We start from the raw sequence: 56,849 nt of genomic DNA, 5'->3' as shown, positions 1-56,849 counted from the left end.
ATGACCTAACGGTTGATGGTAAAAAAAAGCCCCGGCATGCCGGGGCTTTTTTATCGGCTGATCAGCCCATGACGGCAGCGGTATCGATACGGCGCCAGATGGCTTCGGAGATGCTGTAAAGGGCGAAGGCCACGAGCCCAAGGCCTACGATCGACAACCAGAACGCTCCGAACGGCAGGCTTTGCAGTGCATTCAATGCATCCTCCAGCCCAGGTGGGTCGGTGGGTTCATACCGCGTGCCGCCGCTGAAGAGCATTCCGGCTACGATCAGAAATGCGATGCCACGCGCAATCAGGCCTGCACGGGAAATTGGGCGGACCCAGCGCATGACGTCCTCGGAGGCGTAGAAGTACTTTTCGAACTTGGCTTTCCACCCTTTGATGATATGCGCGATGCCCACACCAAGCGGAATCAACGCAACGGCGTATACCAGGTAGTTAGAGTACTTCCAGCCGAGCAGGCCGGAGAGGAAGTCACCACCGGCGCCGGAGCCGCCATTGCCTCCACCCGATGATTCACCGATGGATGTGCCGAGTAGGCCAAGGGTGAACAGCGCCAACAGGCTGTAGGTGATCGCGCCGCCTACCAAACCGGCGCGGATGACCAGACCTTTGGCTTTGGTGCCATGCCCCTCGGGATCGGTTATGGCCTGAGTGATGCGCCAAGCGGCGTAGGCCAACAGGCCGACAACCATGATCCAGAGCAAGACCGTACCGAAGGGTTGACTCAACAATTGCTGAATGGCGCCCTTGGTACCTACGGTTTCCCCGCTGCCGATACCCGCCATGAATGCGAATGCGCCGACAATGATGTAAACCACCCCTCGCGCGGCGTACCCGCTGCGGGCGAGCCAGGTGATCCCGCGGCTGACTTCGCCTTTGGCGTGGGCTGCGGTGGTGTGCATAGCGCCTCCTTGGATGTGAATGAATGTTGTCGTAGTAGACGCTCAATCAGCCGCAAGGGTTCGCAGCAAGCAATGATGATGCTTTCTGGGGTGAGGGCTGCGGGGTGGGGCACGAAGTTGTAGCATTAAGCAAATGCGAGCGATTCCAATCTGGCGACTGCTCGTGCAGTTTTTCAATGAGATGAAGATGACTTTTACCCGAAGAAAGATGCTGGTCGGCATGGCCGGAGTGGTAGCGCTAGGTGTGGTGGGTGGTGGCGCACGCTACTGGCTGGGCCGGCCAGCAGACCCCGTAACGCATGACTATGAGCTGATCGCGGCGCCCGCTGACATCGAGCTGGTCGCGGGAGCCAAGACACCGGCCTGGTGCTACGGCGGTCAAGCGCCCGGCGTCGAGCTTCGCGCCCGGCAGGGAGATTGGCTGCGGGTGCGCTTCATCAATCACTTGCCGGAGCCCACGACCATTCACTGGCACGGCATCCGCCTGCCACTGAACATGGACGGCGTGCCCTACGTGTCTCAGCTGCCGGTGATGCCGGGCGAGTCGTTCGACTACCTGTTTCAGGTGCACGATGCGGGAAGCTTCTGGTATCACCCACACACCACCAGCGCTGGGCAACTGGGGAGAGGTCTGGTCGGGCCGTTGATCGTGGAGGAGCGTGAGCCGAGCGGGTTTCGCCATGAACGGACGTTGAGCCTGAAAAATTGGCATGTCGACAAACAAGGTGCATTCACTGATTTCAGCGTGCCGCGCGAGGCCGCCAGGGCCGGTACGCCGGGCGTATTGTCAACCGTCAACGGTGAGCATGCACCGACTCTGGAGTTGCCTGCAGGGCAGGTGGTGCGGTTGCGTATCCTCAACGTGACAAACACCCTGACCTACCGACTGAACCTGTCGGATGGGCAGGCTCGCATCTACGCAATAGACGGTCATCCGATCTTGCCGCGCCCACTTGGCAAAGAATACTGGCTGGGCCCTGGGATGCGCATCGATCTGGCGCTCAAGGTGCCAGCAGTGGGGGAGCATATTTCGTTGCGCAACGGTCCGCTGAGGCTGGCGACCCTCACCTCGGTGGCTACTGCAGAAACTGAAGGCGATTGGCCTGCGCCGTTGCCGGCCAATCCCGTTGCTGAACCCGACCTTGAGAAGGCAGAAACGCTGCGCTTCAATTTCGAATGGGCTGGCACACTCTCGGCTGATACAGGGCCGACCGGCGCGTTCACCTTTTGGCAGATCAACGGACAAGCATGGGATATCAACGACAAGACCTGTGCGGATCGGCCGATAGCTACCCTTCAACGCGACGGTCATTACATTTTCGAACTACGAAACCTCAGCCAATATCAGCATCCAATCCATCTGCATGGCATGACCTTCAAAGTCATCTCCTCCAACCGCAAGCGTATCGACCCCTGGTTCACCGATACCTATCTGCTCGGCAAGAACGAGACTGCGCGGATTGCGCTGGTCGCGGATAATCCTGGCGTCTGGATGTTCCATTGCCACGTCATCGACCATATGGAAACGGGCCTGATGGCGGCGATCGAAGTTGTTTGAGCGAAAGCACTACCGGATCGACAAATGAAAAGACCAATGATCATCGACCGTTCTCGCGATGAGGACTTCATGCGGGAGGCGCTCGAGCTCGCCGCGCAAGGGGCGTTGCTGGGCGAGGTGCCTGTTGGGGCTGTGCTGGTCCAAGACGGCAAGATCATCGGTCGTGGCTTCAATTGTCCGATCTCTCGAAACGACCCCAGTGCTCATGCCGAGATGGTTGCGATCCGAGAGGCGGCGTCGAGCCTGGAGAACTATCGGCTGCCAGGCAGCACGCTGTACGTCACGCTGGAGCCATGCAGCATGTGCGCTGGTTTGATCGTCCACTCGCGGGTGCAGCGTGTCGTGTATGGCGCTAAGGAGCCGAAGGCTGGTGTTGCGATCAGCCGAGGTCAGTTCTTCTCTCAGGAATTTCTCAATCACCGCGTGCTGGTTGAGGGTGGCCTGATGGGCGAAGCGTGCAGCGATATGTTGAGCGCTTTTTTTCGCGCCCGCCGCCATCTAGCTCGAAGTGGGGGAACTGCGGAAAGCTCATAGCGGCTGATCTTTTAGCTCAAATTCCACCGCTGTATCGGCGCACGCCCGTTTTAGGAAGTTTTTCATGCGCAGCGACGCTGCCCTGAGCGGGAAATACCACCAAGTGATCAGCGGCTATTCCAATGCCGACTTCCTGGCCGGTCGGATAGTCCGCATGGCTGGGAAATATCCCTTCCAGCTGGTTGCCGGTTGGCAACTGCAATCGATACAGGGTCGAGGCGCCGAGAAAGGTCTTGCCGACGATCAGCGCCTTGAGTGCGCTCTGCGGTGAATAGATGATGTCATCAGGGCGCAACAGCACATCCACGGAGCTTCCAGCCGGCATTGTGTAAGCACGGTTGCCTCGGATCACGCCGAGTTCAGTCTGCACCGTTTCCGGGTCGATCAGTTGACCGCGAATGAAATAGCCCTGACCTATGAAGCTCGCCACGAAGGGCGTGAAAGGCTCATGGTAGAGGTTGTAAGGCGTGTCCCATTGCTCGAGCCGGCCGTCCTTGAACACACCAACCTGATCGCTGACGGCGAATGCTTCCTCCTGATCGTGGGTAACCAGAATGGCACTGGTGCCGCGTGTCTTCAGGATCTCCCGAACCTCATGGCTCAGGCGCCGTCGCAAGTCTCCATCAAGATTGGAGAATGGTTCGTCCAGCAATAGCAGTTCCGGTTCTGGCGCAAGCGCCCGAGCAAGTGCGACACGTTGTTGCTGACCGCCTGACAGCTCGTGCGGGTAACGCTGGCTCAAAGGCGCAAGGTGCACGAGCTCGAGCATGTCGTTGACGATGTTCTGCCAGTTCGGTTGCTTGCGAATGCCAAAGGCGACGTTCTCAGCGACGGTCAGGTGAGGGAACAGGGCGTAGTCCTGAAACACCATGCCGATGCGACGCTTCTCTGGAGCAAGGGTATAACCGCGCCGCGACAACACGGCGTCGCCTAGCTGAATCTCGCCCTCATTTACGTGCTCGAAACCGGCGATGGCGCGAAGGGTCGTGGTTTTACCGCAGCCGGAAGGCCCGAGCAGGCAGCCGATGTCGCCGCGATTGAGGTGCAGATTGAGGTGCTGCACAACGCTCTGGCCACCGTAGCCGCAGTCAAGATTACGCAGGTGCAACAGCGGTTCATGGCTCATGCGTGGTGGTAAGCCGGCTCGACCAGGAATTCAAGCAATGCCTTTTGTACATGCAAGCGGTTCTCTGCTTGCTGCCAGGCCACCGAGCGCTTGTCGTCCAGCAGGTCGTGACTGATCTCTTCGCCGCGATGCGCGGGCAGGCAGTGCATGAACAGCACGTCTTCGGCTGCCACGTCGAGAAGCGCGCGGTCGACCTGATAGGGTCGGAACGTGGCGATACGTGCAGCCACCTCGTCTTCCTGGCCCATTGAGGCCCACACGTCGGTGCTGACCAGGTGCGCGCCACTCACGGCTTCACGAGGGTCACGGAAGACTTGCACCCGGTCGCCAGCTTGCGCCAACAGCTGGCCCTCGGGTTCGTACCCTTCGGGGCAAGCGATGCGCAACTGGAAGTCGAACTGGATGGCGGCCTCCATATAAGAGTTGCACATGTTATTGCCATCACCGATCCAGGCTACGGTCTTGCCGGCGATATTGCCGCGTAGCTCATGGAAGGTCTGCATGTCGGCCATAAGCTGGCACGGGTGTAGATCATCCGACAGGCCATTTATTACCGGGACCGAGGAGTTAGCGGCAAATTCGGTCAACGTCGAATGAGCAAATGTGCGGATCATGATCGCGTCGAGCATGCTCGACATGACGATGGCCGAATCGCTGATCGGCTCTCCGCGACCCAGTTGCGTATCGCGGGGGGATAGGAAGATTGCCTGGCCACCGAGTTGGATCATGCCTGCTTCGAACGACAGGCGGGTCCGGGTCGAAGCTTTCTCGAAGATCATCCCAAGGACACGGTTTTTCAGCGGCTCGAAAAGAATGCCGCGCTCGCGCAGATCCTTCAGCTCGATGCCGCGACGCACCAGGCCTTGGAGCTCCTGGGGCGTGCAATCCATCAGTGAGAGAAAGTGTCTTGCGCTCATATCAGCTACCTTTATTGCCGCAGTCGAGGCCAGATTTCGACGGAAAAGGGAGGGCCTGCGACAGGGGTCGCATACAGAGCGACGAAACGGGAAAGGCGCGATCTTATCCAGAAAGGCTCAGCGGGCGCAAATCGGCCTCGGAGCGCCAGAAATCGGCCCTGCAGGTGCAACAGGTACTGTGTGTCGCGATAAAAGCCGAGCCCGCGACTCGGCTTTTACAGCACTGTTCCTGTACAATGCGCCGCAACCGAGACTAGCCGAGGTGCCCCATGGATATCATCGAAACTATCAAAGAGCAGATCGAGAAGAATCCGGTGCTGCTTTATATGAAAGGCTCGCCCAACGCTCCGCAATGCGGCTTTTCGGCCCGCGCCACCCAGGCGATTATGGGGTGTGGTGAAAAATTCGCTTACGTCGACATCCTGCAGAATCCTGAAATCCGTACCAACCTGCCCAAGTACGCTAACTGGCCAACTTTCCCTCAGCTATGGGTCGATGGCGAGCTGGTTGGGGGTAGCGACATCATTCTAGAGATGTTCGAGAAAGGTGAGCTGCAGCCGTTGATCAAGCAGGCCGTGCAGAAAGCCGGCGCCTGATCGAGACGATTTGAAGAACCCGCCGTTGGCGGGTTTTTTTATGCCTGCTGTTTCGCAAGTCAACGTAGCCGAGGTGCAACGCGCAATAAAGAAGGGAGCCGGAGCTCCCCTTGTCATATCGAACTTTTTATTCATCCATCTGCGATTGCAGATAATTTTCCATCCCGACCTTGTCGATCAGGCTGAGCTGAGTTTCGAGCCAATCGATGTGCTCTTCTTCGGACTCGAGGATGTCTTCAAGCATCTCACGCGTTCCGTAGTCTCCAATGCTCTCGCAGTAGGCGATGGCTACCTTGAGATCCTGCATGCCGCTCTGCTCGAGCTTGAGATCGCAGTCGAGCATTTCACGAGTGTTTTCGCCGATCAGCAGCTTACCGAGGTCTTGCAGATTGGGCAGGCCTTCGAGAAAGAGAATGCGCTTGATCAGCTTGTCGGCATGCTTCATCTCATCGATGGATTCCTTGTACTCGTGCTTGCCCAGTTTGCCGAGGCCCCAATCCTCGTACATGCGCGCGTGCAGGAAGTACTGATTGATGGCGACCAGTTCGTTGCCGAGAATCTTGTTGAGATGCTGAATAACTAGCTTGTCGCCTTTCATGATCATGCCCTGCGTCGAATCAAGTTCGTAATGCGCGCAGTCTGGCCACGAAGAAGGGCTCTGTCAAACCTAAGTCATTGAATGTAAAAGGGTAAACCGGAATAAGAATAAGTCTGTTCCGCGACTTGCCGGCAAGGTCTTGATTTACGGGCATAAAAAAGCCGGGCATGTGCCCGGCTCCTGCAAAATTTTTATTCAGGCTGGTGCGAAGCCAGCCGGATAGGCGAGGGAGGCGCTGGCGCCCTGAATATCACTCAACGTGTCACGGACGACCTGCTTGGCAACGCATGCGCATTTGCCGCACTGAGTGGCCACGCCTGTGGCTTCACGCACTTCACGATAGCTGCAGCAACCTTCGTAAATGGCTTCACGAATCTGGCCATCAGTCACGCCTTGGCAGAGACACACGTACATAGGGACTACCCGTTGGGTCTGCGAATGGGGAGATGCTAAATATAATGAGAATGATTGTCAAAGCTCGTTCGTCGGTTTCGCTGGTTATGTCCAGGTGGCTTATCCCTCTGTAGTCATGAGGTAAACTGCGACCCCGTTTTCCGCCTGGAGCCGTCATGGCCCTGCAAGCCACCCCTTACAAAGTTGAAATCAATCTCACCGATCTCGATCGTCATGTTTATCAAGATCTGCGCTTCACCGTGGCTCGTCATCCATCGGAGACTGAAGAGCGGATGGTCGCGCGGCTGATCGCCTACATACTTTGGTACGGCGAGCAGTTGGCCTTCGGCCGCGGGCTGTCAGATGTGGATGAACCTGCGTTGTGGGAAAAGAGTCTGGACGATCGCGTGCTGCACTGGATCGAAGTGGGTCAGCCCGACGCCGAGCGGATCACCTGGTGCTCGCGCCGTGCCGAGCGCTTCAGTCTGGTGGCCTATGGCAATCTGCGCGTCTGGCAGACCAAGGTGCTCGATAGTGTCCGCAATTTGAAAAAAATAAACGTTGTAGCAGTGGGGCAGGAGGCGCTGGAGACCGTTGCGCGTGACCTGCCGCGCTCCATCACTTGGAGCGTGATGGTCAGCGAAGGCGCACTGTTCATTACCGATGAGCGTGGCCAGCACGAAGTGCCGCTGGAATGGCTGATCGGCGAGCGCGGCTAAGCGCTCAGCGATCGTAGAGGAGGGCGCGACGGCCCTCCGAGGTCTACGTCAGGACTGCCAGAACTGTACGAACGCGTTGAACGACATCACCACACCCACCGCTGTGGCCACCATCGCCAACAGCCCGAACACCAGCATCCAGGTCGGATGACGGTACTCGTTACCGACGATGCTCGGCTTCTTCGCCGCCCAGAGAATGCAGGCCAGGGCCAGCGGCAATACCAGCGCATTGAGTGTCCCGGCCACCACCAGCACTTTGACCGGTTGACCGACAAGGCTGTAGATCAGCGTCGAGCAGGCAATGAAGCCGATAACTACACGCTGGTTATGACGCTGAATGCTCTCGTGCAGGGAGTACATGAAGGAAACGCTGGTATAGGCGGCACCGATCACCGACGACACCGATGCGGCCAGCAACACGACACCGAACATCTTGTAGCCCACCGTGCCCATGGAGTGGGAGAACACCGAAGCCGCCGGGTTGGCCGGATCCAGGCTCAGGCCCTGGCTGACGACCCCAAGCGCGGCGAGAAACAGGCAGATACGAACCACACCTGTCGTGGCAATGCCGATTACTGCGGCACGCGTTACCACGCCTACGTTCTGCACGCCAGTGATTCCGGCTTCAACCAGCCGATGTCCACCGGAAAAGGAGATGTAGCCGCCCACGGTCCCGCCAACGAGCGTCACGATCGGTAGAAGGAGAATCAATGGATCGTCCGGATTGAAGCTGCGGCTCAGCGCTTCCATCACCGGTGGGCTCGACTGGATCATGGCGTATCCGATCATGCACAGCATGATCAGCCCGAGCACCTGCATGATGGAATCCATTACGCCCTTGGCGTTGCGCAGCAGAAAGATGCCGATGATGAGCACGGCGGCGATCAGCGATCCGATCACAGGAGGCACGCCGAAAATCACATTCATCGCTAGACCGGCCCCACCGATGTTGCCGATGTTGAAGGCGATCCCGCCCAGTACGATGAATGCCGAAATCAGATGCCCGACACCCGGAATGACCCGGTTTGCCACGTCCTGGCCGCGCAGGTTGGCGACGGTAATCACGCGCCATATGTTGAGTTGCGCACCGATGTCGATCAGCAGTGAAATGATGATGGCGAACGCGAAACTCGCCAGATATTTCTCGGTGAACAGGGATGTCTGAGTCAGGAAGGCGGGGCCGATCGAAGACGTCGCCATGATGAAAATGGCGCCGCGCAGGACGTTGCGTTGTGACGTTGGGGTAGCGCTGGGGCTGGGGTGCATCGGGATACCTTTTTTCTTGATGTTGGGGCAGGTAGGGAATGCAGCCGGGTACAAACCGGACTCTCGATGTCATTTTTATTCTTGAGATGAAGTTAGTGAGGTCTGGGTCAGAGCACCCCCATATGTTCATCACGGATGTCGGTGATGAACATGTGTCCGGGAGCGTGGGTAATGACCAGTTCTGGCTTGGCTTGCATGGCCACGGCCTGAGGCGTCACCCCGCAGGCCCAGAACACAGGGATCTCGTCGTCACCTATCGCCGACGGCTCTCCGAAGTCGGGACGGTCGATATCGTGTATGCCGATCTGTCGCGGATCACCGATGTGTACCGGCGCTCCATGCACTGCTGGAAACCGTGAGGTGACTTGCACCGCTCGCACTACCTTGTCTGCCGGCATCGGTCGCATGCTGACGACCATTGGCCCGTTTAGCGATCCCGCTGCCTGGCAGGGGATATTGGTGCGGTACATCGGCACGTTATGATTGTCCTCGATGTGTCGGACCGGTACGTCGTTAGCCAGCAATGCACCCTCGAAGCTGAAGCTGCAGCCGATCAGGAAGGCAACCATGCCGTCTTCCCAGAACGCCGTGATATCGCTGACTTCCTGTTCCAGGCTGCCGTGACGGTAGATCCGATATTTTGGAAAGTCGGTGCGAATGTCTGCTCCAGGTGCCGCGCGCAGCGGTTCGGTGCAGCCAGGATCGGTCACGTCAAGTAAAGGGCAGGGCTTGGGGTTGCGCTGACAGAACAGGAGAAAGTCGTAGGCGAGCTCCCGGCGGACGATCATCAGATTCGCTTGGGCAAAGCCATTAGCCAGCCCCGCGGTTGGCCCGCTCAGCTCGCCACGGCGGATCAATCGGCGCAATTCCGAAGGCGGGAGGTGGCGATAAGGGTTCAGGTTCATGGCTTCGCTCCGCTCTAGGGTTATCGCCAGTAGGCGAGCAGTTTGCGTTGCTGACGTTGGGCCGCTTCCAGCGCGGTCGGCTGCAGCCGCAGTGTGGTGCCCGGCATGCACTGCGCCAGACGAGCAACGGCAAAGGGGGTCAGGGCGCCGAGACGCGGATAGCCTCCAATGGTCTGTCGATCATTGAGCAGAACGATCGGCTGCCCGTCGGGCGGAACCTGTATCGCACCCAGCGGCACGCCTTCGGAGATCATCGACTGTCGTGAGCTGCGCAGCGCCGGACCAAGCAGGCGGATGCCCATGCGGTCTGCGCGCTGATCAACCGTCCATTCGCTATTGAATGCGTCAAACAGGCTTCTCCCGCTGAAGTCCCCGATCTGGGCGCCGAGTACCACCTGTAGCGGATCCGGCCCTGACAGTGGCGTCGCCAAGCTGCTGTCCAGCGTCCGCGGTGCGGGGGCAGTACCCCTCCAAGTGAGGCGGTCGCCCATCTTCAGTGGTTCGCCATCACCGTGCAGCCCCCCAAGCGCCTCTCGCCGCACCGTTGCGCAGCTGTCCATCATTTGTGGTGCTGCGAAGCCGCCAGGTGCGGCAAGGTAGGCCCGCACACCTTGGCGCGGCTGGGCAAACGCCAGGCGTTGCCTCTTGCGAATGGTGAAGCTGCGTCCTGGCTCCAGAGGCTGGTCATCGAGCGATGCGGACAGGTCGGCGCCGCACAGCGCCAGGCAGCTGTCGGCTTCGGCGAGCAGGACGAAACTCCCGAGCGTGATCTCGATCGTCGCAGCCTGCAGCGGATTACCCAGCAACCAGTTGGCCCAGGCTTGAGATACCCAGTCCGCAGCGCCCCCCTGGGTCACACCAAGATGACGCACGCCGAAACGGCCGCCGTCCTGCAAGCTGGCCATGGCACCACTGCGTTCGATCAACAGGCTCATGGCATCACCTCGAAGGGTGTGTCGTCTCCGCCGAGGCGAACGAACTCGGCGTGATCGATGGGTTGGAAGCGCACGCGATCGCCGGGCTGCCAGATGCTGTAACCATCCAATTCTCGGTCGAATAGCCGGGTCGGGCTGCGGCCAATAAGGTTCCAGCCCCCTGGCGAAACCAGTGGGTAGATAGCAGTCTGGCGGTCGGCGATACCCAGGCTGCCGGCCGGAACCTGCTTGCGAGGTGTCTGCAAGCGGGGGCTGGCAAGGCACTCGTCGACCAGTCCCATGAAGGCGAACCCCGGCGCGAAGCCCAGCGCAAAGACCTGATAGGGGCGGGCACTGTGGCGCTCGATCACTCCGGCGACGCCGAGCCCGCTGCGCTGCCCCAGTGCCTCGAGTTCCGGGCCGACGCTTGTGTCATACCAGACCGGGATCTCCAGCTCACGCGCCTGCCCGCCGGTGTCCGGTCGCAGTTCATTGAGTGCTTGGGAAACTCGTTCGCGCGCCTGGTCGTCGTTCAGTTGAGTCAGATCGTAGTGCACCAGCAGTGTCGTGTAGGACGGGACCAGATCAACCAAAGCCGGTCCAAAGGCTTCACGCAGACGACGTGTAGCGGCCAGCAGCCAGGGCATGTGGGCTTCATCGATCTCGTCGAACAGGCGCAGCATCAGGCAATCGATGCCGACCACTTCGATGCGCGGCGTCATGCGGGAAGCTGCTCAAGCGCTTTGCGAATGCGCTGCACCGCTGCGACCGAACCGGCGTTGTCGCCGTGAACGCAGAGCGTATCGGCACGAAGTATCAGGGCACTGCCATCGCTGGCTGTCAGCGCATCGCCTTTGGCCAGGCTCAACGCCTGAGCTGCGACGGTTTCGGCGTCGTGATGCACGGCACCGGGCAAGGACCGGGATACCAGCATGCCAGCCGGGTCGTAGGCTCGATCAGCGAACACCTCGAACCACAGCTTGATCCCCACTTCGTCAGCCAATGTCTGGGCAGCGCTGTTGTCGCGGGTGGACATCAGCATCAGCGGAAGCGACGGCGAGTAGGCCGTGACCGCCTTCATCACCGCCCGAAGCAACTCAGGTTTACGCATCATGTCGTTGTACAGGGCCCCATGCGGTTTGACGTACCGGACCTGAGTGCCTTCAGCGCGACAGATGCCATCCAGCGCGCCGATCTGATAAAGCAGCATGTTCTCCACTTCATCCGGGCTGCACGCCATGGATCGGCGGCCGAAGCCTACAAGGTCGGGGTAGGCAGGATGCGCGCCAATCTTCACGTCATGCTGCGTTGCCAGCGCGACAGTGCGACGCATGATCTGGGGGTCTGACGCGTGAAATCCGCAGGCCACATTGGCGCAGTCGATGAAGGGCATGACCTCGGCATCGAGGCCCATGGTCCAGGCGCCAAAGCTTTCGCCGATGTCGCAATTGAGAAGAAGACGTTTCATACGATCCTCGCTGTCGGCTGGCCCGCTCCGGCATGCCGGCGGGAAAGTGAGGTAACGATGATAAATTATCAATGATTTATCAATAAAAATTTAATGACGATCCCTGCGGCGGTCGCTGCGAGTACATTGATGTATGCTTGCCGCCCCGATTCCCCGGGCGGCATCACGCTTCGCCCCTCATCCCGTGGTCCACAAGATGGTTGACGCTAAATCTACTCGCCCGTTGCGATCGTCCATCGTCGCATCGGCGCATCTCGCCGAGCAGTCCCAGGAACTCTCCGAACTCGAGTACGGCATCATCGTTGCCAGCGCCGCGCTGATGCGCTGGATGGAGCGATGCATGAAGGCATCCGGCGCAGTGGAGATGAATGCGCTGGACGTGATGGTGCTGCACAACCTCGCGAGCCGTGGCCGTGCCAAGCGACAAGCGGATATCTGCCTGCTGCTCAATATCGAAGACACTCACACCGTGACCTATGCCTTGAAGAAGCTCGGCAAGCTTGGTCTGGTAGAAGGCGAGAAGCAGGGGAAGGAAATGTTCTACCGGCCCACCGAAAAGGGTGGCGCGCTGTGCAGGGAATATGCCGACATCCGCCGCGAGTGCCTTATCGCGTCGTTCGAGAACCTGAACATCGACCCGGACGATATCCATCGCCTAGCCGGGCTGCTGCGCGCCATGTCTGGGCTCTATGACCAGGCCGCACGAGCTGCCACTTCGCTCTGACCCACCTCACGCTACAGGCCGGACTACCAAAGATGCGCATCGAACCCCGTCCACTTCCCGAGCGGCTTCCAGACCTGGGCGACCTGCCTCCACTGCTGACGCGTCTCTACGCGGCTCGTGGCGTGCAGTCGATCAGCGAGCTGGACAAAGGGCTGGCACGACTGATCCCCTACGGTCAGCTCAGCGGGATCGATGCTGCTGTGTCCTTGTTGGTCGACGCGCTGGAGAAGCGTCAGCGCATCCTGATCGTCGGCGATTTCGATGCCGACGGCGCCACCGCCAGTACCGTCGGTGTGCTGGGCTTGCGCCAGTTGGGGGCGGCCCATGTGGATTATCTGGTGCCCAATCGCTTCGAATACGGCTACGGCCTGACGCCTGAAATCGTGGCCGTCGCGCTCGAGCGGCAACCCGATCTGCTGGTGACCGTGGATAACGGCATCTCCAGCGTCGACGGTGTGGCAGCGGCCAAGGCAGCGGGGCTGAAGGTATTGGTTACCGATCACCACCTGCCAGGTTCCGATCTCCCGGCAGCCGATGCCATCGTCAATCCCAACCAGCCGCAATGCGCGTTTCCGAGTAAATGCATCGCCGGCGTCGGGGTGATCTTCTATGTGTTGCTGGCCCTGCGTGCTGCCCTGCGCGAACGGGGCTGGTTCAGCCGCAACGGCTGGTCGGAGCCGAACCTGGCCGAGCTGCTGGACCTGGTGGCGCTGGGAAGCGTGGCCGACGTGGTGCCGCTGGACGCAAACAATCGCATCCTGGTGCATCAGGGCCTGGCGCGCATTCGTGCCGGTCGGGCACGGCCGGGGCTGCGAGCCATTCTCGAAGTGGCCGGGCGCGATCACAGCCGCATCACCTCGACCGATCTGGGTTTCATCCTCGGACCTCGACTGAACGCGGCGGGGCGGCTTGATGACATGGCCCTAGGTATCGAGTGCCTGCTGTGTGAAGACGAAGCGCTGGCCCGTGACATGGCGGTGCAGCTCGACCAACTCAATCAGGATCGCAAGGGCATCGAGCAGGGCATGCAGCGCGAAGCGCTGGCTCAGCTAAAGGATCTGCCGCTAGAAGACATGCCGTTCGGGCTATGCCTGTTCGAACCGGAGTGGCACCAGGGTGTTATCGGCATTCTCGCTTCGCGTCTCAAAGAGCGTTATCACCGCCCCACCATTGCTTTTGCCGATGCTGGCGAGGGGATGCTCAAAGGCTCGGCGCGTTCAGTGCCGGGCTTTCACATTCGTGACGCGTTGGATGCTGTCGCGGCGCGTCATCCCGGTCTGATCAGTAAGTTTGGCGGCCATGCGATGGCAGCCGGTTTGTCACTGCCGGAAGCGAATTTCGGCACATTCACGGCCGCCTTCGATGCCGAGGTCCGGCGCCAACTGTGCGAGGACGACCTCACCGGGCGTCTGCTCACCGATGGCCAGTTGAGCGTCGAAGAATTCCATCTCGAACTGGCCAAGGCGCTGCGCAATGCGGGGCCCTGGGGGCAGCACTTCCCCGAGCCGGTTTTTCACGGCGTGTTCCAGCTGGTGCAGCAGCGGCTGGTGGGTGAGAAACACCTGAAGATGGTGCTCAAGAGCGAATGCGGTTCGCTGACCCTCGATGGCATCGCCTTCAACATCGATCGCGAGCTCTGGCCAAACCCCACCGTGCGCTGGGCGGATCTGGCCTACAAACTGGATGTGAATGAATTCCGCGGAAGGGAGAGCGTGCAACTGCTGGTGGCGCACATCGCGGCGCGTTGATCGCGCCAAGCATGGCGCATGCGCCGAGCGGGTCTGTCGCTGTCAGGAGGTGACTTGGCAGCGCGCAACTCGCGCCACATAGGCCCTGCATCTCCAGATCTTATGGCTCGCTGGCCGCTGGACCGCTCGCGAGATCGGTCATATGAATCGAACCCTATTTGCCGCAACGTCTTTCATTGGCTGCTGCCCGCCTCGGGCCTAGAGTGTTCCCATTACAAGAACAATCTTCGGAGCCAGCGATGAGTGAAACGATCCGGCATCACCGTGCCTGCCACCTGTGCGAGGCCATCTGTGGCCTGACCATCGAAACCCGCGATGAACAGATCCTGTCGATCAAGGGTGATCCGCAGGACACCTTCAGTCGAGGCCATATCTGCCCCAAGGCCGTTGCGTTGCAGGATATCCAGAATGACCCGGATCGTCTGCGCCACCCTATGCGCCGTATAGGCAACGAGTGGCAGGCCATCGAGTGGGACGAGGCGTTCACACTGGTTGCCGAGCGACTGGCGGAAATCCGAGAGCGTCATGGAAATAATGCAGTGGCGGTCTATCAGGGCAACCCCAGCGTGCACAATTACGGGCTGATGACCCATAGCAACTACTTCCTCGGTCAACTGAAGACCCGCAATCGATTCTCCGCGACCTCGGTCGATCAGCTGCCTCATCATCTGACCAGCCTGATGATGTATGGCCACGGTCTATTGATTCCGATATCGGACATCGACCACACCGACTTCATGCTCATATTGGGCGGTAATCCGCTGGCCTCCAACGGCAGCATCATGACCGTACCCGATGTGGAAAAGCGTCTCAAGGCGTTGCAGGCGCGCGGCGGTAAGTTGGTGGTCGTCGACCCACGTCGAAGCGAAACCGCTGCCATTGCCGATCAACATTTGTTCGTCTGCCCTGGCGAAGATGCTGCGCTGCTTTTCGGTCTGCTGAACACGTTGTTCGATGAAGGCCTGACCCGTACCGGGCACCTGCCTGTGGATGGTCTGGACGAGTTGCGCGCGGCGGTCGCGCCATTCTCGGCTGAATCGATGAGTTCGCGCTGCGGCGTGCCTGCCGAGCAGATCCGACAGCTGGCAAGAGATTTCGCGGCAGCGGACAGCGCCGTTTGCTATGGGCGTATGGGCGTCTCGACCCAGGCCTTCGGTACGCTGTGTCAATGGCTGGTGCAGTCGATCAATCTGGTAACCGGCAATCTCGATCGGGCAGGTGGGGCGCTCTGCACCGAACCTGCGGTTGATCTGGTGGCGAACACCTCGGGCGGCCATTTCAACCGCTGGCAGAGTCGCGTTTCAGGCCTGCCGGAATATGGCGGAGAACTACCGGTGTCTGCACTGGCCGAGGAGATGCTGACCGAGGGGGACGGGCAGATTCGCGCAATGGTCACGGTGGCGGGCAATCCTGTGCTTTCCACGCCCAACGGCCGGCAGCTCGAGCAGGCGTTGGACGGGCTGGAGTTCATGGTTTGCGTAGACTTCTACATCAACGAAACCACACGCTACGCTGACCTGATCCTGCCGCCCACTGCACCCCTGGAGCATGATCACTACGACACCACCTTCAATGTCTTTGCAGTACGTAATGTGACCCGCTTCAACGAGTCGGTGCTCGCCAAGCCGGTGGGTGCGCTGCATGACTGGGAGATCTTCGTCGGGCTGGCCAAAGCGTTCGCGAGCCGAATCGGGGCTGAGCTCAAGCCCACCATGGCGCCCGATCAGATGATCGATCGTGCGTTGCGTGCAGGCCCCTACGGAGACAATAGCGAGCTGACCCTCAGCGTGGACAGGCTGCGCGACTACCCGCACGGGCTTGATCTCGGTGCGCTCAAACCGAATCTGGCGCGACGGCTGAAAACAGCGAATCAACGAGTGCAGGCCGCCCCGTCGTTGTTCGTTAACGATGTGGCACGCTTCGCCGCGGCGGCTGCGGTACAGCCCGATCAATTGGTGCTGATCGGTCGTCGCCACGTTCGCAGCAACAACTCATGGATGCACAACTATCATCGCCTGGTCAAAGGCAAGTCGCGCCATCAGTTGTTGATGAACCCCACCGATCTCAGTCGACTGGGGTTGCTCGACGGGCAGCGCGTGCGGGTGCGTTCCCGCGTCGGGATGATTGAAGTCGAGGTTGCCGTCAGCGACGAAATGATGCGCGGTGTCGTGAGCCTTCCGCACGGTTGGGGGCATGGGCGACCCGGCGTCCAGCTGGACATCGCCAGTCGCCAGCCAGGGGCGAGTGCCAACGATCTGACGGACGAGCGCCAGTTGGACGTGCTCTCGGGCAACGCCGCGCTCAACGGTGTCCCTGTTTGGGTTGAGGCGGCTTAGGCCCGGGGTTTCATAGAAGGCGTCCATTGAAGAAGTGACCGACGGTGTTTCGCTCGCGATCACAATCGCCGGTGAGATGAGCGAGACATGGAGGTTTCCGCTCCCGGCCCGTTGCCGCTTCGTCGAGGTGCTTTATCCCGAAATACCAAGTGACCGATTCGTGCCTTCCGCGGAGCGGCGCCGAGCAAAGTTGTCGAAACAGTCTGTACTGATGGGTGTCCAAATACGCATCCATCGCAGTCGAGGTTTTCATGACACAGCTCTTCCAGCCGCTCACCCTGCGCCAGTTGACCCTGCCCAATCGCATCGTTGTTTCGCCGATGTGTCAGTACTCGGCCAAGGCCGGAATGGCTAACGACTGGCACTTGGTACACCTCGGCAGTCGAGCGGTTGGCGGGGCGGGTCTGGTCATCATCGAGGCCACTGCCGTCACGGCGGACGGGCGTATTTCGCCGGAGGATCTGGGGATCTGGACGGACGAGCATGTTGAGCCGCTAAGACGCATCACCCGCTTTATCGAAAATCAAGGCGCGTTCGCCGGCATCCAGCTGGCTCACGCCGGCCGCAAGGCGAGCACTTGGCAGCCCTGGCTCGGACGGCACGGCAGCGTGCCCATCGCGGCAGGTGGTTGGACGCCCGTCGGGCCATCGACGATTGCGTTCGATCCGGAACACGCAGTGCCCACGGCGTTGGACGAGGCGGGGATAAAAGAGGTCATTCAGGCTTTCGTACGCGCCGCTGAGCGCTCGCTGGCAGCAGGCTTCAAGGTCGCCGAACTGCACGCCGCGCACGGCTACCTGCTCCATCAGTTTCTTTCTCCGTTATCCAATCAGCGGCAGGATGCTTACGGCGGGTCTTTCGACAACCGCATCCGGTTGTTGCTTGAAGTCACGGAGGCTGTGCGGGCGGTTTGGCCGGATGAGCTGCCGTTGTTCGTCCGCCTGTCGGCTACCGATTGGGTCCAGGATGGCTGGAACGCTGAAGAAACGGTTGAACTGGCGCGGCGACTCAAGGCGCTTGGCGTCGACCTGATTGATGTTTCATCCGGCGGAACGGCGGCGAGCGCCGAGATTCCGGTCGGCCCGGGCTACCAGACTCAATTTGCCGAACAGGTCCGGCGTGAGGCCGGCATTGCCACCGGCACCGTCGGCATGATCACCGAAGCGGTACAGGCGGAACACATCCTGCGTACCGGCCAGGCAGATCTGATCTTGCTGGCGCGTGAACTGCTGCGTGACCCCTACTGGCCGTTGCATGCGGCCGAGGACCTGCGCGACAGCTCGGTGCCTTGGCCCGCTCAGTACGTGCGTGCCGCACACCGTGACACGCCCATCCGCAAGATTCCAGATTCGCTCAACTGAACTCCACACAAACTCGCTGCAGGTATTTTCGATGAAAACCAGTGGTTTGCTCGATCAGCTACTCAAGTCAGGACAGGATCTGCTGCAGAAGCAGCAGGGATCGGTCTCCCGCTCGCCGGCGACTAATGGAACGGGTTCGCTCGGCGACATGCTTTCCGGCGCCGGTGGACCGCTCGGCAGCATACTCGGCGGCGTGGGTGGGGCCGGGAAGGGCGCGCTGGCGACCGGCGCGCTCGGCATGCTGCTCGGCAGCCGGAGCGGTCGCCGCATGGGCGGCAAGGTCGTTACCTATGGTGGGCTGGCTGCGCTTGGCATGCTCGCGTACAAGGCCTATGGCAACTGGCAGGCGCAACAGGCTCAGCAGGCGCAACAGGGTGGGGCGATGCAACCAACCGCCGCTCGGGCTGAACCGAAGACGGTCGATCGCTTGCCGCCGGAACAGGTCGAGGAGCACAGTCGCGGCATCCTGAAAGCGCTGGTAGCTGCGGCCAAGGCCGATGGGCATGTCGACGATCAGGAGCAGCAGATGATCGAGGCCGAGCTGGCCCAATTGACCGATGACCCGGAACTGCGGCGCTGGCTTGAAGCCGAACTGAACAAGCCGTTGGACCCGGTAGAAGTTGCCGCTGCGGCCACTACGCCGGAAATGGCCTCGGAAATGTACCTAGCCAGCGTCTTGATGGTCGACGAAGAGCAGTACATGGAGCGAGCCTATCTGGATGAGCTGGCCCGCCAGATGAAGCTTGACGACCAACTGAAGGCTGAACTGGAGAGCCAGGTTCGCGGCATTTCCGCCTGACCCGACGAGGCGGTCATATTGCCGCCTCGCCCTTGCGTCCAGCCGTTCGCTCGCTTGACATAGGCTGCGCCGATAGTCCCGCACGGGCTGTCAGCCGCAGCCTGCTGCGCTATAATCGCCGGCTTTTCGCAACGTCCGATTGAGAGCTGCCTACTTATGGAAATTAACCCGATCCTCAACAGCATCAAGGACCTGTCCGAGCGCACCCAGTCTATTCGGGGGTATCTTTGACTACGATCAGAAGCATGATCGCCTCGTCGAAGTAAACCGCGAGCTCGAAGACCCCAACGTCTGGAACAAACCTGAGTACGCCCAGAACCTGGGCCGCGAGCGCGCTACTCTGGCGCAGATCGTCGAGACCATAGACGACCTGGAAGGCGGCCTGGCAGATTCCCGCGACCTGCTCGACATGGCTGTCGAAGAAGACGACCAGAGCGCCGTTGACGATGTCGCCGCCGAACTCGACCGCCTGCGCGGCATCCTCGAAGGGCTGGAATTCCGTCGCATGTTCAGCGGCGAGATGGACCCCAACAACGCCTACCTCGACATCCAGGCCGGCTCCGGCGGTACCGAGGCCCAGGACTGGGCCAACATCCTGCTGCGCATGTACTTGCGCTGGGCCGACAAGCGCGGTTTCAGCGCCGAGATCGTCGAACTGTCCGAAGGCGAAGTCGCCGGCATCAAGGGCGCTACCGTACACATCAAGGGCGAGTACGCCTTTGGCTGGCTGCGTACCGAGATTGGCGTGCACCGCCTGGTGCGCAAGAGTCCGTTCGACTCTGGCGCCCGCCGTCACACTTCATTCTCGGCAGTGTTCGTCTCGCCCGAGATCGACGACAGGGTCGAGATCGACATCAATCCGGCGGATCTGCGCATCGACACCTACCGGTCCTCCGGTGCCGGCGGTCAGCACGTCAACACCACTGACTCGGCGGTACGTATTACCCACGTACCGACCAACACGGTGGTGGCCTGCCAGAACGAGCGTTCCCAGCACGCCAACAAGGACACCGCCATGAAAATGCTGCGGGCCCGGTTGTACGAGCAGGAAATGCAGAAGCGCAACGCGGCCTCCCAGGCGCTGGAAGACACCAAGTCGGATATCGGCTGGGGTCATCAGATTCGCTCCTACGTGCTCGACGACTCGCGCATCAAGGATTTGCGTACCGGTGTGGAACGTAGCGACTGCCAGAAGGTGCTGGATGGCGACATCGACCAGTACCTCGAAGCCAGTTTGAAACAGGGGCTCTAAGCCGCTGTGCTTGGCGAGTGGAGGTGGGCTGAAGCGGAACGTCGCTCGGCCCTCTCTCCATCAGCTTTGCATACCATGTAGGGTGGGCTTCAGCCGACCAAGACGGGGCAGTACCTGCTGCGGAGCACTTTCCGGCATGGTCTTCCCAGGATTCATCCATTCGATCCAGGCATTTTTAAACCATGAGCGAACAACCGCTGAACCAGCATGCCACCCAAGAGGAAGAAAACAGCCTGATCCTTCAACGTAAGGAAAAGCTGGCCGCTGAGCGCGCCAAGGGCAACGTTTTCCCCAATGACTTCCGTCGCGACTGCTATTGCAACGATCTGCAGCAGAAATACGCGGACAAGACGAAGGAAGAGCTGGCAGAAGCGGCGATCCCGGTAAAGGTTGCCGGGCGCATCATGCTCAATCGCGGCGCCTTCATGGTGCTGCAGGACATGACCGGGCGCATCCAGGTCTACGTCAACCGCAAGACGCTGCCGGCCGAGACGCTCGAAGCCATCAAGACCTGGGATCTGGGCGACATCATCGCCGCCGAAGGCACCCTGGCGCGTTCCGGCAAGGGCGACCTCTACGTCGAGATGACTGACGTACGCCTGTTGACCAAGTCGTTGCGTCCGTTGCCGGACAAGCATCATGGCCTGACCGACACCGAGCAGCGCTACCGCCAGCGCTATGTCGACCTGATCGTCAACGAGGAAACCCGCCATACCTTCCGCGTGCGCTCGCAGGTGATTGGCCACATCCGCAAGTTCCTCAACGAGCGCGACTTCCTCGAAGTCGAAACGCCGATGCTGCAGACCATTCCCGGTGGCGCCGCGGCCAAGCCGTTCGAGACTCATCACAACGCGCTGGACCTGCCGATGTTCCTGCGTATCGCGCCCGAGCTCTACCTCAAACGGCTTGTGGTTGGAGGCTTCGAGCGTGTTTTCGAGATCAATCGCAACTTCCGTAACGAAGGCGTTTCGACCCGGCACAACCCCGAGTTCACCATGCTCGAGTTCTACCAGGCCTACGCCGATTACGAAGACAACATGGACCTCACCGAGGAACTGTTCCGCGAACTGGCCCAGCTGGTTCTGGGCAGCACCGATGTGCCGTACGGCGACAAGGTCTTCCACTTCGGTGAGCCCTTCGCCCGACTGTCGGTGTTCGATTCGATCCTGAAGTACAACCCGGACATCAGCGCCGCCGACCTGCAGGACATCGACACTGCGCGCGCCATCGCCAAGAAGGCCGGCGCCAAAGTGCTCGGTTTCGAAGGGCTGGGCAAGCTGCAGGTGATGATTTTCGAGGAGCTGGTCGAGCACAAACTGGAGCAGCCGACCTTCATCACGCGCTATCCGTTCGAGGTCTCGCCACTGGCACGTCGCAGCAACGACGATCCGAGCGTCACCGACCGCTTCGAGCTGTTTATTGGCGGCCGTGAGATCGCCAACGCCTATTCCGAGCTTAACGACGCCGAAGACCAGGCCGAGCGCTTCCATGCGCAGGTCCGTGACAAGGACGCCGGAGACGACGAGGCGATGCATTTCGACGCCGATTTCGTCCGCGCGCTTGAATACGGCATGCCGCCAACCGCCGGCGAAGGCATTGGTATCGACCGTCTGGTGATGCTGCTGACCAACTCGCCGTCGATCCGCGACGTGATTCTGTTCCCGCACATGCGCCCGGAAGCCTGATGGCCGAGGCCTAACCGTTCGGCAACACGCTGAGCGGTTGGGCACCGAGATGCCGCCGAGCCAGCGCTCGGCTCGGCGACAGATATTCCCAACCCGGCAGGCGTTCTATCAGCCGCTTCAGATCGCTCCAGCGCTGCCGAAATGCTCCTGTATGGAGCCTTCGGCGAACCGGGCACGGATCAGCATGGTCCGCTGGTGTATAAGTTGAAGGCTACGGATCATCACTGACGAGGTACGGATGAATTCCCGTAACAACCTGGACGAATACCAACTAACGGTGCGTTGCCTGTCCGACCGCATCGTCGAGGCTCAAACTCCGGTTCGGGTACTCGATGCAGTGAAGTGGGACGACAGCATCCGCCAAGGCTTTCTTGCCGCCGGCGGACGCGAGTTGCCTAAGGTCGACCGTGCTTATTACGAGAGCCGGCCCCTGGGCTTCGACTCAAGCGCGAAGAAAGAAGAATTTCAGAACATCGAGCGTGATATCACCCGTCAGCTGGGCCAGTTCAACCCGGTCGGGCAGATCATGCGGCGCATGTGCAAGGAATACCGCATGGTCATCCGCATGCTCGAAGCGCGCGGGACTGCCGATTTCGGACTGATTTCCCAAGAGCTTTACGGTGCCGCCTCCGATGCCTTCCACGCTGGTGATCCCACGCTGGCCGACCTCGGGCTGATGCTTTCCGATTACCTGAACAATATTGCCGACCGCGGCGACCTGAAAGACGAAGCCAAGATCCTGACCGCACCGCAGGCGGTGGACATGCTGCAGCGTCGCCTCGACCTGGTGTTCGGCGAAGGTGAAGGTGTGATCCGCGTCTTCGAGTCCGATGGCATCCTTGCTGATGCCGCAGCCGGCGCCGACTACATCAAGATCCGCAGCGATGCGATGTTCAACGAGCGCGATGTGCGCGCACTGGAAGTCCACGAGGGTTTGGTACACGTCGGCACCACGCTCAACGGACAGAACCAGCCTATCTGCACCTTTCTCGCCAAGGGGCCACCGTCGTCAACGGTCACGCAGGAAGGTCTGGCGATCCTCATGGAGGTGATCGCTTTCGCCTCCTACCCGACACGGCTGCGCAAGCTCACCAACCGCACCCGCGCGATCCACATGGCCGAGGAGGGCGCGGATTTCCTCGATGTATTCGCCTTCTTCCAGGACCAGGGATATGCACAGGACGAGTGCTACAGCAATGCCAGCCGGGTCTTCCGTGGTTCGACGCCCGATGGCTTGCCCTTTACCAAGGACCTGTCCTACCTGAAGGGCTTCATCATGATTTACAACTACATCCAGCTTGCGGTGCGCAAAGGCAAGTTGGAGCACATACCGCTGCTGTTCTGTGGCAAGACCACGCTGGAAGATATGCGGACCCTGCGCCAACTGGTGGAGGAGGGCATGGTGGTACCGCCCAAATACCTGCCGCAGCAATTCCAGGACCTCAATGCGCTATCCGCCTGGATGTGCTTTTCCAACTTCCTCAATCACCTGAGCCTGGATCGGATCGAGGCGGATTACGCCAACATCATCTGATCAATCGAAACGAAAAAGCCGGAGCATCTGCTCCGGCTTTTTCGTTTCTGCATCAATGTCAGAACAGCAGGTTTGGCAGATACGTCGCGATCTCGGGAAAGACCATGATGATGCCCAGCCCGATGATGTTGACTATCACGAAGGGGATCACCGACCAGTAGATATCACGCATGGTGATGCCCGGCGGCACGATGCCCTTGAGGTAGAACAGGTTGAACCCGAACGGCGGCGTCATGTAGCCAATCTCCATGTTGATCACGAAGAGGATGCCGAACCAGATCGGATCGAAGCCCAGCGACGCCACGATGGGCAGAAACACCGGCAGTGTGATCAGCATGATACCCACGGGGTCGAGCAACATGCCCATCAGGAACACCACGGCCATCATGGTGATGATGATGCCCCAGCGGCCTCCGGGCAGATCCATCATCAATCCTTCGATCAGCGACTGCGCACCCATACCCTGGTAGGCCGAGCTGAAAGCGTGGGCCGCGAACAGGATCCAGGCGATCATCCCGGTCAGCTTGAAGGTGCGGATGGCGGCTTCCTGAACAATGTCCCAGTTGAGCTTGCGGTATACGGCTGCGGAGATCAGCGCGCCGAGCACGCCCATGGCTGCGGCTTCGGTAGGCGTCGTCATGCCGCCGATGATCGAGCCAAGTACCATTGCCACGATACCGATGGGGAGGATGACCGCACGGATGGCGCGTAGCTTCTCGCCCCAGCTTCCGCGCTCCTCTTTCGGCAGCGCGGGTGCGAGATGCGGCTGGAAAAAGCAGCGGCCCAGAACATAGATGACCGTCAGCGCAACCAGCAGAAGGCCCGGCAGGACGCCAGCAGCGAACATCTTGCCGACCGAGACACCGCTGATCATGGCGTAGAGAATCATCATGATGCTCGGCGGGATCAGGATGCCCCAGCCGCCGCCGGTATTGATGCAGCCGAGCACCATGCGCTTGTCGTATCCGCGCTCCAGCATGGCCGGTAACGCGATGGTACCCATGGCGACCACCGCGGCACCGCTGATACCGACCATCGCACCGAAGATCGCGCAGATTCCCAAGGTGCCGACCGCCAGACCGCCGCGCATACCGCCGCACCACAGGTGCATCATTCGATAGAGGTCGCGGGCTACCCCGGTACGCTCCAGCAACATGGCCATGAACACGAACAGCGGGATGGCCACCAGGGTAAAGCTGCCCATAGTGCCCCACATCTGCGAGGCGACCATGTAGAAGGCGTCCGCCCCCCAGGTGAAATACAGGAACAACACCGAGACACCACCGAGCACGAACGCCAGTGGCAGGCCAAGTACCAGGAAAAAAATCAGCGAAAGGAAGAACAACAGCGTCGTGATCTCGATGCTCATTTGTTCCCCTCCATGGAAGACTCAGACAAATCCTTGTCTTGCTCGATGTTCAGCGCTACGAGAATGTCGTCCAGCAGCTTTGCCACGCCCTGCAGGAGTAGCAGAGTCGTGCCGATGGGAATGGCCAACTTGATCGGCCAGATCGGCGGATTCCAGGCCGAATAACTCGTTTCCATGCTTTGGACCGACTCCCAGGCCATGGAACTGCCGAAGTAGAGCAGCGCGGCCATGAACAGAAAGAACATCGACGAGGTAAAGATGTCCACCCAGGCCTGCGTTCTTCTTGAGAGGGAGCTGTAGAGAAGATCAACGTTGACGTGCCCGCGTTGCGCCATGACGAAGCCACCGGACAGGACGATATAAAGGCCGAACAGCATCTGCCCGAGTTCGTTGGTCCACGATGTCGGCGCAGAGAGCAGATACCGCATGAACACTTCGGCGATCAGCAGCACAAAGATGACCAGTATCAGATACGCCGCCCAACGACCGATCAGGTTGTTCAGCCGCGTAATGCCGTTGATGTACGCATGAATGAAGCGCATCGCTAACTCCAGGACAGCATGGCGAATCGGGAGCGAAACCACACCGGGAGCGCTCGCGCTGGCAGGCCCTGAGACCGGTCCAGTGCGAGCAATCTGGTGTGCTGGCTAGCCTGGCAGGTCAGAGATAGCCGAGATCGCCAAGCATGGTCTTTAGCATCTGCAGCGCCTTTGCCGCGTTGTCGCTGCGCTTGCCTTCTGCGTTCCAGGTTTTCTGGGCGGCTTCCGTCAGCCGCTTCTGCACATCCTCAGGCAGCGTGTTGACTTCGACGCCGTGCTCTTTGATCTCGTTGGAGAGGGCGATCTGCTCCTGGTACAGATACTCGTTGGTGCGGTACCAGAATTGCTCATCGAGGACCTGCTTGACGGCTTCTTGATCCTTTTCGGACAGCGCATCGAGGGCTTTCTGGCTGATGATGATCACGTCAGTGCCAGCGATATTGAGTGCCGGCTTGACGTGGTATTTGGTCACCTCATAGAAGCTCATGCTGGCCGCCCCTTGCGCGGCGCCCCAATGTGCAGCGTCCACCACACCGGTATCCAGCGCGGGATAGAGCTCGCTGCCAGGAAGGAAAGTGGTGGATGCACCGGCTTCGCTGAGAAACTTCTGAAGCGCACCGGAAGAGCGGATCTTCAGCTTGGTGAAATCCTCCCAGCTGTTGATTGGCTTCTTCACCACCATCTCGGTGGGGTAGACCTTGTCGGTCGACCAGTACACGTTGTGCTTGGCTGCCTCTTCGCGAAGCATCTCCTCGAAGCCCATGTGTTTATGGAAATACGCGGCTTCCCAGACGTTGCGGAACGCGAAGGGCAAACCGGAGGCGATACCGGCCAAGCTTATTTTGTCCTGGGCGTAACCGGGCGAAATCGTGCCCATCTGCAGGATGCCGCGGCTGACCGCATTGAAGGTTTCCGTATCTTTGAACAGAGCACCGGCCTCGAACAGCTGCAGTTGCAGACGGCCCTCGGTGCGGCTTTCGATCTCGCGTTTCAACCGCTCAAGGCTGTCCTTGTAGGAGCTGCTGGCGCTCGGCCAGTGGGATTGAACACGCCACTTGGTGACGTCCTGCGCGACCGCCACCGGGGAGGCCACCGTAGCCACTGCAAACGCGACCAGGCTGGCCGGTACGAGTAGCTTCTTGAGCATGGATTTCATAACGCGTCCTCTTGTTGTAATTGTCAGGCTGCGGGCCATCTTTGTGTCATCTGTTTCGCATGCTTGTTTCGCACAGCAAAACTGTCTTTTGCAAAGCTGATCGAAAGCTAACATAGCGCAGGGCTTTTTCAAGCGCTAGCAGAAGGCTATCGCTGCAGGGCAGGTCATTCAGATTGTGTCAGATCGCTGACTGGATGCTGCCACGCAAGCTCGCGGTTCAGCTTAGACGGTTCTGTTTGTGGGTCATCATAATTCTGCCTGATGGAACTGGATTTCGAATTGACGCATGGATTCAGGCATGCCAGCTTCAAAGGGAGAGGACTCGCCACAAAAACAATCGAGAGGACTCGCTATGCATTCATGCATCAGCATTACAGACAGAACGGTATCGGGCGGCACACATCATGTGTATGACCTGATCCGCGCGCGCTAGGCCTCGAAATGGACGAGCCCACAATCGCGACCCCTAGGGGCGATCTGCCCATCAGCGGCGGCAAGGACCTTCCCGGTTTCCATCAGGTGCTTGGCTACCGTCAGGTGTCATGGAGCGAGAACGAGGCGGTGATCGAGCTCGACGTTCAGTCCTGCCACTTGAATATGGCCGGTGTGCTTCATGGCGGTGTGATTACCGCGCTGCTCGATGTAGTTCTGGCTGAAGCTGGCACCTATTGCCCATATCCCGGACGGGTCCGCAAGGCCATCACGCTGGTGCTCAACACTACCTTCACCGGGCAATGCTCGGGTGGGGTGATCCGCGCGATCGGCAAGCGACGCGCCGGCGGCAGTCGCATCTTCAATAGTTCGGGAGAAGTCCGCGACGCCGAAGATCGCCTGCTGGCCATCGGCGAAGCCACATTTCGCCTGCGCTCCGGCAGCGAGCAAGCGCAAGGCGTGCCCTTGGATTTCCTGACACATAACAACAATAAGGAACATGGCGATGTATGAACTGACCGGTAAAGCGCTGGAGCTCCAGCAGCAGCTCACGGCATTCATGGAAGAACACATCTACCCGAACGAGCACGTTTTCCATGAGCAGGTCGCCACGGCCAGTAATCGCTGGGCGCCCCCTCCGATCCTTGAAGAGCTGAAACTCAAAGCTCGTGCCCAGGGCTTGTGGAACCTGTTTCTGCCGGACAGTGATCACGGTGCTGGGCTGACCAATTTCGAATACGCACACCTGTGCGAAATCATGGGGCGCTCCCCTGTCGCTGCCGAGGTGTTCAACTGCTCGGCACCGGATACGGGCAACATGGAGGTTCTGGCGCGCTACGGCACGCCAGAACAGCAGGACAAGTGGTTGAAACCACTGCTGAACGGCGAGATACGCTCTTGCTTCTCCATGACCGAACCTGAGGTGGCGTCGTCCGACGCCACCAATATCGCCTGCGAGATTCGCCGTGAAGGCGATGAATACGTCATCAATGGCCGCAAGTGGTGGTCATCCGGTGCAATGACGACCACCTGCAAGATCGCTATCGTCATGGGCAAGACCGACCCCTTCGCCGAGCGGCATCGGCAGCAGTCGATGATCCTCGTCCCATTGGACACGCCAGGCGTCGAGATCATCAGGGCGCTCAACGTCTTTGGCTACGACCATGCGCCCCATGGCCACGCCGAGATCCACTACGACAACGTGCGCGTCCCGGCCAGCAACATGCTGCTGGGGGAGGGGCGCGGTTTCGAAATCGCCCAAGGGCGTCTCGGCCCCGGCCGCATCCACCACTGCATGCGCACCATCGGCGTGGCCGAGCGCGCCTTGCAGGCTATGTGCGAGCGCATACATGAGCGGGTGGCGTTCGGCAAACCGCTGGCGGACTTCGACTCGATCCGCAAGGACATCGCTCGCTCGCGCATTGAGATCGAGCAGACCCGCCTGCTGACGCTGAAAGCGGCGCGGATGATGGACACCGTCGGCAACAAGGTGGCGCGGCAGGAGATCGCCATGATCAAGGCCGCGGCCCCTAGCATGGCGCTGCGCGTGCTGGATCGAGCCATCCAGGTCCATGGTGCCAAGGGCGTTTCCCAGGACAGCTTTCTCGCCGCTGCATGGGCTCATCAACGAACGCTGCGTCTGGCTGACGGGCCGGATGAAGTTCACCTGGACACCATCGCCAAGCTTGAGCTGAAGAACTATTCCAGCAAGCGCTGAGCGCCTGATAACACCAACAAGAAGGACGCAGCCAGATGACCAATCCGCTATTCGATCTGACCGGGAAGGTGGCGCTGATCACCGGCTCCACCCGCGGCATCGGCCGCTCCATTGCCGAGGAAATGGCCAAGTGCGGCGCGCGCGTTGTGATTTCCAGCCGCAAGGCCGATGCCTGCGACGCTGTTGCCGCCGAGCTGAACGCTGCGGGCTACGAGGCCATCGCAGTGCCTTGCCATGTGGGCCGCAAGGAAGACCTCCAGCGGCTGGTGGACACCACTCTGCAGGCCTGGGGGCGTATCGACGTGCTGGTTTGCAATGCCGCGACCAACCCGGTCTACGGCCCGACCAGCGAGCTGACCGACGACGCCTGGGACAAGATCATGGACACCAACGTCAAGGGCACTTTCTGGCTTTCGAACATGGTCTTGCCCCAGATGGCCGAGCGTGGCGAGGGTGCGGTGATCATGCTCTCCAGCATTGCCGGGTTGCGCGGCAATACCGTGATCGGCACCTACGGTGTATCCAAGGCGGCAGAGGCGGCGCTGGCGCGTAATCTTGCGGCCGAGTGGGGTCCCAGGGGCATCCGCGTCAACGCCATTGCACCGGGCCTTGTGCGCACCGATTTCGCCAAGGCACTGCTGGACGATCCGGAGCGAGTACGCCGCGCTGCCGAAAAAACGCCGCTGCGTCGAATTGGTGAGCCGGTGGACATTGCCGGTCTCGCGGTCTTCCTGGCAGCCCCCGCCAGCGGTTACATCACTGGCCAGGTGATCGTCGCCGACGGCGGTGAAACGGCATGTTGAGGGCGTGGCGATGAACGAACCCGAGCTGATCGACGTTCTTCCCGCGCATCGTTTCGACGAAGCTGCGCTGGCCCGATACCTCCGCCACCACCTGCCGGAAATGGGCGGCCAGCTGAGTGTTCGCCAATTCCAGGGCGGCCAATCCAATCCGACCTACCTGTTGGAAAGCGCCGGTCGCCGCTATGTGCTGCGCAAGAAGCCGCCGGGCCAGGTTCTGCCTTCGGCACATATGGTCGAGCGGGAGTACAAGGTGATCCGGGCGCTTTTCGAACACGGCAGCGTGCCGGTGCCGTCGGTACATCTGTTATGCGAAGACGAAAGCATCATCGGCACCGCCTTCTATGTGATGGACCACATCGATGGGCGCATCTTCAGTCATCCCGCGCTGCAACAGCTGACCGCAGCTGAGCGCCCACCGATTCACCTGGCAGCCATCGACACGCTGGCCGCTCTGCATCAGGTCGATGTCGAAGCTGTAGGTCTGGGTGATTTCGGCAAGGCTCAAGGCTATTTTGCCCGTCAGGTGAAACGCTGGTCCGGCCAGTACCAGGCTACCCGCACCGGCGACATGCCAGCGATGGAGCGGCTGATGCAATGGTTGCCAGAGCAGGTGCCCCAGCGCGATGAATGTGCAATTGCTCATGGCGACTATCGGCTTGGCAACCTCATCTTCGCGCCGGCGGAAGCGAGGGTCGCGGCCATCCTCGATTGGGAACTGTCCACGGTCGGTCATCCGCTGGCGGACCTTGCCTACTTCTGCTTGCCCTATCACTTGCCGGCGGGTGTCGAAGGCCTGCGTGGCCTGGTTGGAATCGATTTGAAAGCTCAGGGCATTCCATCCGAGCAGGAGCTGCTGGCGCGTTATTGCGAGCAGAGCGGACGTGCGGCCATTGATGACTGGCATGTCTTTGTGGCGTTTTCGCTGTTCCGGCTTGCGGCCATTTTGCAGGGCGTTTATGCGCGTGCGCTGCAGGGCAACGCCAGCAATGCCGATGCGCTGCAGGTCGGCCAGCGGGCCGGTCTTCTCGCCGAGTCTGGTTGGCGCATCGCTCAAGCTGGCGACCGAGGAGCGGCGCTATGAATGGACCCTTGCTGCGCCGCGTCCTGCTGACCAACGATGACGGTATTGCCGCACCGGGGCTGGCACTGCTCGAGCGCATTGCCTCACAACTGGCCGAGGAAGTCTGGGTAGTTGCGCCCGAGCACGACCAAAGCGGTACAGGGCAGGGCATCTCGGTGCATGCGCCGTTGCGCGTGTACCACCATGGCGAGCGACGCTTCGCCGTCTCAGGGACGCCGTCGGACTGCGTGATGTTCGCCATGGCCGAATGGCTAGCGGAGTCGCCACCTGAGTTGGTGCTGTCCGGCGTCAACAGTGGCGCGAACATTGGCGATTCGGTGCCTTATTCCGGCACGCTGGGAGCGGTGCTCAGCGCCGACCTGCTGGGCCTTCCGGCAATTGGCCTCAGCCAGGCCTTCCTGGATCGCACAGGTATTGATTGGTCATGCGTTGAAAGCTATGCGGCATTGATCATCCGCGGGCTATGGGCGCGTCGTGACGAAAACGGCTGTTGCTGGAATGTGAACTTCCCGGCTTGCTCGGCTGACGCAGTCAGCCATCTGCGAATGGCTCGGCAATCTCGGGGCTCGATCGCCCGGCCGCGACTGCAGGCGGGGCGGGATGGCCGCGGGCTGCCCTACTGGTGGCTCGGCTTCGAACATTCGTCCGCACATCTCACCGACCCTGCACTGGACGTCACGGCGCTGCGCCAAAAGTGCATCGCAATCACCCCATTGCGCGATACCCGTGGGTGGCTCGAATGGGGCGAAGAACAGGCCATGGCCGATCTGGCCGTCAATTGCGACTCAGGAGTTCAGTAATGTTCACTCGTCATCATGCGGTCTGGCCAGACGATCTGCCCAAGCACCTGAGCGTGCCGGAGACCAGCCTGTTCAATAATCTCGAAGTCTCCGCCCGGCGCTTCCCGAACAAGACGGCGATCATCTTCTACGACACCTTGATCACCTACACCGAACTGCTGCGCGAAGTGGAAGCAATGGCGGGCTACCTGCGGCATCTGGGCGTCGCAAAGGGTGATCGGGTGCTGCTGTACATGCAGAACTCGCCGCAGTTCACCATTGCCTATTACGCGATCCTGCGCGCGGACGCAGTGGTGATCCCGGTCAACCCGATGAACCACAGCGCGGAGCTCGAGCACTACCTGCACGACACCGGCGCTGCCGTGTGCCTTTGCGGGCAGGAGCTGACCGGATTCATCTCGCCACTGGTCGGTACTGCACAGCTAGGTCATGTCATCGTAGCGACTTACTCGGATTACGTTCGCCAGCCCACCGATCTGGCGCTGCCGGCTGAGGTGCAGGCACCGGCCGTTACGCCGGACTTCGCAGGGGCTATTGCCTGGAGCGAGGCTCTGAATGCTGGTCACAAGGCGGGGCCGCATACGGCCGGACCTGACGATCTGTGTGTGTTTCCTTATAGCTCCGGCACAACGGGCGCGCCGAAAGGTTGCATGCACACCCATCGCTCGGCCATGGCGACGATCATTCATCGGGTGGTATGGACCAACAGCACCAGTGAATCGGTCATCCTCGCGACGCTGCCGTACTTTCATGTCACAGGCATGCAGGGTGCCATGAGCGGGCCGATATATAACGGCGGTACCGCGGTCATCATGACCCGCTGGGACCGCACCGTGGCGGCCCAGCTGATCGAGCGACACAAAGTCACCGGCTGGGTGAACATCGCGACCATGGCCATCGATTTTCTCTCCGATCCGGATGTCGAGCGCTATGACCTGTCCAGCCTGGTCAGCGTTGGCGGCGGTGGTGCTGCAATGCCCAAGGCCGTAGAGGAGAAACTGCACCGCCTCACCGGGCTTCGCTATATCGAAGGCTATGGTTTGTCGGAAACCATCGCGGCCACCCACATCAATCCCGTGCCGCGACCAAAGCCGCAGTGCCTTGGCATTCCGGTGTTTGACGTCGACAGCCGCGTCATCGACCTGACCACCGGCCAGGAACTCGGCCCCAACGAAGTGGGCGAAATCATCAGCCGAGGGCCACAGCTGTTCCAGGGTTACTGGAACCGCCCAGAAGAGACCGAGCGCGCCTTCATCGACCTCGATGGCCACCGGTTTTTTCGCACCGGTGATATGGGCTACTACGATGAAGAGGGCTATTTCTTCCTGGTCGACCGGGTCAAGCGGATGATCAACGCCTCGGGCTTCAAGGTCTGGCCGTCGGAGGTGGAGAGCCTGATGTACCGCCACCCTGCAATTCAGGAATGCTGCGTCATATCCTGCCCCGACCCCAAGCGTGGCGAGACGGTTAAGGCCTGCGTGGTACTGCGCAACGGCCAGGCCGGTCAGGTCAGCGAGCAGGACGTCATCGATTGGTGCAAGGCGGAAATGGCGGCCTACAAGGCGCCGGTTTTCGTGGAGTTCGTCGAGTCTCTGCCGCGCTCGTCCACCGGCAAGCTGATGTGGCGCGCCTTGCAGGAAGAAGAAAACCGCAAGCACGCCATCCGTGCGCAGGAGGCGTGATGGCGCTGCGGGCCATGCGCCGCTTGGCGCCTCAGTAACCATTGGAGCAACGCTATGCAAGATTCAACGTCGACGAATCGGGAAGCGGAATGGCAGGTGCGCAAGGACCTCGCTGCGGCCTATCGACTGGTGGCACATTTCGGCTGGGATGACTTGGTGTTCACTCACCTGTCCGCCCGCGTACCGGGACCTGAGCATCATTTCCTGATCAACCCTTACGGCCTGTTGTTTCAGGAGATCACGGCCTCATCCCTGGTCAAGGTCGACCGGGAAGGGCAGATCGTACAGAGCGGCAGTCTGCATCGAGTCAATCCGGCGGGCTTTACCATCCACAGCGCCATTCACATGGGACGAGAAGATGCCGGCGCGGTGATGCATCTACACGCAGCGGACGGCACCGCGGTTTCGGCGCACCGGGACGGCCTGCTGCCGCTGAGCCAGACGGCGATGCTCTGCCTCGATCACATCAGCTATCACGAGTACGAAGGGGTCGCGCTGGATCTGAGCGAGCGCGAGCGGCTGATCCGCGACCTGGGCAGCAAACAGATGATGATCTTGCGCAACCACGGCGTGCTCACTGCCGGGAAAACGGTCGCCGAGGCCTTCACCTACCTCTATTTCCTGATGAAGGCCTGCGAGATCCAAGTGCGCGCTCAGTCTTGCGGGCCGACCCACATGCCCTCGGCTGCAGCCATCGAAACGACCCGCCAGCAATCGGCTGAACTCGGCATGGCTTCCAAGCTCACCTGGCCGGCCCTGTTGCGTCTACTTGAGGCCAACGGCCACGTTTACGCGATTTAGCAGTACGCTGGCACGATCGCTTGCCCCCGTTGCGAAACGGACGGGTTCTTTAACCGAACAGAAGTCGAGTGTCGATGAAAATCCTATTCGTTGCTGCTGATCCCAAGCCCGAACGTTGGACCAGTCTGATCCAGCAGCACCTGCCGGAAGCCGAGATCGAGGTCTGGCATGCGGACATGCCGAGTTGTAGCGGTGATTACGCCATCGTCTGGCATCCGCCGGCCGCGTTGTTCGATCGGGAGACGCAGCTCAAGGCGGTGTTCAACCTTGGCGCGGGCGTAGATGCGCTGGTACAGGTGCCGAACCTGCCGCGCGACATCCCGGTCGTGCGTCTGGAGGACGCCGGCATGTCCGTGCAGATGGCCGAGTACGTGGCTTATCACGTCATCGGCATCAGCCGGGACATGGATTTTTATCGTGAGCAACAAGCCGAAAAGCAGTGGAAATTGCGGCGCCCCATCGAACGTAGCGATTGGCCCGTCGGTGTTCTGGGGCTTGGGCATATAGGCCAGCGTGTCGCGCGAACGCTCGCAGCGCTGGATTATCCGGTCAGCGGTTGGGCGCGCTCTGCGCATGCCATCGAGGGTGTACGTAGCTTTGCCGGCGAGGCCGAACTTGACGACTTTCTCGGCGAAACACGCGTGCTGATCAACACGCTGCCGCTGACCGAGAGCACCCGGGACCTTATCGATTACGCAATGCTTACAAAGCTCAGGCGCGATGCGGTGGTGATCAACGTCGGTCGCGGTGAGCATCTGGTTGATGAAGATCTGTGCCGCGCTATCAAGGAGGGGCAGATCACGCGAGCCGTTCTCGATGTGTTTCGTCAGGAGCCGCTGCCCGAAGCGCACCCGTTCTGGCAGATGCCGCAGGTCACCATCACGCCGCATGTATCCGCTCGCACCCTACGTGAAGCCACCATCGCTCAGATTGCCGAGAAGATCGTCGCGCTTGAGAGGGGCGACGCCATCAGCGGGGTCGTCGACGTTCAGCGCGGTTATTGAGCAGCCTATGATTTGCGGCGCCGTTGGATATCAGTCCGCTGCGCCGTATTCAACCGTGTACTGATCACGTAGCTCGCGTTTTAGCACCTTTCCAATGGCGCTGCGCGGCAGCTCATCGATCAACTCCAGGCGGGCCAGGCGCTGGGTTTTGCCCACACGATCGTTGAACCAGCTCAGCATAGCCTCAGGTGTTTCTGTTGCTGCGGGGACGACAAAGGCCACCGGCGTTTCACCCCATCGTGTCGAAGGCACACCGACCACTGCAACGTCGGCGATGGCCGGATGCTTGCGCAGAATGGCCTCCAGATCGCTGGGGTACAGATTGAAACCCCCGGAGATGATCATGTCCTTCTTTCGGTCGAGCAGCGTGAGGAAGCCCTCAGCATCAAAACGACCGACGTCGCCGGTGCGAATGAAGCGCTTGCCGCTGGGGTCGAACCATTCGGCTTCGGCGGTCTTTTCCGGCTTGTTCAGGTAGCCGGTCATCATGGCCGGCGAATGCCCGACGATTTCACCGATGGCGCCTTCAGGCAGTTCGTGACCCGCATCGTCAATCACACGGATGTCGTGCCCCTCGGCAGGCTTGCCGACGGTGTGCAATTTATCGGGATGCTCATGGGCGGCGAGGATGCAGGTGCCACCGCCTTCCGTCATGCCGTAGGTGTCGATCAGCCCGCCAGGCCACCGGGCCAGGACGTCCGCCTTCAGCGCTGCACCGAAGGGCGCGCTGGTGCACATCTTGTAGCGGAAGCTGCGCAAGTCGAACCGGGCGAAATCTTCCCGCGCCATGATCCGCTGGTATTGCACGGGCACCAGCATGGTATGGGTGACGGCATGCTGCTGTGCCAGTGTCAGGTATTCGCCGGCCTCGAATTTCTGCATCAGCACCACCGTGCCGCCAAGCGCAAGTGTCGGCAGGAACGCCACCAGTGTGGTGTTGGAATACAGAGGCGTGGATATCAGCGTGGTGGCATTGTCGGCGTAGCCATAAGCAGCGCTTCGCCGGACGTGCGACCAGCGCATGGCATGGGATTGCACGATGCCCTTGGGTTCGCCTGTGGTGCCCGAGGAATAAATGATGTTGAACGCCCATTCGGGCTGGATCTCGATCGGCTCGGGCGCGGCATCGCTCAGCCAGTCGGCCAGTGTCGAAGATTGATCCAGGCGCAGAAAAGGGCAGGGCAATTGGCTGGAAACACGTTTCAGATGCTCTGCTGCGTGCGCATCGAGGAACACCAGTCGGGGCGAGGCGTCGGCCAGCATGGTCAACAGGCTGTCGGGACTGGCCGAGGGGGCCAATGGCGCGACGGCCAGGCCAGCACGCAGCGCGCCGAGGAAAACCGCTGCATAATCGATGGAGTTGTATGCGCAGATCGCCAGCGCGTCGTCCGGTTTCGCGCCGTCACGCTGGAGAGCAGCCGCAACCTTGCTCATGTATGTATCGAGCTCGGCAAAGCTGAGCATGCGTTCGCCCTGGACCAGCGCGGGATGATCGGGGCGATGCCGGGCCCAGTGCGCGATGAGATCCGGTACCGCTGCGAAGGGTTGATCCAGATCGACGGCATCGTGGCGGGCGGTGGTTTCCATGACTGGCTGGTCCTGTCTTTATGAAAGCGCGCACGAGCCATGGCACGCAGGAAATGGCCCTGACAAACATCCAGCCTAATGGCGCCGACGGGAAGGGCTATTCGTCCCGGCGATGGCGGTTGATCAGTAAAGCGAAACCTTGCCGGCAAATCGCTACTGCGGCTGATCTGCAGGCAATGATGCTCGTTACGTACTCGCGGTAACCCTTCGCCTTCACAACCTTATTTTTGCGACAATGCCGCCTCTTTGATCAGGCGAGCTCGTCCATGTCCGAACGCAATTCCATCCCGCTGATCCTCACCGCTATCGGGAGTGTCATAGGCACGGTCGCGGTGCTGACTTACTACGGCTACGTGCACATTGCCAAACCCGAGGACGCCTTGCTGCTGGCTGACTACACCATGCTCAAGACCATTCCGGGCGAGGATTACCGCGTCTCGTTGAAACCTGCACCTCAGGTTGCCGAATGCATCGACGGCGTACTGGTGCTCTTCGACACCGAGCAGAAAGGTTTGACGGGCGTGCTGGTGGATAACCGCAAACGCGCCATCCGTTGCATGGGCCAGCAAGTGCCAACGCAGCCTGCCAAACCCTGACCTGCTGCTGCCGAATTACAGGCAATGAAAAGCCCGCCATCACGGCGGGCTTTTCATATTTCCCGACATATCGCCGGGAAACCGTTCAGCCAGGCTGAATCACTGCATCGACGAACGAGGCGCTACGCGCTGATCGTCGTTGGAGATGGTCACTTCGACGCGACGGTTCATGGCTCGGCTGGACGGCGAGTCGTTGCTCGCGACCGGGTACTCTTGGCCGTAACCAACCGCCTGGATGCGCTGCGGGTCAACACCGGCGCGGGTCAGGGCACGGCGCACGGACTCTGCGCGGCGCTCGGAAAGCTGCTGGTTATAGGATGCCGAACCGGTGCTGTCGGTGTAACCCTCGACCACTACCTTGCGCTCGGGATTTTCCTGGAGGAACTGTGCAAGCTTCTGCACGCCGCGCATACCGGAGGGCTTGAGGTCTGACTTGTTCAAGTCGAACAGAACGTCACCGAAAGTCACCAGTGTGCCGCGCTCGGTCTGCTTGGCTTGCAGATCTTGCTGCAGCTTGCGGATTTCGTCCTGTTGACGCTTGAGTTGCTGCTCGCGAGATTCAAGGCGGGCTTCGGCGCGTTTTGCCGATGCTTTCTCGATTTCCTGCTCCGCAGTGCGCAGGGCAATGGTCTGCTCAGCCAGCTCGATCCGGCGCTTGGCCAGATACGAAAGCTGATCGACAGTCTTCTCGTCGGCATCCTTCATATAGGCCTGATTGGCCTTTTCCAGCGACTTGCCGGCATCTTCGGTTTCCAGCGCGGCGAGCTTGCTGGAACGAGCATCAGCCTGCAGCTGCGAATACTGGCTGCGCGCTTGTTCCAGGTTCTGATTCGGCTGCGACGAGCAGGCGGCCAGGCCGATTGTCATTGCCAGAAGTGTGGGAAGAGTCAGTAATTTATTCATATCGCGTCATCCTGTGTTGAAGGCGTTGAGAGTCGAGCGGGAAAGTCACTGCATGCCGCGCATGCTTTCCTCACGCAGATCCTGGATACCCTGGTTAGCGTCCTCTACGGCCTTCTGCGCTTTTGCGGCCTGGGCCTTACGCTCTGCTACTCGAGCGTCCCACTCGGCCTGCTCGGCCAGCTTGCGCGCTTCGTCGTAATTTTCTTTCTGCATGGCCATTTCAGCCTGCTTCCACTTTTCCTGAGCGGCACGCATCTCGACTGCGGCGAATTCGGTGCCGCCTGCGCTTACTGCGCTACGCACTGCCGATTCTGTGACGGCGAACTGCTCATTCGGCGGATTGCCGGCGCAACCAGCCAGTAGCAAGCCACCCAATGCCACTGCCGCTAGCTTGGGAAACTGAAATCGCGATAGGGATCTTTCGATGGTGTTCGTATTCATGGCCAGTCTCCAATGAGGTTTCGAGAACAGTGCCCACAAGCCGAATGCTTTACCGTCCAAGAACGTCGAGCATTCAGAGCGGGCATGTTTTTGTGAGGCCATCGGCGCGTAATCGTTCCAGATTATTACCAAACGAAACGTCTGGACGTGGCTCGGTAGACGTGTTCAACGGGTTGAAACCTCCCTGGTTACCATTCACCAGCGCGCAGGAGCGGCTCTGCAGGCCGCTCCGTCAGGCACCCTCAAACGTCCCCATTCACATTCGATTGCTCGGAGAGCAGCCGCTCGAGATGCTTGCGTGAAAGCGCGAGGAAACGAGGCGTCGGGCCGACGTCTTCGTAGATGGGGTCGCCTTGTTCATCGGTCGAGATCACCTTGGTGCCACGCTGGTAGGGAAGGCTGGTCTCGATACCTTCGAGGGCGGCGCCCACCAGCTCACCCAACAGTTCCTCGGTACTACGCTTGGGATACATCTCGGCGAGGGCTGCCAGGCGTGCAGCACTTTCGACGTCCAAGGGGATGGTGTACTGGGTAGCGCTCATGCGGCCGGTGGCACTGCTTTCCCATTCTTGGACCAACTCTGTGATTTTCATCTGTCTCCATCCTTAGCTCGTGTGAGCGAGCACTATTGGCGAGTAATGCGAGCGCGCGTCGATCAGGCTCCTCCTGCTATGCCTTGTCTTCGACGGAGACGCTGGGCACTCTGTTTGGACGGTTCATACTGCGTAGCCGTTCAGCCTCGGTTGCATATCGGTTGCGAACTCTGGTTCGTGGGATCTGGGAGACAGGAACATGGCGCAAATCGACGCGCGACTGCGCGAGAACGTTCATCTGCTTGGCGAGCTGTTGGGCAATACCATCCGCGAACAACTGGGTGATGCCTTCTTCGACAAGATCGAACGAATCCGCAAGGGGGCCAAAGGCGCACGGCGCGGGTCTGCCGACGGAGCCAGGTTGTTGCAGGAAACCCTTGATGGGCTGGCTGATGATGAGCTGCTGCCGATGACGCGCGCGTTCAACCAGTTCCTCAATCTGGCCAATATTGCCGAGCAATATCACCAGGTGCGTCGTCGCCGGCCCGGTGAGCCGGCGCCGTTCGAGGTCAGTGCCCTGGGTGGTCTGCTGGAGCGGCTGAAGGGTGAGGGCTTCGCTCAGGAGTTTCTGGCGCGGCAGGTTGGCAAGCTTGAGATCGAGCTGGTGCTGACAGCGCACCCGACCGAAGTATCGCGCCGGACGCTGATCCAGAAATACGATGCCATTGCTGCGCAGCTCGCGGCACGAGACCACACCGACCTCGGCGCGGCGGAGCTGTCGAAAATCGAACTGCGGCTGCAGAGACTGGTAGCCGAAGCCTGGCACACCGAAGAGATTCGACGCAGCCGCCCGACTCCGGTTGAAGAGGCCAAGTGGGGGTTCGCGGTTATCGAGAATTCGCTGTGGCAGGCGCTGCCCAATGTGCTGCGCCAGACAGATCTGGCGCTCAAGCGCAGCACCGGGCTGCATCTGCCACTTGACGCGTCGCCGATTCGCTTTGCTTCATGGATGGGCGGCGATCGAGACGGCAATCCCAACGTGACCGCGGCGGTCTCTCGTGAAGTACTGCTGCTGGCTCGCTGGATGGCGGCCGACCTGTTCTTGCATGATATCGAGGGGCTGATTGCGGCGTTGTCGATGCAGACTGCCAGCGAGGAGCTGTTGCACCGCAGTGGCAAGTCAGCCGAGCCCTACCGGGCGTTACTCAAAACGCTGCGCGACCGACTGGTTGCCACTCGGGACTGGGCGATCAGGGCGATCGAACACAATCAACCGGCGCCCGCTGCGGTACTGCAGGACAATGCAGAGCTGCGTGAACCGCTGGAGCTCTGCTATCACTCGTTGCACGCCTGCGGCATGGGCATGATTGCCGATGGCGACCTGCTCGACACCTTGCGCCGGGTGGCCGCATTCGGCTTGTTCCTGGTGCGGCTGGACATTCGTCAGGACTCGGCGCGACATGTCGCCGCGATGGCCGAGATCACCGATTACCTGGGTATTGGCCATTACGATCAGTGGGACGAGCAGAAGCGCCTGGGCTTCCTTCAGGATGAACTCAACAACCGCCGTCCGCTGCTGCCATCGCATTTTCAGCCATCGCCCGAAACGGCGGAGGTGCTCGAAACCTGCCGCGTGGTGGCTCAGGCGCCAGGCGCATCGCTGGGCTCTTATGTCATATCCATGGCCAAGGGCGCATCGGATGTGCTGGCCGTACAGCTTTTACTCAAAGAGGCAGGACTGCAGCGGCCAATGCGCGTGGTGCCGCTGTTCGAGACCCTAGACGACTTGAACAACGCAGGCCCCGCGATCGAGCAGCTGCTGGGATTGCCCGGTTATCGCCAGCGCCTGCATGGCCCTCAGGAAGTCATGATCGGCTATTCGGACTCGGCCAAGGACGCCGGCACCACGGCGGCTGCCTGGGCGCAGTATCGCGCGCAGGAGGCGCTGGTCAACATCTGCCGCGCGCATGACGTCGAGCTGCTGCTGTTCCACGGTCGTGGCGGCACGGTAGGGCGAGGCGGCGGCCCGGCGCACGCAGCGATTCTTTCGCAGCCGCCAGGTTCGGTGGCTGGTCGCTTCCGCACCACAGAGCAGGGCGAAATGATCCGCTTCAAGTTCGGCTTGCCCGACATCGCCGAGCAGAATCTCAGCCTGTATCTCGCGGCTGTGCTGGAGGCGACGTTGCTACCCCCGCCGATGCCTGAGCCGGATTGGCGCGAAACCATGGAGCAGCTGGCCAAAGACGGGGTAGCCGGATATCGCAGTGTGGTACGTGACCACCCGCAGTTCGTCGAGTATTTCCGCCAGGCCACGCCTGAGCAGGAACTCGGCCGCCTGCCATTGGGCAGTCGACCTTCCAAGCGCCGTGAAGGCGGTGTTGAAAGCCTGCGCGCCATTCCCTGGATATTTGCCTGGACCCAGACTCGCTTGATGCTGCCCGCCTGGCTGGGTTGGGAGCAGGCACTGCATGCTGCGCTCGAGCGCGGCGAGGGTGAGCGACTGCAGCTAATGCGTCAGCGCTGGCCATTCTTCAGCACGCGGATAGACATGCTGGAAATGGTTCTGGCCAAGGCCGACGCAGACATTGCCGAAGGCTACGATGAACGTCTGGTCTCTAAAGAGCTGCAGCCGCTAGGGCAGGATCTGCGTGACAGATTGTCGCAGGCGGTAGACGCGGTTCTTCAGGTGACCAATCAGTCGGACCTGCTGGCGCATAGCCCGGCCACGTTGGAAGCCTTCAGTCTGCGCAACACCTATCTGGACCCGTTGCATCTGATGCAGACCGAGCTGCTTGCTCGCTCGCGACAACAGCAGAGCCCAGCAGCAAGCCCTCTGGAGCAAGCTTTGCTCGTCAGCGTCGCGGGTATCGCCGCAGGGTTACGCAATACCGGATGATGCTTCCCCGCCACGCTCACGGGCGTCTGGCAAACGTCATCATGCGCCTCGGGCGGCATTTTTATGCCGCCTGAAGGTGCCTGAATGCCGCTACTGAAGGTGTCGTGGGCGCCGCTTGTCTGCATTCTGTGCGCTGTGTATCGTGTTCAACCTTTTGTCGCATGGCGGCAAACCAGAATTTTTGATTCGCCAGAGGTAGGGGTGCGTTGCATCGATCCTGGCGGCATCCCTTTGTAAACTTGAGGACTCACTCCATGCGCGTAATTCTGCTGGGAGCGCCCGGTGCCGGGAAAGGCACACAGGCACGCTTCATCACCGAGAAGTTCGCCATCCCGCAAATCTCTACGGGTGACATGCTGCGTGCTGCGGTCAAGGCCGGTACGCCGCTTGGTTTGCAGGTAAAGGACGTCATGGATAGCGGTGGTCTGGTTTCCGACGAGATCATCATTGCCTTGATCCAGGAGCGTCTGCAGCAACCCGATTGCGCTAACGGTTTCCTCTTCGACGGTTTCCCGCGCACCATTCCGCAAGCCGAAGCGCTGCGCGATGCCGGCGTCAAACTGGATCACGTGCTGGAAATTGCCGTGGATGACGAAGAGATCGTGGGTCGTCTGTCCGGTCGCCGCGTGCATCCCGCTTCCGGTCGCGTGTATCACACTGAACACAACCCGCCGAAAGTCAGCGGAATCGACGATGTCACGGGCGAGGAGTTGGTGCATCGCAAGGACGATCTTGAAGAAACCGTCCGCCATCGCTTGAGCCTGTATCACTCGCAGACCAAGCCGCTGGTCGCGTTCTACCAGAATCTCGAATCAGCCGAAGGCACGCCCAAGTGCAGCCGCGTCGAAGGCGTAGGGTCGGTGGAAGAGATCACTGCCAAGGTGATGGCAGCGCTCAGCTGATATCCCTCTCGGTACACCGAACGGCCCGCTTGCGGGCCGTTTTCGTTTCCAGCGGCCATGCAGATTGAAGGCACCACCAGAGACTCAACGTCAGGAGGTGCAACTGCTACAATCGCCGCCCTTTTTCACGCTGACCGGAACCTCTGATGACCACGCTGCTGGCCCTGGATACTGCCACCGAAGCCTGCTCCGTCGCGCTGTTGCATGACGGCCGTGTGTTGAGCCATTACGAGGTGATTCCCCGGCTGCACGCCCAGCGTCTTCTGCCAATGATCCAGACCCTCCTCGGCGAAGCCGGCATTGCGCTGTCTGCTGTCGATGCTCTTGCCTTCGGCCGCGGCCCTGGTGCGTTCACCGGCGTACGGATTGCGGTTGGCGTAGTGCAGGGATTGGCATTCGCGCTGGATCGTCCCGTGCTGCCAGTGTCCACGCTGGCGACCATCGCTCAGCGGGCACATCGCGAACATGGCGTAGACCAGGTTGCCGTCGCGATAGATGCCCGCATGGACGAGGTCTACTGGGGCTGTTACCGAGTCCAGCAGGGCGAAATGCAATTGGCCGGTATCGAGGCAGTACTGCCGCCGGAACAAGTCGATTTGCCTCGCGGGAGCGGTGGTCAGTGGTTCGGCGCAGGCACCGGTTGGGGTTACGGTTCGCGCATGGCTGTGCAGCCGGGCGCGGTCGATTCAGCGCTGCTGCCGCATGCCGAAGATCTGCTCACATTGGCGGGTTTCGCTTGGCAACGAGGGGAAGCGGTGGATGCCGATCAGGCTCAGCCGATCTATCTGCGTGACAACGTAGCCACACCGAAAGTAGCTCGCTGACAAGCGGCATTGCCAATTGCCGGGCACCTCGCTAGAGTCGGCGCACTCGAACAGGTGAATGATGCGCCTAAACGGTCTCGCCCCCGCCCCCTTTCCCATAGAGCGTCCTGCCCAGCCCGGCAGTGCGCCGGTCCCTTATCGCGAAAGCGAAAGGGCAGCGGAACAGGCGCGCGAGTCCATCATCACTCCGGCTAGCCAGGCCGAATCTACCTACGAGCACCTTTCCCGCCGCAGCAAAAGCGAGTCGACCGACTACGGTTCGGTCATCTCCGGTGATTTCATGCCGTCGCGCTTCGAGGCCATGATGGAACGCCCACTGACCAGCCGTGCGACCCAGGCGCTGCAGAGCTACGGTTCGACCGCCAGTTTCACCGCTGACCTGGATGCGCATGAGGTGCTCGGTCTGGATCTCTATGCCTGAGGCACAGTGAACCGCGTTTGAATCTCCCGTATTTTCTCGGCTGCCCCTCCTGGAATGACGCTGCATGGCGTGGTGCCCTCTATGCGCCGGGGTTACCCGCGAGCGAATTCCTGGCTAGCTACTGCTCGGTCTTCAACGCCGTCGAGGGCAATACCACGCTCTATGCCTGGCCTTCGGTGCAGAAGATCGAGCGCTGGGCAGCGGTGATGCCGGCAGAATTTCGTTTCTGCGCCAAGCTGCCGCGCGAGATCAGCCAAGCGCCGGACTTGCGTGACGTGGGTGAGCTGATCATCGCTTTTCGCACATTGCTCGAGCCCCTTGGCACACGGGTGACGCCGTTCTGGTTGCAGCTTCCAGGTTCCTTCGGCCCCGCGCGGCTCGAGGAGCTGACAGAGTTGATCGATACGCTGAACCGGCCGATTGCCGTGGAAGTCCGGCACCCTGCCTTTTTCGCCAAGGGAGAAGATGAGCGGGCGCTGAACCGAATGCTGCATGAGCGAGGCGTGGAGCGAATCTGTATGGACACGCGAGCGCTGTTCAGCTGTCAGTCCCGCGATCCGGCTGTGGTTCATGCGCAAAGCAAGAAACCTCGGTTGCCGGTGCGGCCGACCGCCTTCAGCGATGCTCCACAATTGCGCTTTGTCGGGCACCCAGCCCTGGAAGCCAATGACCGTTTCCTCGCGCCATGGCTGGAGAAAGTCGCGCAATGGATCGAGGCGGGGAAGCGGCCGCATGTCTACCTGCATACCCCTGACAATCGATTGGCCCCTGAATTGGCCATGCGCTTCCATGAGCAGCTCTGCGAGCGTCTACCCGGTCTGCCCCAGTTGGCTGTGGCGCCCATGCAGAGCGAGTCACAACTGTCCTTGCTGGAGACTGCGCGCTAGTCGTTGTCACGGCTACTGCTGCAACCTTGCTTGACTCCTGTTGCCGAAAACTCCATGACGTTCGGCCGTTTCTTCCTCTTGTTGCTGCTCGCACTGGGCGGGTTCGTATACGCAGTCTGGCGTGGGCATGTCGACGTCCCGCCTGAGTGGAACCCCTGGGCGCCGCTGGACATTCGCGAGGCGCCCAATCTGCTTACGTCATACAAGCTTCGCCGCCTGCAGGAGAGCCGCGAGCTCTGCGAACAGGCGCTGACGACCTCCGATCTGAAGTATGTGGCGGTGCCCGACAGCACGCCGCAGGCGGGCTGCCCGGTTGAAAACGCCGTGCGCGTTACGGGCTCGGCGGTGAGATTCAACAGTCCCTGGCTGGCGACCTGTCCCCTGGCTGCGGCCTACGCCATGTTCGAACGCCACGGCCTGCAACCCGCCGCACAGCAGGTGTTCGGGCAGCCGGTCGCGCGCATCGATCACTTCGGCAGCTTCGCTTGTCGCAACATTGCCCGCAGCAATCGGCGTAGCCAGCATGCATCTGCGAATGCCCTCGATCTTGCCGGGTTCAGGTTGCAGGACGGTACGCGTATAACAGTAGCGCGTGACTGGAATGGCGATGACGACAAGGCGCGCTTCCTGCGACTGGTCAAGGCTGCCGCTTGCGATGCGTTCAAGATCACCCTGAGCCCCGAGTACAACGCAGCGCACCACGATCACTTTCATGTAGATATGGGTGGTTTCGGCATGTGCCGCTAAGGCATGCCGGGCCTGCCTCTGGCAGAATGCGCCGTTTTCCGCCAGCGAGCTCCGTATGTCGTCTCTCCCAGTAGTCCGTGTCGAAGCCCTCGCGCCGCAGTATGCGGAGCAGGCGAGTAGCTGGGCGTCGCGACTCGGCTTGCCATTGCAGGCGGACCATGCGGAATTTGCCCTCCAGCTGGATGAAACCGGGTTGCAGTTACAGCTGCTAGGTCCGCAGGCACCAGGCCCGGTGAGGGTGGATTTTCTTGAGGGGGGCGCGGCTCATCGTCGGCAGTTCGGCGGCGGCAGCGGACAGATGATTGCCAAGGCAGTCGGCATCCAGCCCGGGATTCGTCCGAGCATTCTGGACGCCACGGCGGGGCTCGGACGCGATGCGTTCGTACTGGCGACGCTGGGCTGCGACCTCGTAATGATCGAGCGGCAACCCTTGATTGCCGCATTGCTCGAAGACGGCCTCGCGCGGGCCCGTAATGATATGGAGGTCCGCACGATCGTCGAGCGCATGCACCTGCGGCAGGGCAATGCCATCGAGCTTATGGTTGATTGGCAGGGCGAGCCACCTCAGGTCATCTATCTCGATCCCATGTTTCCGCATCGCGAAAAAAGTGCACTGGTGAAAAAAGAAATGCGGTTGTTCCGTCCCTTCGTGGGGGATGACCTGGACGCCGATACCCTGCTGGTACAGGCGCTGGCGTTGGCGACGCATCGCGTGGTGGTCAAACGGCCGCGCAAGGCGCCGGTAATTGCAGGCGCCAAGCCGGGCTATAGCCTTGAGGGCAAGTCCAGCCGCTACGATATCTACCCGAAAAAGAAGCTCACCCCCAGCGTCTGATGGCTCTTGCCAGGGCGTCAATACGGGGCAGTAGGCGCACTCTCTTATCGTCGGAGCTCCGCAATAGAGCCGAGGCGGGATGGGCATCTGCTGTCGGCTCGCTCTTCGTTACCTTCCGTTTCGTTGGCCTTGCTTATTCACCGCGTTAGTGGCATTCCTAGCTCAGGCCGTTTGAGGCTGAACGGTGGTTACCCAGATCGCGTAGAAGGAAGAGCATATGCAGATCCAAGTACATAGCGATAACCACATTGAAGGAAGTGCCCGCCTCGTTGAGTGGGTGAGCGCTAGTGTTGCAGACAAGCTGGACCGCTTCGACGATGAAGTCACCCGTGTTGTGGTCCACCTGAACGACGAAAATGGAGACAAGGCAGGCGCGCAGGACAAGCGCTGCCAGATCGAGGCTCGGCCCAAAGGCCAGCAGCCGATATCCGTTTCACACAAGGCAGATACCCTGGAACTGGCCGTAGACGGTGCCGTTGGTAAGCTCAACAACGCCCTCAATCATCATTTCGGCAAGCTGCGCAGCAAACGCGCCTCTGCCCCGACCCCTATCGAAGGCGAAACCCTCGAGGTAGAAGGTCGGGATGCACTGTTGGAGGCCGACTTCCTGGCTGACGAGCAACTGCGTAGTTCCTGATCGACATTTCCTACTCCGTGGCGGCCGGCGCCTCGCTGTCGGCCGTCACGGCGCGCTCCATCTGCCGAGCAACAGCCAGCGCCTGCGCAGTGCTCGTCAACTCTGCTGATTCCTCTGTGCCTTTCCGCCCCGGTCAGCCCATGCGACCGCCGGGCCAGCGTATCGCTGAGCCTGTGCTATACCCAATTGAGGTACCGCATGAGGAGCGCCGGTACCGGCGCGCTGGGCTCATCGCGGACCCTGACGAAAGGGGGTCGACCCGCTGCGTAGGCATCGTTCCGATAGCCGTTCGCAGCCAAGCGCAGAGAGGTAGCACCATGACCATGATGCAGTGTGAATACCGCGATCACGTCATTACCGCCGAGGTAATGGAACACCCTGGCACGCCGACGCCATGGGCCGGCGGATGTCGAATCAGCAATCATCAAGGCCAGACCACCCGGCGGATGGCGCTTCCGGTAGGGCATGCCTTCATGGCCGAGCTGGAACAGGCGCAACGCGCCTCCATTGCCCACGGCAAATGGTTGGTAGATCAATGCCTGGACAACGGCCGACAGTTGTTCGACAAGGCAGCCTGAGATCTTTGACGGGCCGCGCCCTGGGCGGGGCCCGTTCTTTTTTTGCGCGCTGCCGCGTCATGCCAGCACGTCCCGTCCGTTGAACTGTTCCCCTGGCCTGGGCCTCTATTGGAGGCATCGCCCGTTTCCGACGGGTACTACACCGATCCAGGCTGAGGAGCTGATTGATGGAACTTCCAAACAAAGACATGAGCACACTGTTCGAGCAGCTGGGCCTGCCTTCAGATCCGGCCAGCATCGATAACTTCATCGCCGACCATGCGCCATTGCCCAATCACGTGAAGCTGACCGAAGCGCCATTCTGGAGTGATTCGCAGCGAGCCTTTCTCAAGGACGAATTGATGGAAGATGCTGAGTGGGCGCCTATCGTCGATGAGCTGAATGTCCGCATTCACGAGCAGACAACTCCCTGAGTCTTCGCGTCGTCGCTATAGAACGGGGTGGCTGAGAAGGCCGCCCCGTTGGCCTGGCAACGCATCTGCCGCCATGCGTTTCCGCAAAAGTGGGTATCCCATCGTCGCGCTCGGTAGGCCGGTGATCGTTGATTCAATAGAATTCACGCCTCCGCGCAGTTCGCGCAGCCGCTTCATAGGATGACCATGAATTTCGATCACTCCCTCGATATCGACGCACGCCTTGCCTGTGCCAAAGCCCTTGCCCTTGAGGCAGCGGAGCTGGGTATGGATTTCTACCGTAAGCGTGAGGCATTGACGGTCGAACACAAGGGCAACGACCTGCAAGACGTGGTCAGTATCGCGGACAAGCAGATCGAGGCGTTCATCCGCGAAAAGCTGAGCCAACGATTTCCCGAGGACGGCTTTCTCGGCGAAGAAAGCGGCTCAGCCGATCTCACCGCCCGCTGCGTCTGGGTGATCGACCCGATCGACGGGACCGCCTGTTTCGTCAACGGCTTGCATAACTGGTGCGTATCCATCGGCCTGCTGATCGACGGCGAGCCGCACCTCGGCGCCATCGCCGATCCCAATCACGATGAGCTGTTTTATGGCTGCCTGGGTCGTGGCGCGTTCGTCAATGACACGCCGCTGAAGGTCAGCAGCGCCACTCATGTAGGGCAGGGCGTAACAGCCACAGGCACTTTCCATCCACGCGGCAAGGAGCACTTCATTCCTTTCATGGAAAAGCTTCTGGGCGAGGGTGGGATGTTTTTCCGCAACGGCTCCGGCGCGTTGATGACTGCCTACGTTGCAGCCGGGCGCTTACTCGGTTATTACGAGACCGAGCTGAAGAGCTGGGACTGCATGGCCGGGCTGGTGCTTGTGAAAGAGGCGGGAGGGCTGGTCAATGACTTCTTCCGCAATGACGGCTTGCTGCTCGGCAACCCGTATCTGGTCGCGTGCCCTGGCGTCTATCCGCAGCTGGCCGAGATGATAGGTCCGTCGCTGGACGGTTGATCTATAGAAAGACCTTCACCGCTCGAACCGCAAGCAAGCTCGCTCTACAGTCGAATGCGAGCTTGCGCGTGGCGTTTCGAGTCTTAACGGCACGGCACAGTCAATCCTGAAAACAAATCACGAGCACTCCCGCAGTGCCCGAGGTAGGACAGGCTTTTGTAGGAGCCAGCTTGCTGGCGATCAGCGTTCTGCTTAGCTGGGCTCGAAAGCCCAGCTTTCGATCAGGTCCGCAGTTCAGGCGGTACGGTGCCGCCATGTTCGGCCAGCTTGTGCATGACGGTGCGGTGCAGCCATGTGTTCATCTGGGCCGAATCGGACATCATTTCCTGCGGGCAGCCCAGTTCGGTGGCCAGTTCCTTGCGCGACTCCAGGCTGCTGTCCAGGCCCAGAAGCTTGAGCAGGTCTACGATGGAGGTACGCCAGTTCAACTTTTCAGGATGGTTGGCCGCCATTCCGTCGAGCTTTGCCGGCACATCGACTGCGGAGCCGGCAGACAGCCCACCCTCATTGCTCGGGGCTGCGCCTGGGGGCGTGGTGGTTGCGTTGTGGGCAGCGGTAGGGCGCTCAGAATCAACCACGGTGTCCGGTGCGTGCTGGTTCGGTGTGTTATTGGGGTCGACCGGCTTGTGCGCTTCATTGCTGACGCCGCCCATGCCCAGTTTTTCTTTGATGGTGTCGAACAATCCCATTTCATCTTCCTCAAGTGAGTGCGTGTGTTTAATGGGACCACTGTGACCAGCCAGTGATCGGCGCCGCAGGTCGGGAGCACTGCGCTTTCCTGGGCTTAGCGACCAGAGGTTACGGCTGGATCAGTATCGTCACGCTGCGAGCTCGTCGTTGGCACCGCCGTGCCTCCGCCCAGGGCGATGTACAGGCTGACCAGGTTTTGCACCTGGGCCCGCTTGACCTCGATGAAAGCTTGCTCGGCATCGAACAGATTGCGTTCGGCATCCAGGACCTGCAGGTAATTCACCACCCCTTCGGCATATCGGTCGCGAGCCAGGTCAGCGATGCGTTGCAGCGTCGCGACATTCTCCTGCTGTGCCTCGACTTGTTCAGCCAGATAGCGGCGGCCAGCGAGGGCGTCGGCCACCTCACGGAACGCGGTCTCGATGGCTCGTTCGTATTCGGCTACAGCCACGTTCTCGCGAGCCTCGGCAACCGTCAGATTGCCGCGATTGCGGTCGAAGTCGAACAGCGGCAGCGAAATGCTTGGGCCAATGCTCCAGGTCCGATTGTCGCGACTGACCAGCCCGCTCAGCTCATCGGAAATATAGCCAAAGCTGCCGGTCAGTGAGATCTGAGGAAAGAACGCGGCTCGCGCGACGCCGATGTTGGCACGTGCGGCACGCAGAGCAAGCTCGGCGCCGAGAATGTCCGGGCGCACCAACAACAGTTCGGAGGGCAGCCCGGCATCCAGGCGCAATGGCTCGATCTGCCGGTCCAGTGGCTGGGGAGATGGCAGCGGCTCTTGCAGCGGGCCTCCAACCAGTTGGGTGAGGTAGTTGATCTGCTCCGCGCGGGTGAGACGCAGGCTTGCAAGCTCGGTCTTGGCCTGGGTGAGCAATGCTTGCGCCTGGTTGTAGTCCAGCGCCGACGTGATGCCTGCATCGAAGCGAGTCTGGGCGATGCGCAGCCCATCGCGGCGGCTCTGTAAGGTTGCTTCGGCGAGATCGATACGCGCCTCAGCGCCGCGGATTGCCAGGTAGGTGGAGGCCACATCGGCGATCAATGACAACTGGAAAGCACGCTGCGCTTCGATGGTCGCAAGGTATTGCGCCCGTGCAGCCTCCGTGAGATTGCGCACGCGCCCCCAGAAATCCAGTTCGAACGCCGATATGCCAAGCCCCACCGAAAACCGCTCATTGACGCCCGCCGAGCCGCCCGAAGCACCGGTTGCACCATTGCCTGCTGCGCCGGCTCTACCAGCTCCGGCGCCGCCAGCCGGGAAACGGCCGCGGCTGGCGTCGGCGTTGGCGGCCAGCGTCGGGTAACGGTCCGCGCCCTGGACCCCGAACTGGCCTCTGGCTTCCTCGATTCGTGACACGGCGATCTGCAGGTCGCGATTTCGTTGCAGTGCGGTTTCGATATGGCGCTGCAACCGCGGGTCCTGAAGAAACGCGCGCCAGTCGATTTCACTGGCCGCCGCTTGGCCCTGGCTCGGCTGATACTCGGATGGGAACTGCGCGGCGGTAGGCGAGGGTGGTTGCTCGTGCGATGGCGCAAGTTGGCAGCCGCTCAATATGCCCGCCAGCAGAAGAGGAGCGAATCTAGGCATTGTCTGGCGTCTCCTGTTCCTTGACCGGATGCGCCTTGTCTTCGGCAGTCGGTGGTCGACGCTTGGTCAGCCAGCGGCGTACCGACAGGTAGAACAGCGGGATATAGAACAGCCCGAGCAGCGTTGCGACAATCATGCCGCCCATGACGCCGGTGCCTACCGCAATCCGGCCAGCTGCGCCCGCCCCGGTGGAGAGAACCAGCGGCAGCATGCCGAGAATGAAGGTCAGCGAGGTCATCAGGATCGGCCTGAAACGCAGACGCACCGCGCTCATCACGGCATCGGTGAGGCTCTTGCCTTTGCCTTCTTCTTCGATGGCGAATTCGACGATAAGAATGGCGTTCTTTGCAGACAGCCCGATGATTGTCACCAGCCCCACATTGAAATACACGTCGGCGGGCAGGTCGCGGATCATCGCGAACAACACGGCGCCCAGCGCTCCGAATGGCACCACCAGCAGCACTGCAATGGGCACCGTCCAGCTTTCGTACAGCGCTGCCAGCACCATCAGCACCACCAGCAGGGAAAGACCCAGCAGCATGCCGACCTGCCCGGACGCCTGTTGCTCTTCAAGGGAGGCACCCGTCCATTCGTAGCTGAAACCACTCGGCAGCTCGCCCGCCAATCGCTCCATCTCGCTCATCGCTTCGCCGGTGGTCGAACCCTGCGCTGCGCTACCGGAGATCGTCAGAGCCGGGTAGCTGTTGTAGCGCTGCAGTTGGGTCGGCCCCTTGGTCCACTCCACGGAAGTGAAGGCGCCAAAGGGCACGCTTTCGCCCTGGTCATTGATCACTTTCAGGTCGAGTACGTCTTGCGGCGTCATGCGGTAGGGCGCATCGGCCTGCAGCAATACCTGCAGCACCCGCCCGTCACGGTTGAAGTCGTTGGCGTAGGCACTGCCGAAGGCAATGGCGAGCGTCGCGTTGACCTCATTGATGGAAAGCCCCAAAGCCCGCGCCTTGATGCGGTCGATATTGACCCGCAGGCGCGGTGCATCATCGGCCCCTTCAGGGCGTACGTTCTGCAGCACCCCGCTTTCGCTTGCTTTGCCTAGCAGTTGGTTACGCGCATCAAGCAGGGCGGCATAGCCCATCCCGCCACGGTCTTCGAGCTTGAAAGTAAAGCCGCCTGCGACACCGAGCCCCGGGATGGACGGTGGGTTCAGGGCAAATACCCGAGCCTCTTTGATCTGCGAGAAACGTCCCATGGCTTCGCCTACCAGCGCCTGAGCAGAACTGCCTGCCTCCGTGCGCTGATCCCATGGAATCAGCCGCACGAACGACATGGCGTGGGCCTGCCCCTGGCCGAAGAAGCTGAAGCCGTAGACGGTAATAGCGTCCTCAACGAGTGGATGATCGGCGTAGAACGCCTTGACCTGATCGATGGCCTCTTCGTTGCGCTCGACTGTAGCACCGGGGGGCGCCTGAATCACGGTCATGAGCGAGCCTTGGTCCTCATCCGGCAGGAAGGCGCTGGGCATGCGCATGTAGAGAAAGGCGGTGAGCAGCAGGAGCCCCACGAAGGCCAGCAGAAACCAGAGCGGACGCGCGAGCATGCCGCCCACTGCGTGGTGATAGCGGTTGGTGGTGCGGTCCATCCAACGGTTGAAAGGGCCGAAGACACGCTGACCGAGGCCTGGTTTCTCTTCTGCCGGGCGCGGCTTGAGAAGCGCGGCGCAGAGTGCCGGTGTCAGCACCAGCGCCAACAGTGTGGATGTGCCCACGGCAATCGACAGAGTGACCGCGAACTGCCGATAGATGCCGCCCGTTGAGCCTGGGAAAAACGCCAACGGCACAAACACCGCAATCAACGCCAAGGTCGTGCCGATGATGGGTGCAGTGACCTGCTCCATGGCCTTGACCGTGGCTTCATACGGCGGCAGTTGCTCCTCGTCCATGATTCGCTTGACGTTTTCCACTACCACGATGGCGTCATCGACCAGGGTGCCGATAGCCAGCACCATGCCGAACAGGCTCAGCAGGTTGATCGAGAATCCGGCAATCCAGAGCCCAAGGCAGGTGCCTGCCAGGGTGATGGGAATGACGATGGTGGGGATTACCGTAGTGCGCCAGCTCTGCAGAAACAGCAGCATTACCAGGACGACCAGCCCCATGGCCTGTAGCAGCGTCACCACCACCTGCTTGATCGATGACGAGATGAATGGAGTCGAGTCGAAGGGCACCGTCCAGGCCACGTCTTCGGGGAAGCCTTGGGCCAGCTCGCGCATTCGCTGCTTGACCGCGTCTGCCGTGTCCAGTGCGTTGGCACCGGGGGATAGCTGTACGGCCAGACCGGCTGCGGGCTGGCCGTTGAGTTCACTGCGTGAGGTGTAGTTCTGCGCACCCAGTTCGACCCGGGCGACGTCACTCAAACGGATCACCGAACCGTCGGGCGTGGCTCGCAGGATGATCGCTGCGAACTCCTCAGGCGTACTGAATCGGCCACGGGTTTCCAGCGGTGCGTTGATCTCGATGCCGTCTGCCAGCGGAAGGTCGCCCAACGCACCGCCTGCGGACTGGCTGTTCTGTTCCTGCACAGCGGAAAGTACATCTGCAGCTGACAGACCAAAGCTTGCAAGGCGGTCGGGATTGAGCCAGATGCGCATGGCGTATGCGGTGTAGAACTCGCGGATATCGCCCACTCCCTGTACGCGTCGCAACTCATCGAGTACCCGAGTGGTGGCGAAGTGGCCGAGCTCCAGGGTGCTCATGGTGCCGTTCTCGGAGAACATCGAGATGATCAGCAAGAAGTCCCGAGAAGCCTGGAAAACCTGGATGCCCTGGCGGCGTACCTCTTCCGGCAACCGTTGCTCGACACGGCTGAGCCGGTTCTGCACCTCCATCTGGGCGATGTCGATGTCGGTGCCGGATTCGAACGTCAGCTCGATCGACGCGCTGCCGTTGGAGCGGCTCGACGAATCCATGTAGAGGAAGCCTTCGACGCCGTTGAGTTCCTGCTCGATCACCTGGGTGACGTTGGTTTCGAGTACCGAGGCATCTGCACCGGGGTAGGTGACGCTGATACGCAATGTCGGCGGCGCAATGCTCGGGTACTGCTCGATGGGCAATGAGCGCGCCGCCAGCACCCCGCCGAGCAGAATCCCCAGCGCGATGACCCAGGCGAAAACAGGTCGCTGGATGAAAAACGCAGGCGTCATTGGCTCGACTCGGCGTCGGACGCGTCTTGTGGCGGTGTTTCAGGCTCGTATGCGACGGTGCGCACCGGGGCGCCGCTGCGAACGCTGCCGCCGCCTTCGACGATCACTACGTCGCCGGCTTCCAGCCCCTCGCGAATGAGCCACTGGCTGCCTTGCAGGTCGCCAAGTTCGACTTCCCGCGAGGCGACCTTGTCGTCTTCGCCGACCAGCAGCACGCGCGCGCCCTGATCATTGACCACCACCGCCCGCTGCGGAATCAGCACCCCGTTGGGTCGCGTACCGGCATTGACCCTTGCGCGGACGAACTGGCCTGGCAGTAGCAGCCTGTCCGGGTTGGGAAATTGAGCGCGTACCGCCACGGTGCCCGTGGTTTCATCGATGCTCATGGCGTAGAAATTGATGTATCCGGGATGCTGGAATTCACTGCCGTTTTCCAGAATGAGCCTGACCTCGACGCGGCCGTCCTCTGACAGCTCCAGCTCCCCGGAAGCCAGCTGCGCACGGATACGCAGCAGGTCCGAGCTGGACTGGGCGAAATTGACGTAAACCGGATCGAACTGTTCAACCGTTGTCAGCAGTGTGCCTTCACTGCCATTGACCAGCGCGCCCTCGGTAATCTGGGCGCGACCGGCACGGCCCTCGATGGGAGACGTCACGGTGGTGTATTCTAGATTGAGCTCAGCCGACTGCACGCTGGCTTCGGCTTGGGACACATCCGCCCGTGCAGTGCGCAGCGTGGCGAGTGCAGTGTCGTATTCCTGCTGACTGATGGCCTGTTTCGCGACCAGGCCTTCGTATCGCTTGACGTCCTGCGCGGCGTTCTGAGCAGTGGCTTTGGCACGCTCCAGCGACGCCTCGGCGGATTTGAGTTCAGCGCGCATTTCCCGTGGGTCGATCTGAAACAGCGGCGTGCCGACGTCGACGTCGGTGCCTTCCTCGTACAGCCTTTTCTGGATGATGCCGTTGACCCGTGCGCGAATCTCGGCGATGCGCACCGCCTGGACCCTGCCGGGAATCTCGATGATGTTGGCGATCGGTCGCGGCTCGACCGTCATGACCTCCACCTCGGGCGGGGGTGGAGCGGGTTGTTCGTTCTGTTCTTCGTTGGAGCAGGCTGCCAATAACAGCGCAGTGGCGCCCATCAGCACCGCGTTTTGCAGGAACTGCCTCATTCAGTCGGACCTTCTTGGCTCGTGCACCGTCTTCGCCGCGGTATAGCGCGCTGACCTACACTCGACCCTCAGTGGCAGACGCGGTTCCGAGGTCACGCCGATCGAAGCGCATGGTCAGGCAGATCCAAACGCCTCGCTCGCAGCAGAACAGGCGCGACGCGCCCAGCTAAGCCGGCTGCGAAGACCTGGCCGCCCCCGCGGCCAGCCACTGCGGTTTGGTAAGCATTTATGTCCAATGCCCGGCGACAACTCAGGTGTGTGGCGTGTGCAGCACCACATTCTGACGTGCCTGATCTGGCAGTGCGATCTGCGCTGCACGCAGCGCGGCAACGAGGCTTTTGCGAACCTCCGAGGCGGTGGCGACAAAATCCGAGCGGCGTGAATCGCACCAGAACTGAACATCGAACACCAGATGCGTTTCGCCCAGGTCGGCGAGCCTTACCGAGGCTTCCGGCGTGCTGAGCACTCCGCTGGTGCGCTGGGCCGCGTCGCGCATCAGGCGGCTGGTCGCTTCGATGTCGATGCCATAACCCAGGGTGCAGACCACCTTGCCGCGTCGGACCGGCGCGGCCGTGTTGTTGGTGACCCGGGAAGTGAAGGTCTCGGCGTTGGGGACCAGTACGCGGCGGCCATCGTAGGTGCGGATCTGCGTGGCCCGGAGCTCGATGCGCTCCACACTGCCCTCGGTCTCACCGATGATGATCTGGTCGCCCAGCTGAAAAGGCCGCAGGGTCAGGATCAGCAAGCCGCTGACGAAGTTGGAAAGGATGTCTTTCAGAGCGAAGCCGAGCGCCAGGCTGGTCAGGCCAAGACCGGTTGCCAGCGTTCCGGGTTCCAGGCCGAAGGCACTGGCGGCAACGATAAGACCGATCAGCCAGACGGCGTAGTAGCTCACCTGGCGCACCAGGTTTTCAACGGTCAGGTCGTTCGCCAGTCGGCTGACGAGCTTTCTCATCAAGGCGCGCACTGCGGTGGCCATCCCCCAGAACAGCAGCAGGACCAGCAGGGCGGCAAGTATGCGCGGGATGATGTTGATGGCTGATTCGAGCAGCCGTGCAAACGCTGTTTCCACGCTCGATTGCACAGAGGTGACGAATCGTCCGCGGTCGGATTCCCGACGTTTCACCGCGGTTACCAGGGCCTGATCGATCACGGCGGCCCACTCGCGAGCGAGCCGGTCGATGGGTTGGCCGTTGGCTTCAGCGTCCGCTGGAGCCACGAGCAGTAACGGCCTCCCGGCTACGCTGATCTGCAGCCCGCCACCCTCGGTTTCGGCCGGGGTAATACGTGCGCGGGTAATGCCCTGAGGCGTTTCCAGCACT

At 60.9% G+C, this 56,849-nt stretch carries 55 protein-coding genes (2 of these 55 cut by a window edge); 33 read left to right on the top strand and 22 right to left on the bottom strand.

Translation table 11 applies throughout. The features are described from left to right. A protein-coding gene (gene guaA, locus EA797_RS07305; RefSeq protein WP_122164447.1) for a glutamine-hydrolyzing GMP synthase crosses the window boundary here: on the top strand, position 1 shows a 1-nt sliver of it. Its footprint begins 1,580 nt before the window's first position; only 1 of the gene's 1,581 nt is visible here; the start codon falls outside the window, past its left edge; its stop codon straddles the left edge of the window (only 1 of its three bases is visible, at position 1). A 60-nt stretch (positions 2-61) separates the two neighbouring features. Here guaA and EA797_RS07300 read toward each other — a convergent pair whose 3' ends face one another. Then, positions 62-904 (bottom strand): DUF1206 domain-containing protein, encoded by an 843-nt coding sequence (locus EA797_RS07300; protein WP_122164446.1) that lies wholly within the window; start codon positions 902-904, stop codon positions 62-64. Positions 905-1,091: 187 nt separating this feature from the next. On the opposite strand from EA797_RS07300, the gene EA797_RS07295 reads away from it, so the two are divergent. After that, complete coding sequence (locus EA797_RS07295; protein WP_122164735.1) at positions 1,092-2,462, top strand: multicopper oxidase family protein; 1,371 nt, start codon at positions 1,092-1,094, stop codon at positions 2,460-2,462. A gap of 24 nt (positions 2,463-2,486) precedes the next feature. Then, positions 2,487-2,996: a tRNA adenosine(34) deaminase TadA gene (gene tadA, locus EA797_RS07290; protein WP_122164445.1), complete on the top strand. Its 510-nt coding sequence runs from the start codon at positions 2,487-2,489 to the stop codon at positions 2,994-2,996. Between the two features lie 16 nt (positions 2,997-3,012). On the opposite strand, the gene EA797_RS07285 is transcribed toward tadA, so the two are convergent. Together EA797_RS07285 and argF are read right to left on the bottom strand one after the other, a co-directional pair. Next, complete coding sequence (locus EA797_RS07285; protein ID WP_122164444.1) at positions 3,013-4,122, bottom strand: ABC transporter ATP-binding protein; 1,110 nt, start codon at positions 4,120-4,122, stop codon at positions 3,013-3,015. Next, a complete protein-coding gene (argF, locus tag EA797_RS07280; RefSeq protein WP_122164443.1) occupies positions 4,119-5,039 on the bottom strand; it encodes an ornithine carbamoyltransferase in 921 nt (306 codons plus the stop codon). The genes EA797_RS07285 and argF overlap by 4 nt, the downstream gene beginning before the upstream one ends. 269 nt (positions 5,040-5,308) lie before the next feature. Here argF and grxD point away from each other — a divergent pair, with 269 nt between their 5' ends. Further along, complete coding sequence (gene grxD / locus EA797_RS07275) at positions 5,309-5,635, top strand: Grx4 family monothiol glutaredoxin (protein WP_122164442.1); 327 nt, start codon at positions 5,309-5,311, stop codon at positions 5,633-5,635. Positions 5,636-5,762: 127 nt separating this feature from the next. On the opposite strand, the gene bfr is transcribed toward grxD, so the two are convergent. Together bfr and EA797_RS07265 are read right to left on the bottom strand one after the other, a co-directional pair. Beyond that, complete coding sequence (bfr, locus tag EA797_RS07270) at positions 5,763-6,233, bottom strand: bacterioferritin (protein ID WP_122164734.1); 471 nt, start codon at positions 6,231-6,233, stop codon at positions 5,763-5,765. Between the two features lie 195 nt (positions 6,234-6,428). Beyond that, a complete protein-coding gene (locus tag EA797_RS07265) occupies positions 6,429-6,647 on the bottom strand; it encodes a bacterioferritin-associated ferredoxin (RefSeq protein WP_122164441.1) in 219 nt (72 codons plus the stop codon). A 155-nt stretch (positions 6,648-6,802) separates the two neighbouring features. Between EA797_RS07265 and EA797_RS07260 the strand changes: the two genes are divergently transcribed. Then, on the top strand, positions 6,803-7,345 hold the full coding sequence (locus EA797_RS07260; protein ID WP_122164440.1) for a YaeQ family protein: 543 nt from the start codon (positions 6,803-6,805) through the stop codon (positions 7,343-7,345). 48 nt (positions 7,346-7,393) lie between these two features. On the opposite strand, the gene EA797_RS07255 is transcribed toward EA797_RS07260, so the two are convergent. The 5 genes from EA797_RS07255 to EA797_RS07235 all read right to left on the bottom strand — a co-directional run bounded on the left by EA797_RS07255 (position 7,394) and on the right by EA797_RS07235 (position 11,898). After that, complete coding sequence (locus EA797_RS07255) at positions 7,394-8,611, bottom strand: NRAMP family divalent metal transporter (RefSeq protein ID WP_122164733.1); 1,218 nt, start codon at positions 8,609-8,611, stop codon at positions 7,394-7,396. A 107-nt stretch (positions 8,612-8,718) separates the two neighbouring features. Next, positions 8,719-9,516 (bottom strand): putative hydro-lyase, encoded by a 798-nt coding sequence (locus EA797_RS07250; protein ID WP_122164439.1) that lies wholly within the window; start codon positions 9,514-9,516, stop codon positions 8,719-8,721. A 20-nt stretch (positions 9,517-9,536) separates the two neighbouring features. Next, the gene (locus EA797_RS07245) at positions 9,537-10,451 is read right to left on the bottom strand and encodes a 5-oxoprolinase subunit C family protein (protein ID WP_122164438.1); all 915 of its coding nucleotides are present in this window, start codon (positions 10,449-10,451) and stop codon (positions 9,537-9,539) included. Continuing rightward, positions 10,448-11,152: a 5-oxoprolinase subunit PxpB gene (gene pxpB / locus EA797_RS07240; RefSeq protein WP_122164437.1), complete on the bottom strand. Its 705-nt coding sequence runs from the start codon at positions 11,150-11,152 to the stop codon at positions 10,448-10,450. Before pxpB ends, EA797_RS07245 begins: the two co-directional genes overlap by 4 nt. Then, positions 11,149-11,898 (bottom strand): 5-oxoprolinase subunit PxpA, encoded by a 750-nt coding sequence (locus EA797_RS07235; protein WP_122164436.1) that lies wholly within the window; start codon positions 11,896-11,898, stop codon positions 11,149-11,151. The genes pxpB and EA797_RS07235 overlap by 4 nt, the downstream gene beginning before the upstream one ends. A gap of 196 nt (positions 11,899-12,094) precedes the next feature. On the opposite strand from EA797_RS07235, the gene EA797_RS07230 reads away from it, so the two are divergent. From EA797_RS07230 to EA797_RS07195, 8 genes are all read left to right on the top strand, one after another. Beyond that, positions 12,095-12,622 (top strand): winged helix DNA-binding protein, encoded by a 528-nt coding sequence (locus tag EA797_RS07230; protein ID WP_122164732.1) that lies wholly within the window; start codon positions 12,095-12,097, stop codon positions 12,620-12,622. Positions 12,623-12,654: 32 nt separating this feature from the next. After that, a complete protein-coding gene (recJ, locus tag EA797_RS07225) occupies positions 12,655-14,370 on the top strand; it encodes a single-stranded-DNA-specific exonuclease RecJ (RefSeq protein WP_122164435.1) in 1,716 nt (571 codons plus the stop codon). Positions 14,371-14,609: 239 nt separating this feature from the next. After that, the gene (locus tag EA797_RS07220) at positions 14,610-16,706 is read left to right on the top strand and encodes a molybdopterin oxidoreductase family protein (protein ID WP_122164434.1); all 2,097 of its coding nucleotides are present in this window, start codon (positions 14,610-14,612) and stop codon (positions 16,704-16,706) included. A 251-nt stretch (positions 16,707-16,957) separates the two neighbouring features. Next, complete coding sequence (locus tag EA797_RS07215) at positions 16,958-18,067, top strand: NADH:flavin oxidoreductase/NADH oxidase (protein ID WP_122164433.1); 1,110 nt, start codon at positions 16,958-16,960, stop codon at positions 18,065-18,067. Between the two features lie 31 nt (positions 18,068-18,098). Next, positions 18,099-18,866: a tellurite resistance TerB family protein gene (locus EA797_RS07210; RefSeq protein WP_122164432.1), complete on the top strand. Its 768-nt coding sequence runs from the start codon at positions 18,099-18,101 to the stop codon at positions 18,864-18,866. Positions 18,867-19,022: 156 nt separating this feature from the next. After that, positions 19,023-20,118, top strand: a protein-coding gene (prfB, locus tag EA797_RS07205) for a peptide chain release factor 2 (protein ID WP_101153256.1) whose coding sequence is annotated in 2 segments (ribosomal slippage) — positions 19,023-19,094 and positions 19,096-20,118 — 1,095 coding nt in all. Because the reading frame shifts where the segments join, the coding sequence is not laid out codon by codon here. Between the two features lie 182 nt (positions 20,119-20,300). Beyond that, positions 20,301-21,803 carry a lysine--tRNA ligase gene (gene lysS, locus EA797_RS07200; RefSeq protein ID WP_122164431.1) on the top strand — a complete coding sequence of 501 codons (1,503 nt, stop codon included), beginning with the start codon at positions 20,301-20,303 and terminating at the stop codon, positions 21,801-21,803. A gap of 238 nt (positions 21,804-22,041) precedes the next feature. Then, positions 22,042-23,337: a flavohemoglobin expression-modulating QEGLA motif protein gene (locus tag EA797_RS07195; RefSeq protein WP_122164430.1), complete on the top strand. Its 1,296-nt coding sequence runs from the start codon at positions 22,042-22,044 to the stop codon at positions 23,335-23,337. Between the two features lie 58 nt (positions 23,338-23,395). Here EA797_RS07195 and EA797_RS07190 read toward each other — a convergent pair whose 3' ends face one another. The 3 genes from EA797_RS07190 to dctP all read right to left on the bottom strand — a co-directional run bounded on the left by EA797_RS07190 (position 23,396) and on the right by dctP (position 26,401). After that, positions 23,396-24,706, bottom strand: coding sequence for a TRAP transporter large permease (locus EA797_RS07190; protein ID WP_122164429.1), 1,311 nt, complete (start codon positions 24,704-24,706; stop codon positions 23,396-23,398). After that, a complete protein-coding gene (locus EA797_RS07185; RefSeq protein WP_122164428.1) occupies positions 24,703-25,248 on the bottom strand; it encodes a TRAP transporter small permease subunit in 546 nt (181 codons plus the stop codon). Before EA797_RS07185 ends, EA797_RS07190 begins: the two co-directional genes overlap by 4 nt. Before the next feature lie 118 nt (positions 25,249-25,366). Next, a complete protein-coding gene (gene dctP, locus EA797_RS07180; RefSeq protein WP_122164427.1) occupies positions 25,367-26,401 on the bottom strand; it encodes a TRAP transporter substrate-binding protein DctP in 1,035 nt (344 codons plus the stop codon). Between the two features lie 441 nt (positions 26,402-26,842). On the opposite strand from dctP, the gene EA797_RS07175 reads away from it, so the two are divergent. From EA797_RS07175 to EA797_RS07140, 8 genes are all read left to right on the top strand, one after another. Continuing rightward, positions 26,843-27,346, top strand: a complete 504-nt coding sequence (locus tag EA797_RS07175) for a PaaI family thioesterase (protein ID WP_122164426.1) — start codon at positions 26,843-26,845, stop codon at positions 27,344-27,346. Continuing rightward, complete coding sequence (locus tag EA797_RS07170; RefSeq protein ID WP_122164425.1) at positions 27,339-28,550, top strand: acyl-CoA dehydrogenase family protein; 1,212 nt, start codon at positions 27,339-27,341, stop codon at positions 28,548-28,550. The genes EA797_RS07175 and EA797_RS07170 overlap by 8 nt, the downstream gene beginning before the upstream one ends. 35 nt (positions 28,551-28,585) lie before the next feature. Next, complete coding sequence (locus EA797_RS07165) at positions 28,586-29,353, top strand: SDR family NAD(P)-dependent oxidoreductase (protein ID WP_122164424.1); 768 nt, start codon at positions 28,586-28,588, stop codon at positions 29,351-29,353. A gap of 10 nt (positions 29,354-29,363) precedes the next feature. Next, complete coding sequence (locus tag EA797_RS07160) at positions 29,364-30,434, top strand: phosphotransferase (RefSeq protein ID WP_122164423.1); 1,071 nt, start codon at positions 29,364-29,366, stop codon at positions 30,432-30,434. Continuing rightward, positions 30,431-31,234, top strand: coding sequence for a 5'/3'-nucleotidase SurE (surE, locus tag EA797_RS07155; RefSeq protein WP_122164422.1), 804 nt, complete (start codon positions 30,431-30,433; stop codon positions 31,232-31,234). The genes EA797_RS07160 and surE overlap by 4 nt, the downstream gene beginning before the upstream one ends. After that, entirely contained in the window at positions 31,234-32,916 is a 1,683-nt protein-coding gene (locus EA797_RS07150) for a long-chain fatty acid--CoA ligase (protein WP_122164421.1), read from the top strand. Before surE ends, EA797_RS07150 begins: the two co-directional genes overlap by 1 nt. A 54-nt stretch (positions 32,917-32,970) precedes the next feature. Further along, complete coding sequence (locus EA797_RS07145; RefSeq protein WP_122164420.1) at positions 32,971-33,717, top strand: class II aldolase/adducin family protein; 747 nt, start codon at positions 32,971-32,973, stop codon at positions 33,715-33,717. Between the two features lie 74 nt (positions 33,718-33,791). After that, positions 33,792-34,721, top strand: coding sequence for a 2-hydroxyacid dehydrogenase (locus EA797_RS07140; RefSeq protein ID WP_122164419.1), 930 nt, complete (start codon positions 33,792-33,794; stop codon positions 34,719-34,721). Positions 34,722-34,751: 30 nt separating this feature from the next. On the opposite strand, the gene EA797_RS07135 is transcribed toward EA797_RS07140, so the two are convergent. After that, entirely contained in the window at positions 34,752-36,308 is a 1,557-nt protein-coding gene (locus tag EA797_RS07135) for a class I adenylate-forming enzyme family protein (protein ID WP_122164418.1), read from the bottom strand. Positions 36,309-36,574: 266 nt separating this feature from the next. Here EA797_RS07135 and EA797_RS07130 point away from each other — a divergent pair, with 266 nt between their 5' ends. Continuing rightward, a complete protein-coding gene (locus tag EA797_RS07130) occupies positions 36,575-36,904 on the top strand; it encodes a PA3694 family proteiin (protein ID WP_122164417.1) in 330 nt (109 codons plus the stop codon). A 99-nt stretch (positions 36,905-37,003) separates the two neighbouring features. On the opposite strand, the gene lptF is transcribed toward EA797_RS07130, so the two are convergent. The 3 genes from lptF to EA797_RS07115 form a co-directional block, all read right to left on the bottom strand. Next, complete coding sequence (gene lptF / locus EA797_RS07125; RefSeq protein WP_122164416.1) at positions 37,004-37,807, bottom strand: lipotoxin F family OmpA-related lipoprotein LptF; 804 nt, start codon at positions 37,805-37,807, stop codon at positions 37,004-37,006. 45 nt (positions 37,808-37,852) lie between these two features. Further along, positions 37,853-38,248 carry a DUF4398 domain-containing protein gene (locus tag EA797_RS07120; protein ID WP_122164415.1) on the bottom strand — a complete coding sequence of 132 codons (396 nt, stop codon included), beginning with the start codon at positions 38,246-38,248 and terminating at the stop codon, positions 37,853-37,855. A 242-nt stretch (positions 38,249-38,490) separates the two neighbouring features. Next, positions 38,491-38,841, bottom strand: a complete 351-nt coding sequence (locus EA797_RS07115; RefSeq protein ID WP_122164414.1) for a pilin assembly protein — start codon at positions 38,839-38,841, stop codon at positions 38,491-38,493. Positions 38,842-39,040: 199 nt separating this feature from the next. On the opposite strand from EA797_RS07115, the gene ppc reads away from it, so the two are divergent. The 11 genes from ppc (at position 39,041) to EA797_RS07060 (ending at position 48,920) form a co-directional block, all read left to right on the top strand. Continuing rightward, entirely contained in the window at positions 39,041-41,677 is a 2,637-nt protein-coding gene (ppc, locus tag EA797_RS07110) for a phosphoenolpyruvate carboxylase (protein ID WP_122164413.1), read from the top strand. 254 nt (positions 41,678-41,931) lie between these two features. Next, positions 41,932-42,579, top strand: coding sequence for an adenylate kinase (gene adk / locus EA797_RS07105; RefSeq protein ID WP_122164412.1), 648 nt, complete (start codon positions 41,932-41,934; stop codon positions 42,577-42,579). 146 nt (positions 42,580-42,725) lie between these two features. Then, on the top strand, positions 42,726-43,403 hold the full coding sequence (gene tsaB, locus EA797_RS07100; protein ID WP_122164411.1) for a tRNA (adenosine(37)-N6)-threonylcarbamoyltransferase complex dimerization subunit type 1 TsaB: 678 nt from the start codon (positions 42,726-42,728) through the stop codon (positions 43,401-43,403). A gap of 58 nt (positions 43,404-43,461) precedes the next feature. Then, positions 43,462-43,824 carry a hypothetical protein gene (locus tag EA797_RS07095; RefSeq protein WP_244214068.1) on the top strand — a complete coding sequence of 121 codons (363 nt, stop codon included), beginning with the start codon at positions 43,462-43,464 and terminating at the stop codon, positions 43,822-43,824. A 17-nt stretch (positions 43,825-43,841) separates the two neighbouring features. Then, positions 43,842-44,711 (top strand): DUF72 domain-containing protein, encoded by an 870-nt coding sequence (locus tag EA797_RS07090; protein ID WP_122164410.1) that lies wholly within the window; start codon positions 43,842-43,844, stop codon positions 44,709-44,711. 54 nt (positions 44,712-44,765) lie between these two features. Then, entirely contained in the window at positions 44,766-45,458 is a 693-nt protein-coding gene (locus EA797_RS07085; protein WP_122164409.1) for an extensin-like domain-containing protein, read from the top strand. 55 nt (positions 45,459-45,513) lie between these two features. Further along, on the top strand, positions 45,514-46,293 hold the full coding sequence (locus EA797_RS07080; RefSeq protein WP_122164408.1) for a class I SAM-dependent methyltransferase: 780 nt from the start codon (positions 45,514-45,516) through the stop codon (positions 46,291-46,293). Between the two features lie 217 nt (positions 46,294-46,510). Further along, positions 46,511-46,930 (top strand): HPF/RaiA family ribosome-associated protein, encoded by a 420-nt coding sequence (locus EA797_RS07075; protein WP_122164407.1) that lies wholly within the window; start codon positions 46,511-46,513, stop codon positions 46,928-46,930. A gap of 317 nt (positions 46,931-47,247) precedes the next feature. Further along, positions 47,248-47,508 carry a hypothetical protein gene (locus EA797_RS07070; RefSeq protein ID WP_122164406.1) on the top strand — a complete coding sequence of 87 codons (261 nt, stop codon included), beginning with the start codon at positions 47,248-47,250 and terminating at the stop codon, positions 47,506-47,508. Between the two features lie 167 nt (positions 47,509-47,675). Continuing rightward, positions 47,676-47,921, top strand: a complete 246-nt coding sequence (locus tag EA797_RS07065) for a DUF2789 domain-containing protein (protein ID WP_122164405.1) — start codon at positions 47,676-47,678, stop codon at positions 47,919-47,921. Between the two features lie 186 nt (positions 47,922-48,107). Next, positions 48,108-48,920 carry an inositol monophosphatase family protein gene (locus EA797_RS07060; RefSeq protein ID WP_208644412.1) on the top strand — a complete coding sequence of 271 codons (813 nt, stop codon included), beginning with the start codon at positions 48,108-48,110 and terminating at the stop codon, positions 48,918-48,920. Between the two features lie 221 nt (positions 48,921-49,141). Here the strand turns inward: EA797_RS07060 and EA797_RS07055 are convergent, their stop codons facing one another. The 5 genes from EA797_RS07055 to EA797_RS07035 all read right to left on the bottom strand — a co-directional run. Next, a complete protein-coding gene (locus EA797_RS07055) occupies positions 49,142-49,609 on the bottom strand; it encodes a DUF3597 domain-containing protein (RefSeq protein ID WP_122164403.1) in 468 nt (155 codons plus the stop codon). Between the two features lie 95 nt (positions 49,610-49,704). Further along, positions 49,705-51,198 carry an efflux transporter outer membrane subunit gene (locus tag EA797_RS07050; RefSeq protein ID WP_122164402.1) on the bottom strand — a complete coding sequence of 498 codons (1,494 nt, stop codon included), beginning with the start codon at positions 51,196-51,198 and terminating at the stop codon, positions 49,705-49,707. Then, positions 51,191-54,355, bottom strand: a complete 3,165-nt coding sequence (locus EA797_RS07045; protein ID WP_122164401.1) for a multidrug efflux RND transporter permease subunit — start codon at positions 54,353-54,355, stop codon at positions 51,191-51,193. The genes EA797_RS07050 and EA797_RS07045 overlap by 8 nt, the downstream gene beginning before the upstream one ends. Next, the gene (locus tag EA797_RS07040; protein WP_122164400.1) at positions 54,352-55,527 is read right to left on the bottom strand and encodes an efflux RND transporter periplasmic adaptor subunit; all 1,176 of its coding nucleotides are present in this window, start codon (positions 55,525-55,527) and stop codon (positions 54,352-54,354) included. Before EA797_RS07040 ends, EA797_RS07045 begins: the two co-directional genes overlap by 4 nt. 250 nt (positions 55,528-55,777) lie before the next feature. Continuing rightward, positions 55,778-56,849, bottom strand: the 3' portion of a protein-coding gene (locus EA797_RS07035; protein WP_167468776.1) for a mechanosensitive ion channel family protein. 215 nt of this gene lie beyond the right edge of the window; 1,072 of the gene's 1,287 nt are visible here — the last part of the coding sequence; its start codon lies off the right edge, out of view; it ends in the stop codon at positions 55,778-55,780.

It is taken from the genome of Stutzerimonas zhaodongensis, assembly GCF_003696365.1.
Classification (GTDB): domain Bacteria; phylum Pseudomonadota; class Gammaproteobacteria; order Pseudomonadales; family Pseudomonadaceae; genus Stutzerimonas; species Stutzerimonas zhaodongensis.
The sequence above is the reverse complement of the archived record's forward strand: the minus strand, read 5'-3'. Positions and strand labels throughout refer to the sequence as shown.

Bases quoted from the DNA above. Each gene is read 5' to 3' on its own strand.
- EA797_RS07165 (WP_122164424.1), top strand. From the start codon at position 28,586: ATGACCAATCCGCTATTCGATCTGACCGGGAAGGTGGCGCTGATCACC.
- EA797_RS07140 (WP_122164419.1), top strand. From the start codon at position 33,792: ATGAAAATCCTATTCGTTGCTGCTGATCCCAAGCCCGAACGTTGGACC.
- EA797_RS07130 (WP_122164417.1), top strand. From the start codon at position 36,575: ATGTCCGAACGCAATTCCATCCCGCTGATCCTCACCGCTATCGGGAGT.
- EA797_RS07075 (WP_122164407.1), top strand. From the start codon at position 46,511: ATGCAGATCCAAGTACATAGCGATAACCACATTGAAGGAAGTGCCCGC.
- EA797_RS07085 (WP_122164409.1), top strand. From the start codon at position 44,766: ATGACGTTCGGCCGTTTCTTCCTCTTGTTGCTGCTCGCACTGGGCGGG.
- EA797_RS07285 (WP_122164444.1), bottom strand. From the start codon at position 4,122: ATGAGCCATGAACCGCTGTTGCACCTGCGTAATCTTGACTGCGGCTAC.
- EA797_RS07170 (WP_122164425.1), top strand. From the start codon at position 27,339: ATGTATGAACTGACCGGTAAAGCGCTGGAGCTCCAGCAGCAGCTCACG.
- EA797_RS07160 (WP_122164423.1), top strand. From the start codon at position 29,364: ATGAACGAACCCGAGCTGATCGACGTTCTTCCCGCGCATCGTTTCGAC.
- tsaB (WP_122164411.1), top strand. From the start codon at position 42,726: ATGACCACGCTGCTGGCCCTGGATACTGCCACCGAAGCCTGCTCCGTC.
- argF (WP_122164443.1), bottom strand. From the start codon at position 5,039: ATGAGCGCAAGACACTTTCTCTCACTGATGGATTGCACGCCCCAGGAG.
- EA797_RS07295 (WP_122164735.1), top strand. From the start codon at position 1,092: ATGACTTTTACCCGAAGAAAGATGCTGGTCGGCATGGCCGGAGTGGTA.
- EA797_RS07220 (WP_122164434.1), top strand. From the start codon at position 14,610: ATGAGTGAAACGATCCGGCATCACCGTGCCTGCCACCTGTGCGAGGCC.
- grxD (WP_122164442.1), top strand. From the start codon at position 5,309: ATGGATATCATCGAAACTATCAAAGAGCAGATCGAGAAGAATCCGGTG.
- EA797_RS07215 (WP_122164433.1), top strand. From the start codon at position 16,958: ATGACACAGCTCTTCCAGCCGCTCACCCTGCGCCAGTTGACCCTGCCC.
- EA797_RS07115 (WP_122164414.1), bottom strand. From the start codon at position 38,841: ATGAAAATCACAGAGTTGGTCCAAGAATGGGAAAGCAGTGCCACCGGC.
- dctP (WP_122164427.1), bottom strand. From the start codon at position 26,401: ATGAAATCCATGCTCAAGAAGCTACTCGTACCGGCCAGCCTGGTCGCG.
- EA797_RS07230 (WP_122164732.1), top strand. From the start codon at position 12,095: ATGGTTGACGCTAAATCTACTCGCCCGTTGCGATCGTCCATCGTCGCA.
- EA797_RS07045 (WP_122164401.1), bottom strand. From the start codon at position 54,355: ATGACGCCTGCGTTTTTCATCCAGCGACCTGTTTTCGCCTGGGTCATC.
- adk (WP_122164412.1), top strand. From the start codon at position 41,932: ATGCGCGTAATTCTGCTGGGAGCGCCCGGTGCCGGGAAAGGCACACAG.
- ppc (WP_122164413.1), top strand. From the start codon at position 39,041: ATGGCGCAAATCGACGCGCGACTGCGCGAGAACGTTCATCTGCTTGGC.
- EA797_RS07055 (WP_122164403.1), bottom strand. From the start codon at position 49,609: ATGGGATTGTTCGACACCATCAAAGAAAAACTGGGCATGGGCGGCGTC.
- tadA (WP_122164445.1), top strand. From the start codon at position 2,487: ATGAAAAGACCAATGATCATCGACCGTTCTCGCGATGAGGACTTCATG.
- EA797_RS07040 (WP_122164400.1), bottom strand. From the start codon at position 55,527: ATGAGGCAGTTCCTGCAAAACGCGGTGCTGATGGGCGCCACTGCGCTG.
- EA797_RS07150 (WP_122164421.1), top strand. From the start codon at position 31,234: ATGTTCACTCGTCATCATGCGGTCTGGCCAGACGATCTGCCCAAGCAC.
- EA797_RS07145 (WP_122164420.1), top strand. From the start codon at position 32,971: ATGCAAGATTCAACGTCGACGAATCGGGAAGCGGAATGGCAGGTGCGC.
- EA797_RS07210 (WP_122164432.1), top strand. From the start codon at position 18,099: ATGAAAACCAGTGGTTTGCTCGATCAGCTACTCAAGTCAGGACAGGAT.
- EA797_RS07175 (WP_122164426.1), top strand. From the start codon at position 26,843: ATGGACGAGCCCACAATCGCGACCCCTAGGGGCGATCTGCCCATCAGC.
- EA797_RS07080 (WP_122164408.1), top strand. From the start codon at position 45,514: ATGTCGTCTCTCCCAGTAGTCCGTGTCGAAGCCCTCGCGCCGCAGTAT.
- EA797_RS07135 (WP_122164418.1), bottom strand. From the start codon at position 36,308: ATGGAAACCACCGCCCGCCACGATGCCGTCGATCTGGATCAACCCTTC.
- EA797_RS07265 (WP_122164441.1), bottom strand. From the start codon at position 6,647: ATGTACGTGTGTCTCTGCCAAGGCGTGACTGATGGCCAGATTCGTGAA.
- EA797_RS07300 (WP_122164446.1), bottom strand. From the start codon at position 904: ATGCACACCACCGCAGCCCACGCCAAAGGCGAAGTCAGCCGCGGGATC.
- EA797_RS07255 (WP_122164733.1), bottom strand. From the start codon at position 8,611: ATGCACCCCAGCCCCAGCGCTACCCCAACGTCACAACGCAACGTCCTG.
- pxpB (WP_122164437.1), bottom strand. From the start codon at position 11,152: ATGACGCCGCGCATCGAAGTGGTCGGCATCGATTGCCTGATGCTGCGC.
- lysS (WP_122164431.1), top strand. From the start codon at position 20,301: ATGAGCGAACAACCGCTGAACCAGCATGCCACCCAAGAGGAAGAAAAC.
- EA797_RS07195 (WP_122164430.1), top strand. From the start codon at position 22,042: ATGAATTCCCGTAACAACCTGGACGAATACCAACTAACGGTGCGTTGC.
- lptF (WP_122164416.1), bottom strand. From the start codon at position 37,807: ATGAATAAATTACTGACTCTTCCCACACTTCTGGCAATGACAATCGGC.
- EA797_RS07060 (WP_208644412.1), top strand. From the start codon at position 48,108: ATGAATTTCGATCACTCCCTCGATATCGACGCACGCCTTGCCTGTGCC.
- EA797_RS07250 (WP_122164439.1), bottom strand. From the start codon at position 9,516: ATGAACCTGAACCCTTATCGCCACCTCCCGCCTTCGGAATTGCGCCGA.
- EA797_RS07190 (WP_122164429.1), bottom strand. From the start codon at position 24,706: ATGAGCATCGAGATCACGACGCTGTTGTTCTTCCTTTCGCTGATTTTT.
- EA797_RS07235 (WP_122164436.1), bottom strand. From the start codon at position 11,898: ATGAAACGTCTTCTTCTCAATTGCGACATCGGCGAAAGCTTTGGCGCC.
- EA797_RS07185 (WP_122164428.1), bottom strand. From the start codon at position 25,248: ATGCGCTTCATTCATGCGTACATCAACGGCATTACGCGGCTGAACAAC.
- EA797_RS07050 (WP_122164402.1), bottom strand. From the start codon at position 51,198: ATGCCTAGATTCGCTCCTCTTCTGCTGGCGGGCATATTGAGCGGCTGC.
- EA797_RS07070 (WP_122164406.1), top strand. From the start codon at position 47,248: ATGACCATGATGCAGTGTGAATACCGCGATCACGTCATTACCGCCGAG.
- EA797_RS07065 (WP_122164405.1), top strand. From the start codon at position 47,676: ATGGAACTTCCAAACAAAGACATGAGCACACTGTTCGAGCAGCTGGGC.
- EA797_RS07260 (WP_122164440.1), top strand. From the start codon at position 6,803: ATGGCCCTGCAAGCCACCCCTTACAAAGTTGAAATCAATCTCACCGAT.
- bfr (WP_122164734.1), bottom strand. From the start codon at position 6,233: ATGAAAGGCGACAAGCTAGTTATTCAGCATCTCAACAAGATTCTCGGC.
- EA797_RS07120 (WP_122164415.1), bottom strand. From the start codon at position 38,248: ATGAATACGAACACCATCGAAAGATCCCTATCGCGATTTCAGTTTCCC.
- EA797_RS07095 (WP_244214068.1), top strand. From the start codon at position 43,462: ATGATGCGCCTAAACGGTCTCGCCCCCGCCCCCTTTCCCATAGAGCGT.
- EA797_RS07245 (WP_122164438.1), bottom strand. From the start codon at position 10,451: ATGAGCCTGTTGATCGAACGCAGTGGTGCCATGGCCAGCTTGCAGGAC.
- surE (WP_122164422.1), top strand. From the start codon at position 30,431: ATGAATGGACCCTTGCTGCGCCGCGTCCTGCTGACCAACGATGACGGT.
- recJ (WP_122164435.1), top strand. From the start codon at position 12,655: ATGCGCATCGAACCCCGTCCACTTCCCGAGCGGCTTCCAGACCTGGGC.